The organism is Mycobacterium sp., assembly GCF_032159565.1.
Classification (GTDB): Bacteria; Actinomycetota; Actinomycetes; order Mycobacteriales; family Mycobacteriaceae; genus Mycobacterium.
Genome location: NZ_JAVHWR010000007.1, coordinates 1 through 41,431, shown reverse-complemented (window position 1 = coordinate 41,431; position 41,431 = coordinate 1). Strand labels below are relative to the sequence as shown.

At 67.2% G+C, this 41,431-nt stretch carries 42 protein-coding genes and 1 pseudogene; 19 read left to right on the top strand and 24 right to left on the bottom strand.

Going from position 1 to position 41,431, the window contains the following annotated elements:
- Nucleotides 1-1,736, bottom strand: a 1,736-nt coding sequence (locus tag QOC76_RS01165) for a carbamoyltransferase family protein (protein ID WP_526353296.1), incomplete at its 3' end; no start/stop codon positions are given.
- Nucleotides 1,685-2,695: a UDP-glucuronic acid decarboxylase family protein gene (locus QOC76_RS01160; RefSeq protein ID WP_526353294.1), complete on the bottom strand. Its 1,011-nt coding sequence runs from the start codon at nucleotides 2,693-2,695 to the stop codon at nucleotides 1,685-1,687. The genes QOC76_RS01165 and QOC76_RS01160, both read right to left, overlap by 52 nt.
- A gap of 40 nt (nucleotides 2,696-2,735) precedes the next feature.
- On the opposite strand from QOC76_RS01160, the gene QOC76_RS01155 reads away from it, so the two are divergent.
- Nucleotides 2,736-3,647, top strand: a complete 912-nt coding sequence (locus QOC76_RS01155; protein WP_526353292.1) for a glycosyltransferase family 2 protein — start codon at nucleotides 2,736-2,738, stop codon at nucleotides 3,645-3,647.
- Here QOC76_RS01155 and QOC76_RS01150 read toward each other — a convergent pair.
- Together QOC76_RS01150 and QOC76_RS01145 are read right to left on the bottom strand one after the other, a co-directional pair.
- Entirely contained in the window at nucleotides 3,623-4,831 is a 1,209-nt protein-coding gene (locus QOC76_RS01150; protein WP_526353290.1) for a glycosyltransferase, read from the bottom strand. The genes QOC76_RS01155 and QOC76_RS01150 overlap by 25 nt on opposite strands.
- Nucleotides 4,832-4,850: 19 nt before the next feature.
- Nucleotides 4,851-5,822 carry a glycosyltransferase gene (locus QOC76_RS01145; protein WP_526353288.1) on the bottom strand — a complete coding sequence of 324 codons (972 nt, stop codon included), beginning with the start codon at nucleotides 5,820-5,822 and terminating at the stop codon, nucleotides 4,851-4,853.
- 140 nt (nucleotides 5,823-5,962) lie between these two features.
- On the opposite strand from QOC76_RS01145, the gene QOC76_RS01140 reads away from it, so the two are divergent.
- The 6 genes and pseudogenes from QOC76_RS01140 (at nucleotide 5,963) to mbp1 (ending at nucleotide 9,025) form a co-directional block, all read left to right on the top strand.
- Nucleotides 5,963-6,244: a hypothetical protein gene (locus QOC76_RS01140; protein ID WP_526353286.1), complete on the top strand. Its 282-nt coding sequence runs from the start codon at nucleotides 5,963-5,965 to the stop codon at nucleotides 6,242-6,244.
- Nucleotides 6,245-6,279: 35 nt separating this feature from the next.
- Nucleotides 6,280-6,720 carry a hypothetical protein gene (locus QOC76_RS01135; protein WP_526353284.1) on the top strand — a complete coding sequence of 147 codons (441 nt, stop codon included), beginning with the start codon at nucleotides 6,280-6,282 and terminating at the stop codon, nucleotides 6,718-6,720.
- Nucleotides 6,720-7,945 (top strand): annotated as a pseudogene (locus QOC76_RS01130) (NRAMP family divalent metal transporter). The gene QOC76_RS01135 and the pseudogene QOC76_RS01130 overlap by 1 nt, the downstream one beginning before the upstream one ends.
- On the top strand, nucleotides 7,942-8,346 hold the full coding sequence (locus QOC76_RS01125; RefSeq protein ID WP_526353282.1) for a PRC-barrel domain-containing protein: 405 nt from the start codon (nucleotides 7,942-7,944) through the stop codon (nucleotides 8,344-8,346). The pseudogene QOC76_RS01130 and the gene QOC76_RS01125 overlap by 4 nt, the downstream one beginning before the upstream one ends.
- The gene (locus QOC76_RS01120) at nucleotides 8,333-8,674 is read left to right on the top strand and encodes a PRC-barrel domain-containing protein (protein WP_526353280.1); all 342 of its coding nucleotides are present in this window, start codon (nucleotides 8,333-8,335) and stop codon (nucleotides 8,672-8,674) included. Before QOC76_RS01125 ends, QOC76_RS01120 begins: the two co-directional genes overlap by 14 nt.
- Nucleotides 8,675-8,788: 114 nt before the next feature.
- Nucleotides 8,789-9,025 (top strand): microaggregate-binding protein 1, encoded by a 237-nt coding sequence (gene mbp1 / locus QOC76_RS01115; protein WP_526353278.1) that lies wholly within the window; start codon nucleotides 8,789-8,791, stop codon nucleotides 9,023-9,025.
- Nucleotides 9,026-9,092: 67 nt separating this feature from the next.
- On the opposite strand, the gene usfY is transcribed toward mbp1, so the two are convergent.
- The 4 genes from usfY to QOC76_RS01095 all read right to left on the bottom strand — a co-directional run bounded on the left by usfY (nucleotide 9,093) and on the right by QOC76_RS01095 (nucleotide 11,565).
- Nucleotides 9,093-9,401 carry a protein UsfY gene (usfY, locus tag QOC76_RS01110; RefSeq protein ID WP_526353276.1) on the bottom strand — a complete coding sequence of 103 codons (309 nt, stop codon included), beginning with the start codon at nucleotides 9,399-9,401 and terminating at the stop codon, nucleotides 9,093-9,095.
- A gap of 87 nt (nucleotides 9,402-9,488) precedes the next feature.
- Nucleotides 9,489-10,115 carry a flavodoxin family protein gene (locus QOC76_RS01105; RefSeq protein WP_526353274.1) on the bottom strand — a complete coding sequence of 209 codons (627 nt, stop codon included), beginning with the start codon at nucleotides 10,113-10,115 and terminating at the stop codon, nucleotides 9,489-9,491.
- A gap of 15 nt (nucleotides 10,116-10,130) precedes the next feature.
- Complete coding sequence (locus tag QOC76_RS01100) at nucleotides 10,131-10,478, bottom strand: hypothetical protein (RefSeq protein WP_526353300.1); 348 nt, start codon at nucleotides 10,476-10,478, stop codon at nucleotides 10,131-10,133.
- A 706-nt stretch (nucleotides 10,479-11,184) separates the two neighbouring features.
- Entirely contained in the window at nucleotides 11,185-11,565 is a 381-nt protein-coding gene (locus tag QOC76_RS01095) for a group I truncated hemoglobin (RefSeq protein ID WP_526353272.1), read from the bottom strand.
- A 423-nt stretch (nucleotides 11,566-11,988) separates the two neighbouring features.
- On the opposite strand from QOC76_RS01095, the gene QOC76_RS01090 reads away from it, so the two are divergent.
- Nucleotides 11,989-12,561: a restriction endonuclease gene (locus tag QOC76_RS01090; protein ID WP_526353269.1), complete on the top strand. Its 573-nt coding sequence runs from the start codon at nucleotides 11,989-11,991 to the stop codon at nucleotides 12,559-12,561.
- Here QOC76_RS01090 and lat read toward each other — a convergent pair.
- Nucleotides 12,558-13,907, bottom strand: coding sequence for an L-lysine 6-transaminase (gene lat / locus QOC76_RS01085; RefSeq protein WP_526353298.1), 1,350 nt, complete (start codon nucleotides 13,905-13,907; stop codon nucleotides 12,558-12,560). The two genes, QOC76_RS01090 and lat, sit on opposite strands and share 4 nt — an antisense overlap.
- A 65-nt stretch (nucleotides 13,908-13,972) precedes the next feature.
- Nucleotides 13,973-14,425, bottom strand: coding sequence for an Lrp/AsnC family transcriptional regulator (locus QOC76_RS01080; protein WP_526353267.1), 453 nt, complete (start codon nucleotides 14,423-14,425; stop codon nucleotides 13,973-13,975).
- Nucleotides 14,426-14,455: 30 nt separating this feature from the next.
- On the opposite strand from QOC76_RS01080, the gene hglS reads away from it, so the two are divergent.
- Both hglS and amaB read left to right on the top strand, forming a co-directional pair.
- Nucleotides 14,456-15,664 (top strand): 2-oxoadipate dioxygenase/decarboxylase, encoded by a 1,209-nt coding sequence (gene hglS / locus QOC76_RS01075; RefSeq protein WP_526353265.1) that lies wholly within the window; start codon nucleotides 14,456-14,458, stop codon nucleotides 15,662-15,664.
- On the top strand, nucleotides 15,661-17,202 hold the full coding sequence (amaB, locus tag QOC76_RS01070) for an L-piperidine-6-carboxylate dehydrogenase (protein ID WP_526353263.1): 1,542 nt from the start codon (nucleotides 15,661-15,663) through the stop codon (nucleotides 17,200-17,202). The genes hglS and amaB overlap by 4 nt, the downstream gene beginning before the upstream one ends.
- Here the strand turns inward: amaB and QOC76_RS01065 are convergent.
- Nucleotides 17,199-17,636, bottom strand: a complete 438-nt coding sequence (locus QOC76_RS01065; RefSeq protein WP_526353261.1) for an SRPBCC family protein — start codon at nucleotides 17,634-17,636, stop codon at nucleotides 17,199-17,201. The genes amaB and QOC76_RS01065 overlap by 4 nt on opposite strands.
- A gap of 61 nt (nucleotides 17,637-17,697) precedes the next feature.
- Between QOC76_RS01065 and QOC76_RS01060 the strand changes: the two genes are divergently transcribed.
- From QOC76_RS01060 to nei2, 5 genes are read left to right on the top strand one after another with little or no spacing between them, the layout of a single operon-like run.
- A complete protein-coding gene (locus QOC76_RS01060) occupies nucleotides 17,698-18,354 on the top strand; it encodes a TetR/AcrR family transcriptional regulator (protein WP_526353259.1) in 657 nt (218 codons plus the stop codon).
- Between the two features lie 52 nt (nucleotides 18,355-18,406).
- Nucleotides 18,407-22,930 (top strand): ATP-dependent helicase, encoded by a 4,524-nt coding sequence (locus QOC76_RS01055; protein WP_526353257.1) that lies wholly within the window; start codon nucleotides 18,407-18,409, stop codon nucleotides 22,928-22,930.
- Nucleotides 22,931-22,954: 24 nt separating this feature from the next.
- A complete protein-coding gene (locus QOC76_RS01050; protein WP_526353255.1) occupies nucleotides 22,955-23,911 on the top strand; it encodes an NAD(P)H-dependent flavin oxidoreductase in 957 nt (318 codons plus the stop codon).
- Nucleotides 23,904-24,839 carry an SDR family NAD(P)-dependent oxidoreductase gene (locus tag QOC76_RS01045; RefSeq protein ID WP_526353253.1) on the top strand — a complete coding sequence of 312 codons (936 nt, stop codon included), beginning with the start codon at nucleotides 23,904-23,906 and terminating at the stop codon, nucleotides 24,837-24,839. The genes QOC76_RS01050 and QOC76_RS01045 overlap by 8 nt, the downstream gene beginning before the upstream one ends.
- Nucleotides 24,840-24,841: 2 nt before the next feature.
- Complete coding sequence (nei2, locus tag QOC76_RS01040; protein ID WP_526353251.1) at nucleotides 24,842-25,603, top strand: endonuclease VIII Nei2; 762 nt, start codon at nucleotides 24,842-24,844, stop codon at nucleotides 25,601-25,603.
- An 85-nt stretch (nucleotides 25,604-25,688) separates the two neighbouring features.
- Here nei2 and QOC76_RS01035 read toward each other — a convergent pair whose 3' ends face one another.
- Both QOC76_RS01035 and QOC76_RS01030 read right to left on the bottom strand, forming a co-directional pair.
- Complete coding sequence (locus QOC76_RS01035; protein WP_526353249.1) at nucleotides 25,689-26,789, bottom strand: fatty acid desaturase family protein; 1,101 nt, start codon at nucleotides 26,787-26,789, stop codon at nucleotides 25,689-25,691.
- A gap of 12 nt (nucleotides 26,790-26,801) precedes the next feature.
- Nucleotides 26,802-27,854, bottom strand: coding sequence for a ferredoxin reductase (locus QOC76_RS01030; RefSeq protein ID WP_526353247.1), 1,053 nt, complete (start codon nucleotides 27,852-27,854; stop codon nucleotides 26,802-26,804).
- Between the two features lie 70 nt (nucleotides 27,855-27,924).
- Here QOC76_RS01030 and QOC76_RS01025 point away from each other — a divergent pair, with 70 nt between their 5' ends.
- A complete protein-coding gene (locus QOC76_RS01025; RefSeq protein ID WP_526353245.1) occupies nucleotides 27,925-28,596 on the top strand; it encodes a TetR/AcrR family transcriptional regulator in 672 nt (223 codons plus the stop codon).
- A gap of 35 nt (nucleotides 28,597-28,631) precedes the next feature.
- Nucleotides 28,632-28,805 carry a hypothetical protein gene (locus QOC76_RS01020; protein ID WP_526353243.1) on the top strand — a complete coding sequence of 58 codons (174 nt, stop codon included), beginning with the start codon at nucleotides 28,632-28,634 and terminating at the stop codon, nucleotides 28,803-28,805.
- A gap of 85 nt (nucleotides 28,806-28,890) precedes the next feature.
- On the opposite strand, the gene QOC76_RS01015 is transcribed toward QOC76_RS01020, so the two are convergent.
- The 7 genes from QOC76_RS01015 to QOC76_RS00985 all read right to left on the bottom strand — a co-directional run bounded on the left by QOC76_RS01015 (nucleotide 28,891) and on the right by QOC76_RS00985 (nucleotide 36,035).
- Nucleotides 28,891-29,661 carry an SDR family NAD(P)-dependent oxidoreductase gene (locus QOC76_RS01015; protein WP_526353241.1) on the bottom strand — a complete coding sequence of 257 codons (771 nt, stop codon included), beginning with the start codon at nucleotides 29,659-29,661 and terminating at the stop codon, nucleotides 28,891-28,893.
- Nucleotides 29,662-29,665: 4 nt separating this feature from the next.
- Nucleotides 29,666-30,565 carry an NmrA family NAD(P)-binding protein gene (locus tag QOC76_RS01010; RefSeq protein ID WP_526353239.1) on the bottom strand — a complete coding sequence of 300 codons (900 nt, stop codon included), beginning with the start codon at nucleotides 30,563-30,565 and terminating at the stop codon, nucleotides 29,666-29,668.
- Nucleotides 30,566-30,567: 2 nt separating this feature from the next.
- Nucleotides 30,568-30,948 carry a DUF1330 domain-containing protein gene (locus tag QOC76_RS01005; protein WP_526353237.1) on the bottom strand — a complete coding sequence of 127 codons (381 nt, stop codon included), beginning with the start codon at nucleotides 30,946-30,948 and terminating at the stop codon, nucleotides 30,568-30,570.
- Nucleotides 30,945-31,913 carry an MOSC domain-containing protein gene (locus tag QOC76_RS01000; RefSeq protein WP_526353235.1) on the bottom strand — a complete coding sequence of 323 codons (969 nt, stop codon included), beginning with the start codon at nucleotides 31,911-31,913 and terminating at the stop codon, nucleotides 30,945-30,947. The genes QOC76_RS01005 and QOC76_RS01000 overlap by 4 nt, the downstream gene beginning before the upstream one ends.
- Entirely contained in the window at nucleotides 31,910-32,776 is an 867-nt protein-coding gene (locus QOC76_RS00995; protein WP_526353233.1) for a pseudouridine synthase, read from the bottom strand. Before QOC76_RS00995 ends, QOC76_RS01000 begins: the two co-directional genes overlap by 4 nt.
- A complete protein-coding gene (locus QOC76_RS00990; RefSeq protein ID WP_526353231.1) occupies nucleotides 32,773-34,518 on the bottom strand; it encodes a glycerol-3-phosphate dehydrogenase/oxidase in 1,746 nt (581 codons plus the stop codon). The genes QOC76_RS00995 and QOC76_RS00990 overlap by 4 nt, the downstream gene beginning before the upstream one ends.
- Before the next feature lie 101 nt (nucleotides 34,519-34,619).
- Nucleotides 34,620-36,035 carry an NAD(P)H-quinone dehydrogenase gene (locus QOC76_RS00985; protein WP_526353229.1) on the bottom strand — a complete coding sequence of 472 codons (1,416 nt, stop codon included), beginning with the start codon at nucleotides 36,033-36,035 and terminating at the stop codon, nucleotides 34,620-34,622.
- Nucleotides 36,036-36,101: 66 nt separating this feature from the next.
- Here QOC76_RS00985 and QOC76_RS00980 point away from each other — a divergent pair, with 66 nt between their 5' ends.
- A complete protein-coding gene (locus QOC76_RS00980; protein WP_526353227.1) occupies nucleotides 36,102-36,584 on the top strand; it encodes a gamma-glutamylcyclotransferase family protein in 483 nt (160 codons plus the stop codon).
- 81 nt (nucleotides 36,585-36,665) lie between these two features.
- Here QOC76_RS00980 and QOC76_RS00975 read toward each other — a convergent pair whose 3' ends face one another.
- The 3 genes from QOC76_RS00975 to QOC76_RS00965 all read right to left on the bottom strand — a co-directional run bounded on the left by QOC76_RS00975 (nucleotide 36,666) and on the right by QOC76_RS00965 (nucleotide 40,075).
- A complete protein-coding gene (locus tag QOC76_RS00975) occupies nucleotides 36,666-37,553 on the bottom strand; it encodes a type IV toxin-antitoxin system AbiEi family antitoxin (RefSeq protein WP_526353225.1) in 888 nt (295 codons plus the stop codon).
- A 171-nt stretch (nucleotides 37,554-37,724) separates the two neighbouring features.
- The gene (locus QOC76_RS00970) at nucleotides 37,725-38,894 is read right to left on the bottom strand and encodes an amidohydrolase (protein WP_526353223.1); all 1,170 of its coding nucleotides are present in this window, start codon (nucleotides 38,892-38,894) and stop codon (nucleotides 37,725-37,727) included.
- Complete coding sequence (locus tag QOC76_RS00965; protein WP_526353221.1) at nucleotides 38,891-40,075, bottom strand: M20 family metallopeptidase; 1,185 nt, start codon at nucleotides 40,073-40,075, stop codon at nucleotides 38,891-38,893. Before QOC76_RS00965 ends, QOC76_RS00970 begins: the two co-directional genes overlap by 4 nt.
- Before the next feature lie 37 nt (nucleotides 40,076-40,112).
- On the opposite strand from QOC76_RS00965, the gene QOC76_RS00960 reads away from it, so the two are divergent.
- Nucleotides 40,113-40,907 (top strand): purine-nucleoside phosphorylase, encoded by a 795-nt coding sequence (locus QOC76_RS00960; RefSeq protein ID WP_526353219.1) that lies wholly within the window; start codon nucleotides 40,113-40,115, stop codon nucleotides 40,905-40,907.
- Here QOC76_RS00960 and QOC76_RS00955 read toward each other — a convergent pair.
- Nucleotides 40,853-41,431, bottom strand: a 579-nt coding sequence (locus QOC76_RS00955; RefSeq protein ID WP_526353217.1) for an AbrB family protein, incomplete at its 5' end; no start/stop codon positions are given. The genes QOC76_RS00960 and QOC76_RS00955 overlap by 55 nt on opposite strands.

Sequence of the window (41,431 nt, the reverse complement as noted above, 5' to 3'; positions counted from 1 at the left end):
CGCTCCTCGCGTGCGCGGTGGCTATTTCGCTCCTCACGTGCGCGGTGGCTATTTCGCTCCTCACGTGCGCGGTGGCTATTTCGCTCCTCACGTGCGCGGTGGCTATTTCGCTCCTCACGTGCGCGGTGGCGCCTTCTCACCACATACGGTCCGATGGCAAGCATGTCGATCGGCGAGCTGCCGAAGCACTCCAGGGCGTCACGCGGGCTGTCGACCATCGGTCGTCCCGCGGTGTTGAAGCTGGTGTTGACGATAACCGGGACCCCGGTGCGCTCGGCGAAATGACTGATCGCCGCGTGCAGCAACGGCTGACTCCTGTCGACCGTCTGGATACGCGCGGTGCCGTCGACGTGAGTGACGGCGGGGATGCGCGAGCGCCAGGTTGCCGCGACATCGTGGACAAACAACATGTACGGGCTGGGCACCGGGCCGCCGGAGAAGATCTCGGACGCCCACTCGCCCAACACCATCGGGGCGACAGGGCGGAACTGCTCGCGTCCCTTGACGGTGTTCAGCCGTTCGAGGTTCTCGGCGTGGCGCGGGTCGGCGAGCAGTGAGCGGTTTCCCAGCGCCCGCGGACCGTACTCCGAGCGGCCCTGGAACCAGCCGATCAACTGGTTCTCCGCCAATGCCTTGCCCACTGCTGCCGCCAGGTCTCTCGGTCGCTCATGAGGGACGGCGGCCTCGGTCAGCGCCGCGCCGATCTCGTCGTCCGTCCAGCCTCGGCCCAGCGCCGCCGACGACATCGGCACGATGGGTTCGCCCGCCTCGCCTGCGATGGCGAGTGCAGCGCCGAGCGCGGTACCCGAATCGCCCGCGGCGGGCTGGACCCAGACATCGTCGAAGCCGCCTTCGGCGTAGATCCTGGAGTTGGCCACACAGTTGAGCGCCACTCCCCCTGCCAGGCACAGGTTTCGGTGGTCGGTGTGGGCGCGCAGCCAACTGACGAGGTCGAGCAGCACCTCCTCGAGGACTCGTTGCACGCTGCAGGCGAGGTCGAAGTTGTGCTCGCCGCGAGGGCTGAAGGACTCCCAGTCCACCGGCTGCGTGCAGAAGCCGCCGCCGCCCGTCGCGTACACGCGCTCCCGCAACTCGTCGAGGTAGCGCGGCTTCCCGTAGGAGGCCATTGCCATCACTTTGTACTCATCGCTTGACCGCTTGAAGCCCAGATGTTCGGTGAGGTTCTCGTAGAACAACCCGAGCGAGTGCGGCAGCTCCTGCGTCGCGAGTATGTCGAGCTTGCTGTCCCGGTACTCGCCCGCCAGCATCGAGGTGCGTTCGCCCCGGCCGTCCGTCGTCAGCACCGCGCTGTCCGGATACGGCGACGCCAGCGAGGCCGACGCCGCATGCGCGACGTGATGTCGCACGTAGTGCAGTGCGCCGGGGTCGATACCCGGCAGCGCGGTCTGCAGGAACCGCGGCGCCCGTTCGGCATACAGCGTCCGCAGGTACTCCCATTCGTGGTCCAAACCTTCGAGATCGTCTGTGCCACCGTGCATCAGCCGCGGGTCATAGGAGTAGCCGACGGCGTCGATATCCGACGGCTGTAAGCCTGCGTGTGCCAGACACCAGCGGGCGGCCTGCACGGGCAGCTCCCATGTCGCGAACGGGACGGCCTGCTTACCGTGCTTGCGCCGGGTGAACCGCTCCTCCTCAGCGGCGGCGACGATCTGCCCGTCGACGACTAGTGCAGCTGCCGAGTCGTGGAAGACCGCATTGATCCCGAGGATTCGCACGTCTGCCTCCTCTCCGTGAGCCGGAACCATTCGACCGTTTCGGTCAGGCCCTCGTGGTGTGGCACGCGCGGCGACCAGCCGAGCTGCCGACGTGCCAGGCCGATGTCCGGGCACCGGCGTTGTGGGTCGTCCGCCACGGCGGCGCGGAACTCGATGGGTGATTGGCTGCCCGCCAATTCGCGGATGAGCTCGGCGACCCGAAGCACCGTCAGCTCATCGGGGTTGCCGATGTTGACAGGGCCGGCGCAATCCGCGTGACCGAGCGCGATCAAAGCGGCGACGGTGTCATCGACGTAGCACAGCGACCGGGTCTGTAGCCCGCTGCCGTTGATGGTGATCGGCTCGCCGCCCAGCGCTTGATGGCAGAAAGTCGGCACCATCCGCCCGTCGTCGGAGCGCATCCCCGGCCCGTACGTGTTGAAGATTCGCGCCACGCCGACATCGGCCGAGCGCGCCCGGTGATAGGCAAAGGTCAACGCCTCGGCGTACCGCTTAGCTTCGTCGTACACGCTACGCGGGCCGACGGGATTGACGTTGCCCCAATAGCTTTCGGTCTGTGGATGTTCGAGCGGGTCACCGTACACCTCACTGGTCGACGCCAGCACGGTCCTCGCCCCCCATCGCTCCGCGACATCGAGTGCGTTCGCGGTGCCGAGCGCGCCCACGCGCATCGTCTCCACGGGGCGCCGCTGGTAATCGATGGGCGACGCCGGCGACGCCAGATGAAAGACCGTGTCGACCGTTGCGGTCGACACCAACCCGTCGAGCGGTTCGCTGATGTCGTGCCTGACGAATGTGTAGCCGGGGTGATCCTGCAGAACCGATGCCGCGTTGGGCGCGCTGGTGGACAGGTCATCGACGCACGTCACCTCCGCCCCCGCCGCGAGCAGGCGTGCGCACAGGTGTCCGCCGAGGAAGCCGCTGCCGCCGGTGACCAGCGCACGCTTGATCTCACGCATCGGCGTTTCCTCGGCGTGTAACGGGGTACGTAGTTCGGTTATGGCTGCCGCCCGAACGACGTTCGTGATCGCCAGCCGCAACCGGGCGGCGGAGCTCTCCACGACGATCACGCGGCTGCTCAACACGACGGCGTGCCCCATCATCGCCGTGGACAACGGATCCGAGGACAATTCGGTCGCGGTCATCCGGCGCTTCGCGAACCTGTCGGCCGGCCGTGTGCTGGCGATCGAGCTGAAGTCCAATCGGGGCGTGGTGGCTCGCAACATCGGGGTGGCGGCGTGCCAGACACCCAATGTTGCCTTCTGCGACGATGATTCGTGGTGGGCGCCGAACGCTGTCGAGATCGCCGAAGACATCTTCGACCGGCATCCGACCGTCGGTCTGCTGGCGGCGCGCACCGTCGTTCTGCCGCAATGCCGCGACGATCCGATGACCGCCGAGCTGGCCAACAGCGCACTGGGCCGACGGGCGGATCTGCCCGGCCCGTCGATCCTGGGCTTCATGACCTGCGCCGCGATCGTCCGCAAGTCGGCTTTCCTTGCGGCGGGCGGGTTCAGCGAGCTGCTGCACTTCTACGGCGAGGAGCAACTGCTCGCCGTCGACCTCGCCGCGCGCGGCTGGGACTTGTGCTACTGCCCCGCGTTGACCGCATACCATCAGCCGTCCGCGGTGCGCGGCAGTTCGTCGGCCCGTCAGGCCCGTGAGATGCGCAACGCGGTGCTCACCACGTGGATGCGACGGCCGATGTTGCCGTGCCTCAAGGCAACCGGCCGGTTGTTCGTGGCAGCGATGCGCGACGGCGAGCATGCGCTTGGCGCAGTGCAGGCGTTGATGCGCCTGCCTTCGGTCGTCAGCCGGCGCAGGCCGCTGCCCGAGGAGGTCGAGCGGGCGCTGAACCTGCTCGAGTCCGACAAAACGCATGGTGGTCATCCGGTCGACACCCGCGGATAGTTCACCTGCGCCACCGTCTCGTAGATGCGCATGGTGTCGACCGCGACCCGGTCCCACGAGTAGCGGGCGCACACCCGGTCCCGCCCTGCCAATCCGAGGGCTTGACGGAGAAACGAATCACGCAGCAGCGGGTTGATCGCGGCGGCGATCTCCGCGGGCTTCCTCGGAGGGATCAACCGCCCGGTCACATCGTGGACGACGGTGTCCAACATGCCACCGACGGCGGAGGCCACCACAGGGACACCGCACGCCATGGCCTCCAGCGGCACGATGCCGAACGGCTCGTACCACGGCGTGCACGCCACGACGTCCGCGGAACGCAGCAGGGCCGGCATGTGTTCCCGCGCAACCGAACCGTGGAGACGCACACGGCGGGCGACACCGAGCTGGTTGGCCAACTCACGCAGTCGGCGGGCCTCCGGATCGGAGTCCAACGCCGTGCGGTCCGGGCCGCCGACGATCACCAACTCGGCATTGGGGATCGACGGCATCGCCCGCACCATGTCGTCGAAGCCTTTGCGCGGCACGAACCTTCCCACGCTGAGGATGCGATGCTTGGCGCTCTTCTCGGCCACCGGGCCCTCGGGCCTGAACAGGTCGTTGTCGACCCCGCACGGAACCACCGAGATCCGGGCGCGTGACCTGCCCATGCGCATCAATTCGAAGACCTCGTCGGTACAGGTGGCCGCTACCCAGGTGGCGGTCCTCGCCACCATCGCCTCGAGCCGCAGCCGCTCCTTGGGGCTGGTGTCATTGGCGCCCTGATGACGACGCTTCACCACACCGAGGGCGTGGAACGTCTGCACCGCCGGCAATCCCAGATGCCGCGCCGCCAGCTGAGTTGCGATACCCGACATCCAGAAGTGTGCGTGCGTGACATCTGGCCGGTCGGCCTCCCAGCACGCATGCAGATACCGGGCGAACGGGCCCATGTGGGTGAGAAGCTCGTCCTTGGGCAGTTGCTCCGCCGGCCCGGCGGGCACATGCACGACCGTGTAGCCCTGCGGCGCCTCGACCCGCTCGGGCAGGTCCGGGTCGTCCCGCCTGGTGTAGACCGACACCTCGTGTCCCCGACGGGCGAGCGCCGCCGACAATTCCGCCACATGCACGTTCTGGCCGCCCGCGTCAGCACCGCCAAGGACTGCCAACGGGTTTGCATGCTCGGAAACCATCGCGACCTTCATCGGCTTCCTCCCATCGAGATCATGCGCACCGCTCTTCGATGACCTCGTCCCACCGGGACAGAAATCGATCGAGCGAGAAGTGCGCGATTGCGAATTCACGTGCGGCCTTACCTGCCAAGGTCGCTGCGGAGCGGTCGGTGACGAAACCCTCGAGGGCGTGCGCCAGCGTGGTTACGTCCGCGCTCACCACCCCTGCTTCGGCGGGCACGGCCAATGGCGTCATCGTGGATGCCACCGCGACCACCGGCATGCCCAGATACATCGCCTCGACGAGCGATATGCCCAGCGATGTCCACCGCGCGGTGTGCAGATACACCCGACGGTGGGCCACGTGCCGCATCAGCCGGCACGTCGGGACGTCGCCGTGGGCCCTGACGCCCTGTCGTGGTTGGTGGTTGAGCTCGAGGGTGTCGATGCCCCACACGTCGATTGGCACGTGTGCACCCAGTTCGACGAGCAAATCGGTGCCGACCGTTCGCCCGCGCCGCAGCGGTTCGTTGATCATGGTCGCTGCGGCCGCGATGTCACCCGTATAGAGGTGACCGGGATCGGCGATACCGTGCTGGATCACCCGTGTGGGCGCCGCGCCGTTGTCCCACATCAGCCGGTTGAAGTCGGTGACGTGAAGCAGGGGAATGTCGGTGCGGGTGGCCATCGGATGCACACTGTCGACCGGTGACGGACGCGGCGCGTTGTGCTCGACGTACACCGCGGGGATGTCGACCCCTGGACGGCGGCCCAGCCAACGCTGAACAAGATCCAGCTCCTGTGGTCGTTGAAGAATTACCAGGTCGATATCCTGGTCACGCAACTGATCGACCGAAACCTCTTGTGCGCGTGGCCAACCGCGGCCTGCCAACCCACGTCCGTCTGAGTCACGTGCGGAATTGACAGGTAGGACGTAACGATGTTTGCCCGCAACCAACGACTCCGTCCAAGAGCCGTGCACGTGCCACACGAGAAGTGAGCGCGCGCCGTCCGTACCGACCATTGGCTTTGCGTTGCCGCAGGTTATCGGCCACAAACGTCGAACGCTCGACTGTTCGCAATGTGGCTCCGAAGCGCTTCGCATATCGGACCAACAACGCTTCGCCGGCGTTTCGTGATCACTTCTCCGGGTACTCCGCCGACATGTCAGAAAGCGACGAGATCCCGATCGCCGACGCTCTCGAGCAGCAACAGGAAACCGGCTTGCCGGTTCCCGACGACGAGGCGCCCGCCGGTGAGGCTGCCGATCCACCGCTCGAGGCGCCGGACGCCGACTGGCAGGAACAGCGGCAAGAGGTGATCGATGATCCCGACGAGGCGCCCGCCGGTGAGGCTGCCGATGTACCGCTCGAGGCGCCGGACGCCGACTGGCAGGAACAGCGGCAAGAGGTGATCGACGATCCCGAGGAGCGGACGGATGGCTGATCAGGACAGCCTCACTTCTTACTGCAGACGTTGACATGCGCGTCCAGGCAGCGGTGCTACTGGCACTGTTGTTCGTCGGCCTGGGCCTGTTGCTCACGCGCTGCCCGGCAAACCGGGACGGAATGCCGGGCCAGCTGGCGCAAGCCATGGAGGAGACCACCGCGGCTGCGCGAAGCGGCGCCTTGGCATTGGACATGTGGGCGCAACGACGCTCGAGCGCGCAACTCACCAGTGTGCAGCTGACGGACGCCCGCGACGAAGTCATCAAGGCGTACAAGACAATTGCCGAACTGCGCGCCGAAGACCCCGTCGACATCGAGCGACAACGTGAACTGACCGTGTCGATGACAACGATCATCGCAGAGCTCAACGCGGCGTCGGGGACGGTCCGCGATGTGACCACCGAACCGTCGCCGGACAAGGCGCGAGCCGACCTGGCGACGTCGGCGGATGCGTTGGAGAGCGAATACCGCTGATGGGCAAACTCTTCTCGGTTGCGCTGGGCATCCTCACCGCGATCGGCGGCTTCCTCGACATCGGCGATCTGGTCACCAACGCGATCGTCGGTTCGCGCTTCGGTTTGGCTTTGGCGTGGGTAGTGCCGGTCGGCGTGCTGGGCATCTGCCTCTACGCCAACATGGCGGGTCGGGTGGCGGCCGTCAGCGGCCGGGCGACGTTCGAGATCATTCGGGAACGGCTCGGCCCGCGTGCGGCGGCGGCCAACCTGTCGGCGTCGTTCTTCATCAACATGATGACGGTGACCGCCGAGATCGGTGGTGTGGCATTGGCTTTGCAGCTGGCCACCGACGTCGGCCGGTTGATGTGGATACCCGTCGCGGCGTTCGCCGTCTGGCTGGTGATCTGGCGGGTCAAGTTCTCGATCATGGAGAACGTGACAGGTCTACTCGGCCTGTGCCTGATCGTCTTCGCGGTCAGTGTGTTTGCCCTGCATCCGAATTGGGGCGACCTGATGCACCAGGCCACCGCTCCGGTGATTCCGCAGCAGGAGTCGTCGGCGACCTACGGATACTACGCGGTCGCGCTGTTCGGCGCCGCGATGACACCGTACGAGGTGTTTTCTCCTCCTCCGGCGCCGTCGAGGAGCACTGGACCGCCAAGGACCTCGGCACCTCGCGGCTCAACGTGATGGTCGGCTTCCCGCTGGGCGGCATCCTGTCGACCGCAATCGCCGCTTGCGCGACGATCGTGTTGCTGCCCAACGAGATCGAGGTCACATCGCTGTCGCAGACGGTGATGCCGGTCGTCGCCGCAGGCGGAAAGCTGGCGCTGGCCTTCGTCATCATCGGCATCGTGGCGGCGACGTTCGGCGCGGCGCTGGAGACCATGTTGTCCGGCGGCTACATCGTGGCGCAGTTTCTCGGCTGGCCCTGGGGCAAGTTCCGCCGCCCCGCGCAGGCCGCCCGGTTCCACGTGGTGATGTTCGTGACCATCGTCGGAGCCGCGGTGCTGTTCACCGGGGTGGACCCGATCATGGTCACCGAATACTCCGTCGTCTTCTCGGCGATCGCGCTGCCGCTGACATATCTGCCGATCCTCATCGTCGCCAACGATGCTCAGTACATGGGCGACGACACCAACGGGAAGGTGACCAATATGTTCGCGTCGGTGTAACTGGCCATCATTCTGGCCGCTTCGCTGGCGGCGATCCCGCTGATGATCGTGACCGGAGCGGGGCAGTGAGCGCCGAAGAGCTTCCGGTCAAGGGCCATAGCGGAAGCCGGCTCGTCGATGCACGCCTGCACCTGCTCGACCGTCAACTGCTCGACGAACACGACGACCCGGTCGGCATCGTCGACGACCTGGAACTGTCCGGCGTCGAGTTCGGCGAAGAGATCGCGGCGGGCTCCGAGGCACCACTGGTGACCGCGCTGTTGTCGGGCCGAGTGGTGGCCACGCGCATCTTCGGCGGCGCCCCACCGCGGTCGCTCCTGCAGGAGATCCCATGGAAGCTGGTCGAGGCAGTCGGGGTCGTCGTCAAGCTCAAGGCGACCGACATGACATTCGACGTCAACTGGGTCGAGCAATGGCTGCGCGACCACATCATCCGCCACCTGCCCGGAGGCCGGCATGCAGCTGAGTAGGTTCCTTGGACTGCGTGTCGTCGACGCCGGCAATCACGCGGTCGGCACTGTGACCGATGTGCGGCTCGCGATCGGCGGTGACCTTCAACACGACCCACCCACCCCGCGGGTGCTGGGTCTGGTGATCAGCCCACGGACGAGATCGTCGTTTCTCGGCTACGAGCGCAGCACCGCAACCGCCCCGTTTCTGCTGGCACAGCTGCTGTGCTGGCGACACCGTGGCACGTTTCTGGCCGGCTGGGAGGACGTCGCGAAGGTCGGCGACGACCTGGTTGTTCTGCGACCTCGCTATACGAGGTATTCGGCGGTGTTGCCTGTCGGCGACTGAGCGGCGTTTAGCCGTTCCGACACTCGGGAACCCCTTGACTGCGCAGGGAATTACCTCTGTGGCCCGCGAGATGGGCAAAACCCATAGCTGATTTCCCTAACGGAAGGGTTGAGCATGACCGAGAAGAACAGTGGTCCCCAAGAGGCCGTCAAGGGCGCCGTCGAGGACGTCAAGGGCAAGGCTAAGGAAGCCGTCGGCACCGTGACCGGTCGCAACGACCTGGTCGACGAGGGCAAGGCCCAGCAGGACAAGGCCGACGCCCAGCAGGATGCGGCCAAGAAGGAAGCCGAAGCCGACGCAGCCCGGGGTAGCGCCAAGGCTGCCGAGAAGCGCCAAGAGGCCAACCAGTAGCACCTAGCTTCACAGCAAAAGATCCCAGCCGTTGAACCGGCTGGGATCTTTTGTGTTCGGTGGTCTACTAGCTACTGGGTCGTTGCCGGTGAGCTTCGGGATGTTCTGCGTACCAACGCTGTTCGATACCGCGCACCCGCCGATGCTCGACATACAGCCACAGCAGGCCGACGATGAGGAAGGCCGCCGAAAGCGACCCGAATACCAGGCCGGTGCTGTGGTGGTTCGACGCATGCGCGGCCAGGCCTCCAACGAAACACGCCAGCGCCACGCCGATGACGATCAGCGCGGGCATGTTCTTGGTGTCGGTCATCGACTCGCCGGCGTGCGGCCGGGTCGTCCTCGCATGGTCGACGGGATCTTTAGGACTCTTCATGGGTGCTCCTTTCGCCACACCTCTGCCCGTTTTCCAGGGATATATCCACGGTAGAACCGGCGACCCCGTCCGACGGCGAATTCCCCATCACTGCTGGGGCGGGTATTGGTGGGCCCGGAGCAGACCGGCGAGGTGTGCGGCATTGCGTGCCGCGGAAGCCGTCGCCTTGGCCACCGGCTCGGGGACCTCGTCGAGGTCGTCGTAGTTGGTGGTCTGCATCGCTTCGCCGTTCCAATACGTGTTCGCCTGAGCCGCGAACGAAAAGCCGACGTCGTTGAGCCCCTGGGCGCAGTCGGCGAAAACCTTGTGCGCACCGTCTTCGTTGCCGACGACCGAGACGATGGCGACCTTGCCGTACATGATCGGCCGGCCCTCGTCGTCGGTGTTGGACAGCTCGGCGTCGAGGCGTTCGAGCACGCGCTGGGTGATGCTGGACGGGTGGCCCAGCCAGACCGGGGTCGACAGCAGCAGAATGTCGGCGTCGAGGACGCGCTGCCTGATCTTGGGCCACTCGTCGCCGTCGCCCATGTCGGCCTCGACGCCGGGGGCGATCGAATAGTCGGCGCATCGCAGACTGTCAGTTTTGACTCCGTGGCTGCGCAGTTGTTGGCAGACATGTTCGGCCATCAGTTCACTGCTCGATTCGGCCGGGCTGCGCTTCAGGCTGCACACGAGTGCAACGGCGGTGAGGGGACGTTCTGAATTGCCCGGCATTGCATCGTCTTTCGGTCAGGGCATGGCGATGGATGGCACGCTCCCAACGAGGGCCAACAGCATCGCGGCCATCAGGAACCAACCCGCCCCCTGCCACGGCCACGTGATGCCGTTCTGCCGCCAGATTCGATAGGTCCGGACGAACGCTCGAACTGCGCCGTACAACAAGATCAGCGGTGCGCCGAGGGCGAGAAGGGTACGTTGCGGTGCACCACAGGCAGCCGTGTCGAAGGTCGCGCCGCCACAGGTGCTGACCCAGACGGTTGCGACAACCAGGAACACGACCGCAGCCACGGCCACACCGACGCTGAACCGGACTGCGTCGAACACACCGTCGCGGCCGCGGGCTTCGTCGTGGCGCAAGTCTTCGGTACTGCGGTACACGGATAGCTAATTCCCCTGGTTACAGAGGGATAAACCTTCCGTATCGATGACTTGGACGACGGCCTGTCGTCGGTTCGCCGCGACCATTGGCTGTAGCTATGCCCGGTCGGAGCCGTCCAGGTGATGGTGCCGTCGGCCAACTTTCTGGGATACGGGTTGTGGCATTCTTCGCCCCAGCCGCCCTTGCCCGTTCGCGGGCCTCCCGCAGGATCGCAATATATGGGGGCCATTCCGTGCATCTTGTAGTCCCCCTCGCCCCCGAGGGTGACCTCGGCGCGGCCATCAATCACACGATCCGGCCGGGCTGGTCTTCCCCAGCCGCCCTTGTCCACATCAGACAAGTGCGCCATCGCGATGATCAACTTCGCATTATTTTCCGCGGCGAACGCGGCCGCGTGCTCCACCGCCCGCAACGACGTGGATCGGTTATAGCCCCGACCCGCGTGGCCTCCACAGTCTTGTGCCCCAGTCGCGCCGTGTTCTCAGTAAGCGTTTGTAACCTGGGCGTTTTTGCTTCCTGCAAGCTTGCGCAGGTGAGGGGCTGAAGGATCCTCGCCGATTTTTTCGCGTCTGACCAAGCCGGCGTAGAACGTCTTGATCAGGTGATGGGTGCGAAAGTGGAAAGAACACTTCACGAGGACGTGGCGGCGCGCCCCCGCGGACACATCGGCAGATCGGTTGCTAGCTATTCCGCCTCGACGATCTCGTCGCGGTACCGCTCGAACAGTGCTAGGAATTCGCCTCGCTCGACGTCGCCGACGCCGTTCTTCGCTAGCGCCGCATCCGACGCTTCCATATTCGTTTCCCATTCGACGTTGGTGATCCGGAGTCCGCTATGAGATGTCTTCATGTCGCGGCCGATGTAATGGCACGGCCCACCGCTTAGCGCACACATCTGGTCGACCAAGAGCTGGCGGCTGCGAATGACCGAGTCCTCGCTGCGGCCACCGAAGAAGCGAGCGAACGCGGGGTCACCATGCAAGATAGCGAACAGATGATCGATGGCGGCGGCGATCACATCGTAGCCACCCATCCTCTGATACAGGGATGTCTCCGACTGGGGCATGTCGCCTCCAATGAGGGATGGAACCGATGGCGCTTATCATAAGGTCGCGAATGACCCGACACGCCCAACATCGTCGGCACACCGGACCAAGCACATTTATCTAGACATGGGTATGGCAGTACAGCTTGGTGTTCGACGGATGCGTCGACCCGTAGGGATAGGGCGCGGTGTGGATGCTCCACTGCAGTGTCAAGTGCCATTTCTGGTCTAGCTATAGCTAGATCGGCCTGGAGTGCTCGATAGAGCTCGCGGACTACTGCTCGTTTGAGGCAGCGGATGATCTCCTTCTTGGTCTCAACTTCTTGTGTTGCGCCGCATCCGAACAAGCCTCGAACACACCTTCGGCGCTACTGAGAATCTCCGACACGCCAGCGAGCTATCCACGAGCCCTGGTTGTCGGGCCGCGGACCTACCATTCGCCTCGTGACGGGCACCAGGGCGAAGGTGTACGCGGCCGTCGGCGTCATATCGGGAGTGGCCGCTCATCTAAGCGGCCTCAGCGCGCCTAGCAGCCTGGCCGTCGGACTCGTCGCGCCGGTTCTCCTCGCCGCCGCGCCGCGTTTCCTGCTGGCCACCGTCAGGGGCGCCTTCACGGCGAGCCCACGAGAGGCCAGCCCGACGTCGGCAATGTCGGGCATGGAGTTCGAAGACCACGTCGCGCGGATCGCGAGGTCGTGCGGAGTCCCGGTGATCATGACGGCCGTGACCGGCGACTGGGGCGTCGACCTTGTGCTCGGATACCGGCCCGAACGCCTTGCCGTGCAATGCAAACGGCAATCACGACCGGTCGGCGCGGGCGCCGTCCAGGAGGTCGTCGCGGGTGCGCCGATGCACGGCTGCACGAAGACCATGGTCGTCACCAACCACGAATTCACACGGGCAGCAATCAAACTCGCGGAGTTACACGGCTGCGAGCTTGTCGGCGGATCGGAACTGCCGCGACTGCGATCGATCGTCCGACGACTTACTGAGCCGTCGGCGCCGACGGCACCCTAGCCGAGCGCTTCGCGCACCGCCGCAACCGCCTCGTCGATCTCGGCGTACGACACGATCAGCGCCGGGCGGAACCGGACACTGTCCGCCCCACTGGCGAGCATCACGACCTGGCGATCCCAGAGTTTGCGGATCAAGTCGTCACGCTGCTCTCCCGACGGGAGGCTGAACGCCCGCATCAACCCTCGGCCGCGGACGTCGCGCACCGACTCGGGGAACTCGGCAGCCAACTCCTCCAGCCGGGCGTGCAGATAGCGGCCCGCCTCGGCGGCGTGCTCCATCAGACCGTCGGCTTCGATGACCTCGAGGATGCGGCGGGAGCGAACCATGTCCACCAGATTGCCGCCCCAGGTCGAGTTGATCCGCGAACTGACCGCGAACACGTTGTCGGCGACCTCGTCGACGCGGCGCCCCGCCATCACACCGCACACCTGCGTCTTCTTGCCGAACGCGACGACGTCCGGCGCGACGCCCAATTGCTGGTAGGCCCATGCGGTTCCGGTCAGCCCGCAGCCGGTCTGTACCTCGTCGAAGATGAGCAGCGCGTCGAACTCGTCGCACAGCTCGCGCATCGCCGCGAAGAACCGGGGACGGAAGTGCCGGTCGCCGCCCTCACCCTGGATCGGCTCGGCGATGAAGCAGGCGATGTCATGCGGGTTGGCTTCGAACGCCGCCCGCGCCTGCCGCAGCGACTCGGCCTCCACGGCGTCCATGTCGGCGTCGGGTCGGATGTACGGAGCATCGATGCGCGGCCAATCGAACTTCGGGAACCGCGCGACCTTGTTCGGGTCGGTGTTCGTCAGCGACAGCGTGTAGCCGCTGCGGCCGTGGAATGCGCCGCGCAGGTGCAGAACCTTGGTGCCAAGTTCGGAGCCCGCACGCGAGGAGGACGAAGAGACGATAGCGCGCGCCTCGTTGTGCCTGCTCTTCCAGTCGAACGCCACCTTCAGCGCGTTCTCTACCGCCAGCGCACCTCCGTCGACGAAGAACAAGTGCGGCAGCGCGGGGTCACCGAGTACACGCGCGAAGGTGTCGACGAAGCGCGCCATCGGGACGCTGTACACGTCGGAGTTGCTCGGCTTGTTCACCGCGGCCTGCGCCAGCTCGGCGCGGAATGCCTCATCGCCGGCCAGGGCGGGATGGTTCATGCCAAGCGCGGAGGACGCGAAGAAGGTGAACATGTCGAGGTAGCGCTCGCCGGTGCGGGCGTCGACCAGGATCGAGCCGGTCGAGCGCTCGATGTCGAGCACGAAGTCCAAACCGTCAGCGAGAATGCTGCGGCTCAGCACCTCGCGCACGTCGGCGGGGCCGATCGCGTGGACGGCGGCTGTCTTTTGGGCAGGGGTCATCACAGCGGTCATGACGCCCATCCTAACAACTTTTTTACGGTCTAACTACCATTTGACCGGAACATTTACGGGATATGGTCGCGTCCTGCGTAAAAAGTCTGTAGGATGATCGTGCTTCGGGTGCGGACATTGGCCGCAGTCCGAATTTGTTGCAGCAAGTCTTCGAGCGCCCGCGCCGACTCGACACGCACGAGCAGGACATAGCTCTCATCGCCGGCCACCGAGTGACATGACTCGATGGCCTCGATGTGTTCAAGCCGGGTCGGCGCATCATCAGGCTGAGAGGGATCGAGAGGAGTGATGGCCACGAACGCCGAGAGCAATTGCCCGACGGCTTCGGGGTTGATCCGGGCCGAGTACCCGGTCACCACGCCCCGAGCCTCGAGTCGTCGCACCCGCGACTGGACGGCGGACACCGACAATCCCGCGGTTGCGGCGAGCTGGGCCAGCGTGGCCCGACCGTCCGCGACGAGTTCGCGTACCAGTATCCGATCGATCTCGTCGAGCGGTTCGCTCATGGCCGCACTGTATCCGAGCAGGTGGGCGAAATGAGCAAACCAATTGAGACGTGGCAGCTGCGCGAGAAATTCGCCGCCGCGCTGTCTCGCATGTACGGCGCCGAGGTGCCTGCTTACACAACACTCGTCGAAGTCAGCGCCGAGGTGAACCGCGAACTGGGTGAAACACACCGGGTCACGGCCGAACGCCACGGCGCGATCCGCGTCGGCAGTCCGCGCGAGCTCGCCGATGTCGCCGAGCTGTTCGCGGCGTTCGGGATGTACCCGGTCGGCTTCTACGACCTGCGCGACGCCTCGCCGCCGGTGCCGGTGGTGTCCACAGCGTTCCGGCCGATCGACGCGGATCAGTTGAACCGCAACCCGTTCCGGGTGTTCACGTCGATGCTGGCCACCGCCGACACGCGGTTCTTCTCCGCCGACCTACGCGGGCGGGTCGAGCGGTTCATTGACGAACGACGGCTCTTCGACCCCGCGCTGATCGCAGAGGCCAGGCGCATCGCCGAAGCGGGAGGCGCCGCGCCCGAGCGCGCCGAGAGCTTCGTCGCCGACGCGGTGGCCGCGTTCGCGCTTTCGCATGAGCCGATCGACCGCGGCTGGTACGAGGAGCTGACCGCGATCTCCGCTGTCGCCGCCGACATCGCAGGGGTCACGACAACGCACATCAACCACCTCACGCCGCGTGTCCTCGACATCGAGGAGCTGTACCGGCGGATGACCGCGCGCGGCATCACGATGACCGACGCGATTCAGGGTCCACCGCGCTGGCACGGTCCCGATGTGCTGTTGAGGCAGACATCGTTTCGGGCGCTCGCGGAGCCGAGGCGATTCCGGGAGGCCGACGGCAGCGTCGCCGACGGCACGCTGCGGGTGCGGTTCGGCGAGGTGGAGTCGCGCGGCGTCGCCCTCACTCGTGAAGGACGGCGACGCTATGACTTGGCGATGGCCACCCCGGACCCGGCGAAGTCCTGGGGCGACTACTTCCCCACCACCCACCCCCGCATGGCGTCGGCCGGCCTGGCCTATTACCACGGCGGTGACCCGTCGAAACCCGTTGTCTACGAAGACTTCCTGCCCGCTTCGGCGGCCGGGATCTTCCGGTCAAACCTCGATACCGATGCGCAGAAGGCCGACGGTGAGGAAGATCGGAACTGGGACTACAACGCCGATTGGATGGCGGGACAGATCGGGCACCACATTCACGATCCCTACGAGCTCTACGAGAAAGTCGCAACATCATGACCAGCGTTCAGACATCACAGCTTCCGACGGCCGAGCACCTTCGCAGCCGGGCCCGCGACGCACTGCAGGCGGTGGGCTCGCGCGTCGAACTGGGTGAACCAGGCGAGCACGGGGTGCACGCCAGCACACCCATCACCGGCGACGTGCTGTTCACCGTCACGGAGACCACGCCGGAGCAGACCGATGCCGCCATCGCCGAAGCGGCGCAGGCGTTTACCACATGGCGGACGACGCCGGCTCCAGTGCGCGGCGCGCTCGTGGCGCGGCTCGGTGAGCTGCTCGTCGAGCACAAGGACGATCTGGCGGCACTCGTCACCATCGAGGCCGGGAAGATCACCTCGGAGGCCCTCGGTGAGGTCCAGGAGATGATCGACATCTGCGAGTTCGCCGTCGGGCTGTCGCGGCAGCTGTACGGAAAGACCATCGCCTCCGAACGTCCCGGCCACCGGCTGATGGAGACGTGGCATCCGCTCGGCGTCGTCGGCGTCATCACCGCCTTCAACTTCCCCGTCGCGGTGTGGTCGTGGAACGCCGCGATCGCGCTGGTCTGCGGCGACACCCTGGTGTGGAAGCCGTCGGAGCTGACGCCGCTGACGGCGCTGGCGTGCCAGGCGCTGGCCGAACGGGCGGCCGACGACGTGGGCGCGCCGCGCGCGGTCAGCCGGCTCGTCATGGGCGGCCGCGAGGTCGGCGAACGCGTGGTCGACGACTCACGGGTGGCACTGCTGAGCGCCACGGGTTCGGTGCGGATGGGCCGCCAGGTCGGTCCGCGGGTGGCAGAGCGCTTCGGCCGGGCGCTGCTGGAACTCGGCGGCAACAACGCCGCAATCGTCACTCCGTCGGCGGATCTGGAGTTGGCGGTGCGGGGCATCGTGTTCTCTGCCGCGGGCACCGCGGGCCAGCGCTGCACGACGCTGCGACGGCTCATCGCGCACCGTTCGATCGCCGACTCCCTTGTCGAGCGGATCGTTTCGGCGTACCGGCAGCTGCCGGTCGGCGACCCGGCAACCGACGGCACCCTCGTCGGACCGCTCATTCACGAAACCGCGTACCGCGACATGGTCGGCGCGCTGGAGCGGGCCCGCGCCGAGGGCGGCGAGGTCTTCGGCGGCGAGCGCCACGACCTCGGCGACAACTCGTACTACGTCGCGCCGGCCGTAGTGCGGATGCCCGCGCAGACCGAGCTGATGCACACCGAGACGTTCGCGCCGATCCTCTACGTGCTCACCTACGACGACCTCGACGAGGCGATCGAGCTGAACAACGCGGTCCCGCAGGGGCTCTCGTCGGCGATCTTCACGCTCGACGTGCGCGAGGCGGAGCGGTTCATGGCCGCCGACGGTTCGGACTGCGGCATCGCCAACGTCAACATCGGCACCTCGGGTGCGGAGATCGGCGGCGCGTTCGGTGGCGAGAAACAGACCGGTGGCGGCCGAGAGTCCGGTTCGGATGCGTGGAAGGCCTACATGCGCAGGGCGACCAACACGGTCAACTACAGCTCAGAGCTGCCCCTGGCCCAGGGCGTGCACTTCGGCTAGGTCGTCTCCAGCGCCTTTGCGCAACCGTCGAGCACCGCGAGAAAGTTCCAGCGCAGCAGTCGCGAGCTCACCGCCTCGAACGCTTTGCCGCCCGTCCACGCCGGATGGGTGTAGGCGGTCACCCAATCGACGTGTGTGCCCTCGGCGGTCGGGGTGAATGTCAGCGTGCCGCCGTCATGGTCGAAGGCGGGGAACGAGCGGAGAATCAGATACGAGTAGCTTCCCGGCGCGTCGTAGGACGTGTACTCCTCGCGGAACCACATGCCTGCGCCGGTGACGTTCCGCACTGCGCCTGCCGCGGGTCCCGATGACCCCTTCGCGTACTTGGCGCTGAGGACCAACGGCGCCTTGGTGAGGGCGGCTGGGTCTGCCAGCCAGTCGAAGACCCGTTCCTGCGGCGCAGCGATCGTGCGCTCGACGTGAAGCTGGACCACGGCGTCAATCTACGCGGGCAACCTGCACGGCTGTTGTACACGCGCAAATTAGAATGGCGGGGTGTCAGAACCCAGGCGGCGGCTGTCCCCGGAGGACCGGCGCAGTGAGCTGCTGGCGCTGGGAGCCAAGGTGTTCGGCGAACGGCCGTACGACGATGTCCGGATCGACGAAATCGCCGAACGGGCAGGCGTGTCGCGCGCGCTGATGTATCACTACTTCCCCGATAAGCGGGCATTCTTCGCCGCGGTGGTGAAGGCGGAGGGCGACCGGCTTTTCGAGGCCACCAACACCCCTGCGGTTGCGGGCGACACACTGTTCGAACAGCTGCGCGCAGGCGTGCTGGCCTATCTGCATTACGACGAGCAGCATCCGCACGGCGCGTGGGCGGCCTACGTCGGCCAGGGCACCTCCGATCCGGTCCTTCGCAACATCGAGGACACCGACAACGAGCGTCAGGTGAACCGGCTGATGGACCGGCTGAACAGGACACTCGGCGGCGACCTCGATTCCAAGGTCGAACGCGACATCCGCATCACGATGTACGGCTGGCTCGCCATGACGATGGAGATGTGCAGGCAGCGCATCATGGATCCGTCGATCGACGCAGGCCAGATCGCGGACACGTGTGCGCACGCACTGCTGGACATGGTCGGCCGGGTGCCGGGTATCCCGGCAGCGCTCAGCGAGGCGGTCGCGCCCGAGCAGCGAGGTAGATGATCGTCGGCCAAGACGCCCGGCTTTTGTCGGTGCCTGTTGGCACCATGGATACGTGAGTTCTATTCAAGACCCGCTCGGCCGGTTCAGCCCGCTGACCCGCGAGTGGTTCAACGGCACCTTCGCGGCGCCGACCGACGCCCAGGCACAGGCCTGGTCGGCCATCGCCGACGGCGACAACACGCTGGTCATCGCGCCGACCGGGTCCGGTAAGACGCTGGCCGCATTCCTGTGGGCGATCGACCGGCTGGCCGCCGAGCCTGCGCCCGCCGCGGCCGGCACCCGCGTCCTGTACGTATCGCCGCTCAAGGCGCTCGCCGTCGACGTCGAACGCAACCTGCGCACGCCGCTGACCGGCGTCACCCGCATCGCCGAGCGGCATGGCCGCCCGGCGCCCGAGATCAGCGTCGGCGTCCGCTCCGGTGACACGCCGCCGGCGCGGCGGCGCGAGCTCATCGCCAAGCCGCCGGACATCCTGATCACCACGCCGGAGTCGCTGTTCCTGATGCTGACCTCGGCCGCCCGCGACGCACTGGCCACGGTGCAGACCGTCATCGTCGACGAGGTGCACGCCGTCGCGGCGACCAAACGCGGCGCCCATCTGGCGCTCTCGTTGGAGCGGCTCGATCAACTGCTCGAGAAGCCGGCGCAGCGGATCGGGTTGTCGGCGACGGTGCGGCCGCCTGAAGAGGTGGCGCGCTTCCTGTCCGGGCAGGCGCCGACCAGGATCGTCGCCCCACCGGCGGCCAAGACGTTCGACCTGTCGGTGCAGGTGCCGGTTCCCGACATGGCCAACCTCGAGAACAACTCGATCTGGCCCGACGTCGAGGAGCGCATCGTCGACCTGATCGAGGCGCACCGCAGCTCGATCGTGTTCGCCAACTCGCGGCGACTGGCCGAGCGACTCACCTCGCGGCTCAACGAGATTCATGCCGAACGCCTCGGCATCGACGTGCCGACGGGACCAAACCCCCAGGTGGGCGGCGGATCCCCGGCGCACATGATGGGCAGTGGACTGGCTTCCGGCGCCGCGACGCTGCTGGCCCGCGCCCACCACGGCTCGGTGAGCAAGGAGCAGCGCGCGCAGGTCGAGGATGACCTCAAAACCGGCAGGCTGAAGGCCGTCGTAGCCACCTCCAGCCTGGAGTTGGGCATCGACATGGGCGCGGTCGACCTGGTGATCCAGGTGGAGACGCCGCCGTCGGTGGCCAGCGGGTTGCAGCGCATCGGCCGGGCGGGCCATCAGGTCGGCGAGATCTCGCAGGGCGTCCTGTTCCCGAAACACCGCACCGACCTGATCGGCTGCGCGGTGACGGTCCGGCGGATGCTGTCCGGTGAGATCGAGACCATGCGGGTGCCGGCGAACCCGCTCGACGTGCTGGCCCAACACACGGTCGCCGCGTGCGCGCTCGAGCCGCTGGACGCCGACCTCTGGTTCGAGGCGGTGCGCCGGAGCGCGCCATTCGCGACGCTGCCGCGCAGCGCGTTCGAGGCGACGCTGGACCTGCTGTCGGGCAAGTACCCGTCGACCGAATTCGCCGAGTTACGTCCCAGGCTGGTGTACGACCGCGACGCGGGCACTCTCACCGCACGGCCTGGCGCGCAGCGGCTGGCGGTCACCTCCGGCGGCGCCATCCCCGACCGCGGCCTGTTCACCGTCTATCTGGCGTCCAGCGCGGACACCGAAAAGCCCTCGCGGGTGGGCGAACTCGACGAGGAAATGGTCTACGAGTCGCGGCCCGGCGACGTCATCTCGTTGGGCGCCACCAGCTGGCGGATCACCGAGATCACCCATGACCGGGTGCTGGTCATCCCCGCGCCGGGCCAACCGGCCCGGCTGCCGTTCTGGCGCGGCGACGGTGTCGGCAGGCCCGCCGAGCTGGGTGCGGCGATCGGCGCGTTCACCGGCGAGCTGGCAGGCCTTGGCCGCGACGACTTCGCCGGACGTTGCGCCGCAATGGGATTCGACGACTATGCGACCGATAATCTGTGGCAGCTGCTGAACGATCAGCGCGAAGCCACCGGCACGGTGCCGACCGACGCCACCTTCGTCGTCGAGCGGTTCCGCGACGAACTCGGCGACTGGCGGGTGATCCTGCACTCGCCGTACGGGCTTCGGGTGCATGGTCCGCTGGCGCTGGCGGTATCGCGACGGCTTCGTGAGCGCTACGGGATCGACGAGAAGCCGACGGCCTCCGACGACGGCATCATCGTCCGGTTGCCGGACACCGAGGACGCGGCGCCCGGCGCCGACCTGTTCGTGTTCGACGCCGACGAGATCGAGCCGATCGTCACGGCGGAAGTGGGCGGTTCGGCGCTGTTCGCCTCCCGATTCCGCGAATGCGCGGCCCGCGCACTGCTGCTGCCGCGACGCCATCCAGGCAAGCGGTCGCCGCTGTGGCACCAACGACAGCGTGCGGCACAGCTGCTCGACGTGGCCCGTAAGTATCCCGACTTCCCGATCGTGCTCGAGACGATCCGCGAGTGCCTGCAGGACGTCTACGACGTGCCGACGTTGACCGAGGTGATGAACAAGATAGCCCAGCGCAGGCTGCGGATCGTCGAGGTGGAGACCCGGACACCGTCACCGTTCGCGGCGTCGCTGCTGTTCGGTTACGTCGGTGCGTTCATGTACGAAGGCGACAGCCCACTGGCCGAGCGCCGTGCCGCGGCGCTGTCGCTGGACAGCATGCTGCTGGCCGAGCTGTTGGGCCGCGTCGAGCTGCGCGAGCTGCTCGACCCGCAGGTGATCGCCAGCACCGGCGCGCAGCTGCAGCACTTGAGCGAGGACCGGGCGGCCCGCGACGCCGAAGGTGTCGCCGACCTGCTGCGCCTGCTGGGGCCCCTGACGGAGGCCGAGATCGCGGAGCGTTGCACCGCCGAGGATGTCGGCGGCTGGCTGGAAGGCCTGCGCGAGACCAAGCGCGCGCTGACGGTGTCATACGCCGGGCAGAACTGGTGGGTGGCGATCGAGGACATCGGCCTGCTGCGCGACGGCGTCGGGGTGGCGGTGCCGGTCGGTGTGCCCGCGATCTTCACCGAAGGCGTTGCCGATCCGCTCGGAGAACTGCTCGGCCGGTACGCCCGCACCCGCGCCCCGTTCACCACGCATGATGCAGCGACTCGGTTCGGACTGGGTCAGCGTGTCGCGGCAGATGTGTTGGGCCGGATGGCCAATGACGGCAAGCTGGTGCGCGGAGAGTTCACCGACACGGCAGAGGCAGGCGACCAGTGGTGCGACGCGAGCGTGCTGAAAATCCTGCGGCGGCGGTCGTTGGCGGCGCTGCGGGCGCAGGTCGAACCGGTCAGTACGACCGCATACGCCAAGTTCCTTCCCGCCTGGCAGCAGGTGGGTGCGGAGCGCGCCTCCGGTATCGACGGTCTCGCGTCTGTGATCGATCAACTGGCAGGGGTGCCGATACCGGCATCGGCGATCGAGCCATTGGTGTTCTCTACGCGCGTTCGCGACTACCAGCCGGCGATGCTCGACGAATTGCTGGCCTCGGGCGAGGTGATGTGGTCAGGGGCGGGCACGATCGGTAACGGTGACGGCTGGATAGCGTTCCACTCCGCCGTATCTGCGCCGTTGACGCTGGCCCAACCGACCGAGATCGATTTCACCGACACCCACCGCGCAATCATGGAGATTCTCGGCTCCCCCGGTCAGGCTGGCGGTGCGTATTTCTTCCGTCAGCTCTGCGGGCCCGACACCGAGCAGTTCAAACAGGCTCTGTGGGAACTGGTTTGGGCCGGATGGATCACCGGTGACACGTTCGCGCCCGTGCGGGCGATTCTCGGCGGCACCGGCAGGCGATCGGCTCGGCCCGCGCACCGCCAGGCGAAGCGGCCGCCGCGGCTGAGCCGCTACAGCGTCGCCCACGCACAGACACGCGCATCCGATCCCACCGTGGCGGGACGCTGGTCCGCGCTTCCGGCCGCTGAGCTGGATTCCACTGTGCGAGCCCACTTCCAGGCCGAGTTGCTGCTCAACCGGCACGGCGTGCTGACAAAGGGTGCCGTTGCAGCCGAAGGCCTCCCCGGCGGATTCGCCATGCTCTACAAGGTGCTCACCGCGTTGGAGGACGCGGGCCGCTGCCAACGCGGCTACTTCGTCGAGTCGCTGGGCGGCGCGCAGTTCGCGGTCGCGTCGACAGTCGATCGGCTGCGGTCGTATCTCGACAGCGTCGATCCGGAACGGCGGGAGTACCAGACGGTGGTGCTGGCCGCAGCCGATCCCGCCAACCCGTACGGCGCGGCGCTGCCGTGGCCCGAAAGCGCCCATCGGCCGGGGCGCAAGGCCGGGGCGTTGGTGGCGCTCGTCGACGGACAACTCACGTGGTTCCTCGAGCGCGGCGGACGCACGCTGCTCACGTTCACCGACGACGCCGAAGCCCACCACGCCGCGGCCGGGGCCCTCGCTGACCTGGTCGGCCGGGGCCGCGTGCAGTCCCTGCTGGTCGAGAAGGTCAACGGCGAGCCCGTGCTGACACCGGATGCGGCGGGCAACCAGGCCGCCGTCGTGGCCGCGCTGACGGGCGCCGGCTTCGCCCGCACTCCACGGGGTCTCCGACTGCGCTGACAGTCGGCTTTCTAGAGTGCTGGCATGGGCTTTCGCACAGCGGTGACCGAGATGTTCGGCATCGCCCATCCCGTGGTGCTGGCCCCCATGGGCGACGTCGCAGGCGGCGCGCTGGCGGCGGCCGTTTCCGAGGGCGGCGGCCTTGGTTTGCTCGGCGCCGGCCGGGGAGACCCGGGATGGCTCACGCGTGAGTGCGAGTTGGCGCGGACCGGCACGCGCAAACCATGGGGTATCGGCTTCCTGTCCTGGGCCATCGATTCGGCCGTCGTGGACGCGGCGATTTCGCAGTCGCCCGCGGCGATCATGCTGTCGTTCGGCGACCCCGCGCCGTTCATCGATGCGATCAAGGCCGCAGGCATTCCGGTGATTGTCCAGGTCACCGACTTATCCGAGGCCCGTCGAGCGCTCGATGTGGGGGCGGACGTCGTCGTCGCGCAGGGCTCTGAGGCCGGTGGCCACGGCGGCGGACGCGCAACTCTGCCCTTCGTGCCGGCGGTGGTCGACATCGCAGGACCGGTTCCGGTGCTCGCCGCAGGCGGGATCGCCGACGGCCGCGGACTGGCTGCCGCGCTTGTGCTCGGCGCAGCCGGAGCCCTCATCGGAACGAGGTTCGAAGCCACGCACGAAGCGCTGATCACCGCGGAGGCCGCGAAGGCGATCACCGCTGCCAGCGCCGAAGACACCACGGCGGGACGAGCGCTCGACGTCGTCCGCGACTCGCAGTGGCCCGCGCGGTATCCGGCACGGACGCTGCGCAACAGGGTCACCGAGACCTGGCAGGGACGCGAGGCCGAGATCGACGACGCGACGAAGGCGGCGTTCCGCTCGGGGGTCGACCGCGGCGACCTCGACTATCTGCCGATCTGGGCGGGTGAGGCGGTGGACATGATCACCGGACAGGACAGCGCTGCAGCGCTTGTCGGTCGCATCTCCCGCGAGGCCGAGCAGGCCATCGCCACCGCGGGCGGCCGCCATGAGTGACCGCATCACCACGCCGTTCGGCTTCGAGTCGACGGCGGCCGAGGTCATCGAAGGGGTGGACCTGACCGGCAAGTCGGCGATCGTCACCGGGGCGTCGTCGGGCATCGGCGTCGAAACTGCTCGGGCGCTGGCTGCGGCGGGGGCGGCGGTCACCCTGGCTGTCCGCAACGAACTCGCGGGTGAGCGCGTCGCCGCAATGATCCGTGACAGCGCCGGCAACCACGGCGTCACCGTCGGCTCCGTCGACCTCAGCGACCTGTCCAGCGTCGCGGCCTTCGTCCGGGCATGGACCGGACCGCTCGACATCCTGGTCAACAACGCAGGCGTGATGGCGGTACCCGAGCTGACGATGGCACCAAACGGGCACGAAATGCAGTTCGCCACCAACCATTTGGGGCACTTCGCGCTCACGGTCGGACTCCACCTCGCGCTCGCCGCCGCGGGCGGTGCCCGCGTCGTTTCGGTGAGTTCGGGTGGGCACAAGCGCTCACCGGTGGTATTCGACGACATCGACTATGCGTTTCGCGACTACAACCCGTTCAGCGCTTACGGACAGTCCAAGACAGCCAACGTTCTTTTTGCCGTTGAGGCCACGACACGCTGGGCCGCCGACGGCATCACGTCGAACGCGCTGATGCCCGGCGCGATCTTCGACACCCGACTGGGGCGTCACGTCGACGCGGGTCATGCGGCTTCGGCGATGAAACAAATCAAGCTCAAGTCCGTTGAGCAGGGGGCGGCGACGTCGGTGCTGCTGGCGGGGTCGCCGTTGCTCGACGGCGTCGGGGGTCGGTACTTCGAGGACTGCAATGAGGCGCGCGTCGTCGACCGGCGAGGTGAGCCGGGCACCGGCGGCGTCGCCGTCTACGCTGTCGACCCGGCCAATGCCGAACGGCTCTGGGACGTCTCGCTGGAAATGATCGGATAGCGATGCCCGAAGGTGACACCGTCTTCCACACGGCGGCAAAGCTGCGCGAGGCGCTGGTCGGTAAGACGTTGACGCGCTGCGATGTCCGGGTGCCCCGCTACGCCACCGTCGACCTGACCGGAGAGCGGGTGGACGAGGTCGTCAGCCGCGGCAAGCACCTGTTCATCCGCGTCGGCCGAGCGAGCATTCACTCGCATTTGAAGATGGACGGTAGTTGGTGGGTCGGCAGCATTGACCGGCCGAGTCGCGCGGGCCACCGCATCCGCATCATTCTGGAGGCCGGTGATGTGCAGGCGGCCGGCATCGATCTCGGCGTCCTGGAGATCCTCGAACGCACCGAGGACGAGGACGTCGTCGCTCATCTCGGACCCGACCTGCTCGGCCCGGATTGGGACCCTCGCGTCGCTGCAGCGAATCTGGCCGCGGATCCCGACCGGCCGCTTTCGGAGGCGCTGCTCGACCAGCGGGTGATGGCAGGCGTCGGGAACGTCTACTGCAACGAACTGTGCTTCCTGTTCGGGCACCTGCCCACGGCGCCGGTCGGTTCGGTGAAGGATCCGCTGCGGGTGGTGCAGCGGGCCCGCGACATGTTGTGGCTGAACCGGGCCCGCTTGATCCGGACGACAACCGGGGACACCAGGCGAGGGCAACAGGTCTGGGTGTATGGACGGGCCGGGGAGCCGTGCCGCCGATGCGGCACGACCATTCGGACCGACAACAGCGGCGACCGAATCACTTTTTGGTGCCCGAACTGCCAGCGCTGAACATCGCCGAAACGGAATTCCAGCAGAGGAAATTCGACGAGTATCGCTCTGCTGGAATTCCGTTTCGCGCGTACGGGTGTCAGACCTAGGGCAGCGCCAGCTTGACGATCTTGCGCACCACGGTGGCGAACTGCTTGGGTAGCGACCCACTGTTGTAGGGAATGCCGTACCGCTTGCAGATCTCCTGCACCTCAGGCGCGATCTCGGCGTGGCGATGCGCGGGGACGTCGGGGAACAGATGGTGCTCGATCTGGAACGACAGGTTGCCGCTCAGAATGTGAAACAGCTTGCCGCCGGTCAGGTTTGCCGATCCGAGGATCTGGCGGAAGTACCAGCCACCGCGGGTTTCGGCCTTGGTCTCCTCGATCGAGAACTCCTGCACATCGTCGGGGAAGTGGCCGCAGAAGATGATCATGTAGGACCAGATGTTGCGCATCAGGTTGGCGGTCATGTTGCCCGCGAACACCCATGGCGCGAACGGCCCGGCCAGTAACGGGAACGCCACGTAGTCCCTCAGCGTCTGCTTCCTGGTCTTGTGCCAGATCGCCTCGAGGATGTCGCGCTTGTCGGCGACGGAGATCTCGCCGGCGCGGATCCGCTCGGTTTCCAGCTCGTGCAGCGCGACGCCGTACTGGAACAGCACCATCAGCAGGAACGCGTACACGGGGTTGCCGAGGAAGTACGGCGTCCAGCGCTGGTCCTTGCTCATCCGCAGGAGGCCGTAGCCGACGTCGCGGTCCATGCCGACGATGTTGGTGTAGGTGTGGTGCATGTAGTTGTGCGAATGACGCCACTGGTCGGCAGGGCACGCGGTGTCCCACTCGAACTTCTTGCTCGCCAACGCAGGATCGCCGGTCCAGTCGTACTGGCCGTGCATGACGTTGTGGCCGATCTCCATGTTGTCGAGGATCTTCGACAACCCCAGCATCGCGGTGCCCGCGAGCCAGAAGGGCGGGAAGATGCCGCCGAAGAGCAGTGCCCGTCCGGCAACCTCCAAACCGCGCTGGCCCTTGATGATCCGGCGAATGTAGGTGGTGTCGCGCTCGCCGAGGTCGGCGATGACGCGCTCTTTGAGGGCGTCGAGCTCGCGGCCGAACGCCTCGGCCTGTTCGGGGGTCAGAGTGACGGTCTTTCCTGCGACCTTCTTCTGAAGGGTCTTCTGCTGCGTGATGGTTGGTGCAGTCATGATTCTCCTTTCCTAGAGGGCGATCTCGACGTCGCCGACGGGGGCGGACACGCAGATCTGCACGTCCTCCTCATCGGTGCTCGATACCGTCCCGGTGATCAGATTGCGTACCGCGCCGCGGGTCTTGCGACGGGTGCAGCTGTGGCAGATGCCCATGCGGCATCCGCTCTCGGGGGTGAGTCCGGCGTCTTCGGCCTGCTGCAGCAGCGGCCTTCCGTCGTCGGTGGTCTCTACATCGCTGTCGGTGAACGAGATTCGGCCGCCGGTTGATTCGGCGGGGGCGCTGAAGGTGGGCGGGACGAAGCTTTCGGATCGTGCGTCGGGGCAATGCGTGCGAACCGCGTCCACCAGCGCCTGCGGGCCGCATACGTACACCGCGTCCGGCTCGGGCATGGCAACCGCCAAGTGGTCGGCGTCGAAGTAACCGGTCACGTCGCCCGCTCCGTCGCGGGTGTATCCGTGCAGCACACGGACACCGGTCATCGTGGCGAGCTCGTCCGCGTAGCAGGCTTCGTCGGCGCTGCGCGCGTAGTGCACGAAGGCGATCTCTCCTTCGAATCCCCCGGCTCGCAGGGTCCGCAGCATCGACATCACCGGTGTGATGCCACTGCCGCCGGACACCAGAAGGATGCGGCGGGGAAGGATTGCGGGCAGCGTGAAGTCGCCGCCGACGGAGTCAAGGCCGACGATCATGCCCGGGCGGGCGTGGTCGCAGAGGTAGCTCGACACCAGCCCGCCGTCGTGGCGGCCGATCGTCAGCTCGATGGCCTGCGCGCTCTCGGCGCTCGCGGGCGAGTAGCAGCGGGTGCGACGACGCCCGTCGATCTCGACGGAGAGGTTGATGTGCTGGCCGGCGCGGAAGCCGGTGAACGCACGGTTCGGTTCCAAGGTCAGCGTGACGCTGCGCGGGGTCTGGCGGCGCACCGCGACGACCTTCGCGCGGGCCTCGCCGGTTGTCCAGGTGGGGTCGACTAGCTCGGTGTATCGGTCCACGCCGTGGGGGCCGGTCAGCAGCTCCAACAGGGGCGACCGTCGCGCTCGGCGTGTCAAAGTTTGAGTGAACATGTGTATACCGTGCGCGAGTACACCCGGTGCCGTCAATAGCATCGCCCCTGATTGTGGTATGTTTCACAGAGTGAACAGTCGTACGCCTAGCTCACGTACGCGCAGATCAAGTCGGTCGCGTTCGAGGGACACGCCGTCCCGGGAAGAACGCAAGGAGGCCACCCGGCGCGCCATCGTGGCTGCTGCCCTGCGCCTACTTGAGGACCGCAGTTTTTCGCAGCTCAGCTTGCGTGAGGTCACCCGCGAGGCGGGCATCGTGCCCGCTGCGTTCTATCGGCATTTCGAGTCGATGGAAGCGCTGGGCCTGGTTCTTATCGACGAGTCGTTCCGGGCACTGCGTGACATGCTGCGCAGCGCCCGGGCGGGCAGGCTCGATCCCAAGCGCGTCATCGAGTCCTCCGTCGACATCCTCATCGACGGCGTCAACGAACGGCGCGAATACTGGCGGTTCATCGGCCGCGAGCGCTCCAGCGGGGTCACCGTGCTGCGCTACGCCATCCGCACCGAGATCCGGCTGATCACTTCCGAGCTCGCCATCGACCTGGCCCGCTTCCCCGGGCTGACGAGCTGGAGCAGCGAGGACCTCAACATTCTGGCGGCGCTGTTCGTCAACTCGATGATCGTCATCGCTGAGGCCATCGAGGAGGCAGGCGATCAGGCGGCGCTCGACGAGATAAAGCGCGTTGCGGTCAAACAACTCCGGATGATCACCGTCGGCGTCACGGGGTGGCGGAGCAGCTGAGAAATGCCTGAGGAACCGCGAGCGTTCGGAAAATCATGAAGTCCGCAATGTCCTCGGTCGCAGCCGGTGTCGTGGCGTTGAGCGCGTTGGGATTCGCGGCCGACGCCGGTGCTGTGCCCAGCGGGGTCGGCTCGGCGGCTGACACCGTCAAAGACCTGCAGGCCGACGGCTACCCGGTGTATGTCGACATAGCCTGCCGGTCAACGTAATAACGTGTGGCTACGCGCACGTAAGGAGCAATGATGGAGAACCGCAGCCAGATCCTGGCGTCTACGGCTGGCGCGGTGGCCCGCTTCAGCGAGGAGTTCCGCCACCGTCCACGATGATCACGCTGCCGGTCATGTAGCTGCCCGCGTCGGAACACAGCATCAACGCGGGACCGACCATCTCGTCGGCTGTAGCCAACCGCTTCATCAACGTGCCGCCGACCATGGCATCGACCATCTCCTGCGGGTTCTGCTGCATCATGTACGTGTCCACGGGTCCCGGCGCAATCGCGTTGACACGAATGCCGTGATGGGCGAACTCCGCGGCCATCGAACGGGTGAAGGACATCATGGCGGCCTTCATCGACGAGTAGATGGACAGCACCGGCGAGAAGTTGAAAGCGCCGACGGACACCACGTTCAGCACCGCGGCGTGCCGGCTGGCCTTCAGGTGCGGCAGCGCCTCCTGGACCAGGAATACGGGGCCGCGCAGGTTCACCTCGTAGGACTTGGCCATCGCGTCGACCGACATCGCGCCCAGCGGCTGCGCCAGCGGATTCGCGGCATTGTTGACCACCACGTCGACGCCGCCGAACTCGTCGACGGTGCGTTGCACGAGCGCGCCGAGGTCCTCGACCTCACCCAGGTGGGTCGGCACGCCGATGGCCTCGCCGCCGAGGTCGCGCAGGTGTGCGGCAGCCTGTTCGCAAGCGTCGGCTTTGCGGCTGGCGACGACGACGCGCGCACCGGCGAGGGCGAATCCCTCGGCGAGGGCGAGGCCGATGCCGCGGGTGCCGCCCGTCACGATCACAGTGCGGCCGGACATGTCGAACAAGCGGTCAAATGCTGTGCGATCCACTAGGTCAGCTAAACACGTCGGCGTGCGCGGCCACGTACTGCTCCACCGTTTGGGCCGCAGAGCCGGTGACCGTCGCGACGTCGTCGGTGCGGCGGTCGTAACGGCCCTCTCGATGCAGCCTGGCCATGGTGGCGATGTGCTGCTGGACATGTGCAGGCAGACCTATCGGGGCCAGGACGTGCTCCGTCCAGTCATCGAGGGGCACATCCTCTGCCGCCACCGGCCGACCTAGAGCGCGCGCGTACTGCTCGGCGATGCCGTCGATATCGAGCACTTCGGGTCCGGTCAGCTCGTAGACGGAGCCGATGCGGCCCGCGGGGTCACGGAGGATGGCCGCGACGACACGGGCGACGTCGGCGGCTGCGATGGGCGATGTCCGGCCGTTGCCGAAGGGTAGGACGAGCGCGCCTCGTTCGCGGATGGAACCGGCGGCGAGCATCGTCAGCAGGGGGTTCTCCATGAACACCGTCGGCCGGACGTGCACGACCGGCACGCCCGCCCAGTTCATGATGTGTTCGGCCAGCCAGTGCAGTCGGTGCTGCTTGGATTCCGCAGTGCTGGTCAGCGTCATCTGCGACACGGTCATCTGCGACATGTTCACGATGACCTCGACGGGGGCCGCTTCCAGTGCGACCGCGCAGACGATGGCGGTCGCCGTCAGGTAGTCGGGCGAGACGCTCATGTTGAAGAACATGCGGTCGACGCCTGCCATCGCGTTCGCGACGTCCTGCGGGTTGGTCAGATCGCCGACGACAACCTCGGCGCCGAGGTCGCGGAGTGCGGCCGCGCGGTCGTCGTCTCGATGCACCATCGCGCGAACGGGTCGGGCGTCATCGAGGAGCAGTTCGACCACGCCGCGGCTGACACTGCCGATGCCTCCGCCCGCACCGGTAATCAGATACACGGCTAGTCGGCCATCGTCCACGTCGTGGCGATCAGATCGCCGCGCTCGAGTGCGTTCGCGCGAAAGTGGTGGATCTGGAGATACTCCGCATTGGTCACCATGTCGATGAACGCCGCGGGCGACGGGTACTCGACGACCAGAATCGCATCCCACCAAGGCTTCTCGGCGTCACCGATGACCTGCGTCGGCGCGCCGCCTGCGTAGCGGACGGTGCCACCGACGCGTCGCAGGTGAGGAGCGACCTCCTGTGCGTAGCGGGCATAGCTTTCGCGACCGCCGTCGGCTGTGAACTTCAGCAGGTTCACCATGACCACGGGTTCGGCTGCGGGTCGCGCTGCAAGCGCGGCCATCTGCTCAGGCGTCGGCTCCAGTGGCGGGCTCATTGGCCGTTCCCTGCGGCGAGCGCAGCGGCCATCATCTCGAACGTGGCGGCCAGCGCACCCTTGCGGGGCTCGACGCGTTCAAAGCGAATCGAATCGCCGCGCCGCACCACGCCCGGCGTCACGACCTCGGCATACGAACCGGCACAAGGCATTCGACCCAGGGGACCCAAATCCTTCATGTTCACACGGGCGACGGTCTTCAGCACATTGGAGTCTTTGGGCAGGCCGGGCTGGGGCAGGGTGGTCATCACGCAGCGCGGTGTCGCCCCGACCATGTGCACGACGGCATGCTCGCCGATGTGCAGGTCACATCCGAGCCAGTCGTCTTCGTTGGCCGGCTCGAGGCTGTCGTCGATCAGAATGTTGGGCCGCATTCGCCGTGGATCCCAGCTGCCTTCGGGATGGGCGGCGGCCATGCGCCGCAACGTGCTGGTGGCCAGTACATGCATGGCGGCCAGGTCCAGCAGCGTGCCGGGCGCGGCCATTGCGACCGGAAACTGCATGTAGCGGTCTCCCTGGCTGTCGGCGGGCTCGACTTGCATTGTCTCAAAGGCGGATTCGCCGAGCCCCTGCAACTGCGGTATCAGCTCGTCCACCGCAATGCCGTCCGGAGCCGTGGAGATCAGGCGAACTTCGCGACGGAGCAGATCGGCCACTCGTCGTGTCAGTTCGGCGCCGCTGTCGTCGTCGGTGCACACCACGGTGCCGTCGGGAAAGGTGACCTCGACGGGCGGTGATTCGCCTGCGTCGGCGGGCTGCGTCAGGAACCGCGCACGGCAGTCCAGCAGGGCGCCGAATCGTCGAGGTCGCTTGGCGCTGGCCAACCGGCCGGTCTCGACGTCGACGAATCCATACGCGCGATCGCCGGCCACACCGTTGGGGCCGAGCAGGATCTGATCGACTTCTTCCCCCTGCATCGACTTGACGGGGTATTGCCACAGCCTGCCAACCGATACACCAGTCATTCGTCGATAGTGCGCCCGCTCTCGAACCGACGCAAACATCCGGTGAGCGGATCCGCGAACTCGAGGCTGTGGGCCAGCAGACGCAATGGCGTCGACAAGTCGGCGCGGGCCACGTCGACGACGTTCGGGTACAACGGGTCCCCAGTGATCGGAATGCCTAATGACGCCATGTGCACCCGCAGCTGATGCGTCCGGCCGGTACGCAGCGTCAACCGGTAAAACCCGTCGCCGAGGTGTTCGATGAGCGTCTCGGCGTTCGGCTCGCCCGGCTCTTCGAACGCCTGTAAACGACCGCGCTGCTTGATGATCCGGCTCCGAACCGTCAACGGGAACCGCAGCGAGGGATCGACCGCAGCGCGCGCCAGATACGTCTTGCGCACCTCGCCACGCGCGAACATCGTCTGGTACGCGCCCCGCACCTCGCGGCGCGCCGTGAACAACAGCACGCCGGCCGTCAACCGGTCCAAGCGATGAGCCGGCGACAGTTCCGGCAGATCCAACTCGCGCCGCAGCCGAACCGTCGCCGTCTGTGCGACATGCCCGCCGCGCGGCATCGTCGCCAGGAAGTGCGGTTTGTCGACCACGACGATGTCGTCATCTCGGTACAGCACCGGAATATCGAACGGCACGGGCACCTCGTCGGGCAGATCACGGTACAGGTAAACGTGCGCGCCGGGAGGCAGCACCGTCGCCGCCGTCACCACCGCACCGTCAGCGCAAACCACCTCACCGGCAAGCACTTTGGCCGCCGCCGCTTCGCCGAACCGGCTCGCCAGCTCCACCAGCACCGCGCCCCCGCGCAACCGCACCCGGGCCGGTCCTACCCCGTCGCGCGGTGGCAACGGCGCGGCTTGCTCCCTCAATTGAGCGGTACCGGCTCGAGGATCTCGGCGCGCGCCTCGGGGGCGGCGGCCCGCAGCGCATCGGCGGACTCGTCGTCGGGCTGCTGCTGCGATCGGACCTCGGCGTCCACCCGCGCGATGTAGGTGTTCACCTCTCGGTCCACGTCCTCGGGGCTCCAGCCCAGCACGGGCGCGACGACCTCGGCGACCTCGCGGGCGCAGTCGACGCCCCGGTTCGGATATTCGATCGAGATCCGCATGCGCCGGGCCAGGATGTCCTCGAGATGCAGCGCGCCCTCGGCCGCGGCGGCGTACCAGGCTTCGACCTTCAAATACACCGGCGCCTCGGTGATCGGCTTCAGCAGCTCCGGCCGGCCCTCGGCCATCGCCAGCACCTCGCCGATCAAGGCGCCGTAGCGGTCCAAAAGGTGGCGCACGCGATAGGGATGCAGGCCGTACATCGCCCCGACATGCTCGGTCTGGTTGATCAACGCGAAGTAACCGTCGGCGCCCATCAGCGGCACCTTCTCGGTGATCGACGGAGCCACCCGCGTCGGGACGTACTCGGCGGCAGCGTCGATGGCGTCCTCCCCCATCACGCGGTACGTGGTGTACTTCCCGCCTGCGATGGCCACCAGCCCTGGCGCGGGCACCGCGACGGCGTGCTCACGCGACAGCTTCGACGTCTCCTCGCTCTCCCCCGCCAGCAGCGGCCGCAGCCCGGCGTACACGCCGTCGATGTCGTCGTGGGTGAGCGGCGTGGCCAGCACCGTGTTGACGTGCTCGAGGATGTAGTCGATGTCCGCCTTGGTCGCGGCGGGGTGAGCAAGGTCGAGGTTCCAGTCGGTGTCGGTGGTGCCGATGATCCAGTGCGTGCCCCACGGAATGACGAACAGCACGGACTTCTCGGTGCGCAGAATGATCGCCACCTCGCTGACGATGCGGTCGCGCGGCACGACTATATGCACACCCTTCGACGCCCGGACCCGAAACCGGCCACGCTGCTTGGATAGCGCCTGGATCTCGTCGGTCCACACACCCGTGGCGTTGACGACCACATGGCCGTGCACCTCAGCGACGGCGCCGTTCTCGGAGTCGCGGACCTTGACGCCGGTGACCCGGTCGCCTTCGCGCAACAGGGCGACGACCTGCGTCGACGTCCGCACCACCGCGCCGTAGTGCGCCGCGGTGCGCGCCACCGTCATGGTGTGCCGCGCGTCGTCGACGACGGTGTCGTAATAGCGGATACCGCCGATCAGCGAGCTGCGTTTCAGACCCGGAGCCAGCCGCAGCGCGCCTCCCTTCAGCAGATGCTTCTGCGGGGGAAGGGATTTCGCGCCGCCAAGTTGGTCGTACAGGAAGATGCCCGCGGCAACATACGGCCGCTCCCACCACCGGTGCGTCAGCGGGAACAGGAACGGCAGCGGCTTGACCAGATGCGGCGCCAGCGTCGTCAATGACAGCTCGCGCTCGTGCAGGGCCTCACGCACGAGTCCGAACTCGAGCTGTTCGAGGTAGCGCAGGCCGCCGTGGAACATCTTGCTGCTGCGACTCGACGTGCCCGACGCGAAGTCGCGCGCTTCGACGAGTGCGACCTTCAGCCCGCGGGTCGCGGCGTCGAGCGCGGCACCCGCGCCGACCACGCCGCCGCCGATGACGACGACGTCGAACTGCTCGCCGGCCAGTCGTTCCCACGCCGTTGCGCGCTGGTCAGGGCTCAAAAGGGTCTGCCCGCTGCCCGGACCGGCGATCGGGTCGCTCACGCGAGAGGCTCCTAAGTTACTTGTCAGTACAAGGCCAGGCTACTTGCTTTGTTTTGCTCCTCGCGTGCGCAGCGTTTGTTCCGCTCCTCGCGTGCGCGGCATCAGTCGAGGTCGTCATGCGCCATCAGCCTCCGGGCCGCCTCGACGATCGACCCCGACAGCGACGGGTACACCGAGAGCGTCTGGGCGAGGTCGGTCACGGTGAGGTTGTTCTGCACCGCGAGCGCGATCGGCAGGATCAACTCCGACGCGATCGGGGCCACCACGACGCCGCCGATCACCACCCCGGTGGCGGGCCTGCAGAAGATCTTGACGAAGCCGCGTCGCAGCAGCGACATCTTGGCCCTGGCGTTCGTCGTCAGCTGCAACATCAACGTTCGCGCGGGCACCGTGCCGTCGTCGATCTTGGTCTGCGGAACGCCGACTGCGGCGATCTCGGGCCGGGTGAACACGGCGGCGGCGACGGTGCGCAGGCGGATCGGGGACACCCCCTCACCGAGGGCGTGATACATCGCGATGCGGCCCTGCATCGCGGCGACGGACGCCAGCGGTAGCAGACCGGTGCAGTCGCCCGCCGCATAGATGCCGGACGCCGAGCTTCGCGAAACCCGGTCCACGGGAAGGTAATTGCCACGGCCGAGTTCGATACCGACCTTCTCCAGCCCGAGCCCGGACGTGTTGGGCACCGAGCCGACCGTCATCAACGCGTGGCTGCCTTCGACCGTGCGGCCGTCGGCGATCTTCACCACCACACCGTCGTCGTGGCGGGTCACCGATTCGGCTCGGGCGTTCTTGATCAGCGACACGCCGCGTTCGTTGAACGCGTCCTCGAGCACGGCGGCAGCATCGGAGTCCTCGTGCGGCAGGATCTGGTCGCGGCTGGCCACCACGGTGACCTTGACGCCCAGTTCGGTGTAGGCGTTGCAGAACTCCGCGCCGGTGACGCCGGAGCCGACGATCACCATATGCTCGGGCAACTCGTTGAGGTCGTAGAGTTGGCGCCAGTTCAGGATGCGCTGGCCGTCGGGCACGGCCTGTGGCAGCACTCGCGGACTGGCTCCGGTGGCGATCAGCACGACGTCGGCCTTCAACACGCCGACCTTGCCGTCGGATGTGGTGACTTTCACACGGTGATGCGCCATGCCCGGCACGCTGTCGACCAGTTCGGCACGGCCGGCGACCACATTGACGCCCGCGTTCAGCAACTGGCTGCCGATGTCCGCGGACTGCGACCTGGCCAGCGTCTTCACCCGGCTGTGGATCTGCGCAAGTGAGATTTTCGCGTCCTCGATCGCGATGTCGAAGCCGAGGCCGTCAGCGCGGCGCAACTCGGTGCGCACACCCGTCGACGCGATCAGGGTTTTCGACGGCACGCAGTCCCACAGCACGCAGGCCCCGCCGATGCCGTCGCTTTCGACGACGGTGACCTCGACGACGTCGCGACCGCGGGCCGCGGCGACGAGCGCGGCCTCATAGCCGGCGGGACCACCGCCGATGATCACGATGCGGGTAGCCACCGCCTTAACCTAGCTAAGCGTGCCGTTGATCGCCCAGCTACGGAACGAAGCCTTAGGCTTCTCCCCGTGCCGATCTACGCCGCTTACGGGTCCAACATGCATCCGGACCAGATGCAGCAGCGGGCGCCGCACTCGCCGATGGCGGGGACGGGATGGCTGCACGGCTGGCGGCTCACCTTCGGTGGTGAGGACCTCGGCTGGGAGGGCGCGCTGGCCACGCTCGTCGAGGATCCGCTGTCGAAGGTGTTCGTCGTTCTCTACGACATGACTGAGTCCGACGAGCAGAACCTCGACCAATGGGAAGGCAGCGAGTTGGGGGTGCACAAGAAGATCCGGTGCCGGGTGGAGCGGCTGTCGTCGGACACCACCACGGATCCGGTGCTGGCCTGGCTGTATGTGGTCGACGCGTGGGAGGGCGGCCTACCGTCGGCGCGGTATATCGGTGTGATGGCCGACGCGGCCGAGATCGCCGGTGCGCCAGCGGAATACGTCCGCGATCTGCGCAACCGCCCGGCAAGCAACATCGGCCCCGGCACGGTAGAGGCATAGCGCCCCCTCGGCCCCCGTCGGCCCCGCGAGCGTGCGTGTTTGTGCACGACACGCCGCCAATTTTTGGTAGTCCAGGCACGCTCAGGCGGCGCGAGCGCGATGTAGTTGCGCGTCGATGCGGCCGACGAATTCCCAAGGTCGATAGCGCACATCCTCGAAGACAATCGCGATAACCACCCACCCGATGTCCATCAACGCTGCCTGGCGTCGACGATCACGGCGCAGCGCATCGGGCCCGCTATGCCAGTCCAGGCCGTCGTACTCCACCGCAACGCGCTCGTGGGGCCACGCGAAGTCCAAGCGCCTGAGCTCGCCATTTCCGTCGACGAGTTCGTATTGCAGGTGCGGTACCGGCAGTCCGCCGTCGATCATGGCCAACCGCGCCTCACTCTCCATCGGGGACTCGGCCCGTTCGTCGGCCAGCGGCAATAGGTTACGAACAGCGACGATGCCCCGACGGCCCGCCTGTTCGAGCGCGGCCCGCCACAAATCTCCGCGGCTGCACGTCCCGCTGCGCAGGGACGCGTCCAGCGTCGCGAGCGCTCGCGGACGCCGCAGACTGCGTGCGACCTCGACGGCTGTCCACGCCGGTGACGTGATACGGCGTCCGTCGACGGTTACCAGCGGCGCGCCATCGCGGCGATGGACAACCAACCCGTCACACGGTCGCAACTGGCGACCCGGCGGATTGAGCACGTGCAGGTCGTCGGGTTCTTCGGTGTCGAAGCCATGCAGCGCGGCCGCCGTGCCCAGGCATACGGGCACCTTCGTGCCGCACGACAAATCCAGACCTCGCAGCCGCAAGTGATCGTCGGCTTCCCCCCGGCAGTAAATCCCATACCAAAGCTTGTCCAGCGCACCTGTTTTCAACTCGTTTTCAAATGCGCGCCGGGAAACCACGGCCAGTATCTGACCGCTGGTCGCGACTCCGGCCTGTTCGTTTAACAACCGTTCCAGCTCTGCGTTCATCACGCGATCGTCTGCAGTAAGCCGGGGTTGCGGTAGAGCACCGCGGCTCAGCTGTGGATCGACGGCGAACTGTGCACAATCGCCGCGCCGCGAGCGTGCACAGTTGCACGTCGCACCTCGGCGTGTCGTGTGCAAACACGCACGCCCGCGGTGCAAAAGGTGCAGAAGGGACTAGAAGTCGGCGGCCTGTTCGACGATGTTCACCAGTGCGCGAACGCCCACCGCGAGCGCCCGCTCGTCGATGTCGAACGTCGGCTGGTGCAGGTCGAGCTGCGGGCCGCGGCCCGACCAGACACCCAACCGCGCCATCGCACCGGGCACTTCCTCGAGATACCACGAGAAGTCCTCGCCGCCGCCGGACTGACGGGTGTCGGCCAGCACGTCGGGCCCGATGGTCTCGATCGCATGCGTCAGAATCCGCGTCGAGATCTCCTCGTTGACCACGGGCGGCACACCGCGCTTGTAGTGCAGCGTGTGCTCGATGCCCAGCGGCGCCAACAGCGCGGTGATGGTCTGGTCGACAATCGCTTCCAACGTCAGCCAGGTGTCGCGATTGGCGGTACGGACCGTCCCGGCGAGGATGCCGGTCTGCGGAATGGCGTTGGCCGCAACCCCGGCGTTGACGGCTCCCCACACCATCACCGTGCTGGTGCGCGGGTCGATGCGACGCGACAGCACGCCGGGCAGTCCGGTGATCAGCGTGCCGAGCCCGTAGACCAGGTCGCCGGTCAGATGTGGGCGCGAGGTGTGGCCGCCCTGGCTGTGCAGTGTGACCTCGATGTGGTCGGCCGCGGACGTGATGGGGCCTTGACGCACCGCAACCCGTCCGACGGCAAGCCGCGGATCGCAGTGCAACGCGAAGATCCGTGACACCCCGTTGATCGCACCCGCCGCGATGGCGTCGATCGCGCCGCCGGGCATCAGCTCCTCGGCCGCCTGGAAGATCAGCCGGACGCCGACCGGCAGCTCGGGCACCGAGTTCAGCGCGAGCGCCGCACCGAGCAGCACCGCGGTGTGCGCGTCGTGACCGCAGGCGTGTGACACGTTGGGCACCACCGACGCGTACGGCATTCCGGTCCGGTCGGCCATCGGCAACGCGTCCATATCGGCCCGCAACGCGATGCGCGGACCGTGGTCGGGGCCGAAGTCGCAGACCAGGCCGGTGCCGCCGGGCAGCACCTTGGGATTCAGCCCCGCATCGGCCAGCTGAGAGGCGACGAACTGGGTGGTGGCGAACTCCTGCCGGCCGAGTTCGGGGTGCGTGTGGATGTGTCGGCGCCAGGCCACCACGTCGTCGTAGTGCTCGGCCAGCCAGCTATCGGCGGCGCCGGCGAGCGTCATGACGCCACCCGCCTGGCCTGCGACTCGCGCACCCGGTCCCGTTCGCTCGGCGTTTCGGCAAGGGCGACGACCGTCCGCGCCAGCATGATGGCTCCCTCGACGACGGCCTTGTCGCCACTCGCACTCGCCGCGGCCGTCGCGAAACCGGGCTGATGCACCGATGCGCCTTCTGCGTCGACGCCGACGACGGGGTGGATGCCCGGCATCAGCTGCGTGACGTTGCCCATGTCGGTGCTTCCCAGCGGCAGGGCCGCCTCGATCTCCTCGCCTACGGGGGCGCGGCCCAGTCGAATCATCTCGTCGCGGAAGACTCCGGCCAGCCACTTGTCCGGTGCCAGTTCGTCATACGGCGGCTCGGTCTCCTCGACCTCGTAGTCGCAGCCCGTCGCGATGGCACCGGCCAGGAAACAGTCGGCCATCTTGTCCTCGAGGTGACGCAGTGACGGAGCGTCGGTCGCGCGCATCGTGTAGCACAGGGCAGTGCGGGCGGGGATGACGTTGGTGGCCTGACCGCCGTCGGTGACGATGCCGTGCGCCATCTGACCCGGCACGAACTGCTGCCGCAGCAGCCCAATGGCCGTCTGCGCCACGGTGATCGCGTCGGCCGCGTTGACACCCAGATACGGTGCGACGGCCGCGTGCGCCTCGCGGCCACGGTAGGTGACTTCGACCTGAGACAACGCCAGCGAGCGCGCCCGCGCGATGTCGATCGGGCCGGGATGCAGCATTACCGTCGCGGCGATGTCATCGAACGTTCCGGCGTTGAGCAGCAACACTTTTCCGCCGCCGGCCTCCTCGGCGGGCGTACCCAGCAGCACGACCGTCAGGCCGAGTTCGTCGGCCACGTCGGCCAGTGCGAGCGCGGTGCCGACCGCCGAGGCCGCGATGATGTTGTGGCCGCAGGCGTGGCCGAGACCGGGCAGCGCGTCGTATTCGGCGCAGATGCCGATGATCAATGCACCGCTGCCGAACTCGGCACGGAAGGCGGTGTCCAACCCGCCGGGGGCAGCGGTGATATCGAAACCGCGTTCGGCGACCAACGCCTGCGTCTTGGCGCAACTCTTGTACTCAGCGAACGCCAGCTCCGGCTCGGAATGGATCGAGTGCGAGAGCTCGATCAGGTCACCACGGCGCCGGTTGACCGCGTCTTCGACGCTGACGGCGGCGGTGGTGGTGGGCATCCTCGCAGTATCTCACTGACGGCTAAGCTGCCGAACTGTGACCGATCCGGAGGCGGTAGCGCAGCAGGCCGCAGCCGCAATCCGCGAACGCACCGGTGTCGACACCCATGACGTCGCGGTGATCCTCGGCTCCGGATGGGCGCCTGCGGCCGCCGAGTTGGGTGAGCCGACGGCGGTGCTCCCCGTTGCCGAACTGCCCGGCTTCACTCCCCCGACCGCGGAGGGACACGGCGGCGACGTCATCTCGGTGCGAACGGGCGACCACCGGGTGCTGGTGTTCGTCGGCAGGATCCACGCCTACGAAGGTCACGGCCTGCGCCATGTCGTGCACCCGGTGCGCGCCGCGTGTGCGGCCGGTGTGCGAACACTGGTGCTGACCAACGCCGCGGGCGGCCTGCGAGCGGACTTCGCGGTCGGCCAGCCCGTGCTGATCAGCGACCACTTGAATCTGACCGCGAGGTCGCCGTTGGTGGGGGCGCAGTTCGTCGACTTGGTCGACGCTTATTCGCCGCGGTTGCGGGCGCTCGCCCGCGAGGTGGATCCGGATCTGGCCGAGGGCGTCTACGCCTGTCTGCCGGGACCGCACTACGAAACCCCCGCCGAGATCACCATGTTGCGCACGCTCGGGGCCGATCTGGTCGGCATGTCGACGGTGCACGAGACGATCGCCGCGCGGGCGGCGGGCGCCGAGGTGCTCGCGGTCTCTCTGGTGACCAATGCGGCGGCGGGCATGACGGGAGAGCCGCTGAACCATGAAGAGGTCCTGGCCGCGGGCCGTCAGTCGGCGACCCGGACGGGTTCCCTGCTGGCCTCGGTGATCTCGCGGCTCTGACCGCGGGACCGATTGCTGAGCCACATCACGGCGCGGCCCAGGAAGGGCGCCATGAACAGCATCAGCAGGATTCGCACCAGCTGTGCCGCGATGACGAAGGTGACGTTCGAGCCGGTCTCCACCGCCGTGGCCAGCACGGCGTACACCCCGCCGGGGCTGGTGGCGAGGTATCCCTCGAGCGGAGTCAGGCCGGCGATGTCGGCGAGCACCACGCCCAGGCCGGCCGTGCCAACACCGATCACCACGATGAGTCCGATCGCCGCAGGCAGCAGTCGCCCGACCGCGCGAAGCGAGTCGCGGGTGAACGCGACACCTGCCTGCCACCCGATCAACATGTAGCCCACCTGCACCAACACACTGGGCACGGATAAACCGAAGGACAGCCCGCTGAGCTGAAGCGCAACGGTCAGCGCCATCGGGCCGAGCAGCCCGGAGCCGGGAAGCTTCACCAGCCGCCCACCCGCGGCGCCGACCACAATCAGAACTGCCATCACAGCCACACTGAGATACCAAGGGGCCGAATC

What these genes read in the sequence shown, in the direction of transcription:
- hglS (WP_526353265.1), top strand. Translation starts at nt 14,456, where the DNA reads ATGAGCAAACCAATTGAGACGTGGCAGCTGCGCGAGAAATTCGCCGCC.
- lat (WP_526353298.1), bottom strand. Translation starts at nt 13,907, where the DNA reads ATGACCCCTGCCCAAAAGACAGCCGCCGTCCACGCGATCGGCCCCGCC.
- nei2 (WP_526353251.1), top strand. Translation starts at nt 24,842, where the DNA reads ATGCCCGAAGGTGACACCGTCTTCCACACGGCGGCAAAGCTGCGCGAG.
- QOC76_RS01150 (WP_526353290.1), bottom strand. Translation starts at nt 4,831, where the DNA reads ATGAAGGTCGCGATGGTTTCCGAGCATGCAAACCCGTTGGCAGTCCTT.
- QOC76_RS01135 (WP_526353284.1), top strand. Translation starts at nt 6,280, where the DNA reads ATGCGCGTCCAGGCAGCGGTGCTACTGGCACTGTTGTTCGTCGGCCTG.
- QOC76_RS01045 (WP_526353253.1), top strand. Translation starts at nt 23,904, where the DNA reads ATGAGTGACCGCATCACCACGCCGTTCGGCTTCGAGTCGACGGCGGCC.
- QOC76_RS01050 (WP_526353255.1), top strand. Translation starts at nt 22,955, where the DNA reads ATGGGCTTTCGCACAGCGGTGACCGAGATGTTCGGCATCGCCCATCCC.
- QOC76_RS01080 (WP_526353267.1), bottom strand. Translation starts at nt 14,425, where the DNA reads ATGAGCGAACCGCTCGACGAGATCGATCGGATACTGGTACGCGAACTC.
- QOC76_RS00970 (WP_526353223.1), bottom strand. Translation starts at nt 38,894, where the DNA reads ATGACGCTCGCCGGCGCCGCCGATAGCTGGCTGGCCGAGCACTACGAC.
- QOC76_RS01145 (WP_526353288.1), bottom strand. Translation starts at nt 5,822, where the DNA reads ATGGTCGGTACGGACGGCGCGCGCTCACTTCTCGTGTGGCACGTGCAC.
- QOC76_RS00965 (WP_526353221.1), bottom strand. Translation starts at nt 40,075, where the DNA reads ATGCCCACCACCACCGCCGCCGTCAGCGTCGAAGACGCGGTCAACCGG.
- QOC76_RS01000 (WP_526353235.1), bottom strand. Translation starts at nt 31,913, where the DNA reads ATGACTGGTGTATCGGTTGGCAGGCTGTGGCAATACCCCGTCAAGTCG.
- mbp1 (WP_526353278.1), top strand. Translation starts at nt 8,789, where the DNA reads ATGACCGAGAAGAACAGTGGTCCCCAAGAGGCCGTCAAGGGCGCCGTC.
- QOC76_RS01120 (WP_526353280.1), top strand. Translation starts at nt 8,333, where the DNA reads ATGCAGCTGAGTAGGTTCCTTGGACTGCGTGTCGTCGACGCCGGCAAT.
- QOC76_RS01105 (WP_526353274.1), bottom strand. Translation starts at nt 10,115, where the DNA reads ATGCCGGGCAATTCAGAACGTCCCCTCACCGCCGTTGCACTCGTGTGC.
- QOC76_RS01030 (WP_526353247.1), bottom strand. Translation starts at nt 27,854, where the DNA reads ATGTTCACTCAAACTTTGACACGCCGAGCGCGACGGTCGCCCCTGTTG.
- QOC76_RS01020 (WP_526353243.1), top strand. Translation starts at nt 28,632, where the DNA reads ATGAAGTCCGCAATGTCCTCGGTCGCAGCCGGTGTCGTGGCGTTGAGC.
- QOC76_RS01005 (WP_526353237.1), bottom strand. Translation starts at nt 30,948, where the DNA reads ATGAGCCCGCCACTGGAGCCGACGCCTGAGCAGATGGCCGCGCTTGCA.
- QOC76_RS00975 (WP_526353225.1), bottom strand. Translation starts at nt 37,553, where the DNA reads ATGAACGCAGAGCTGGAACGGTTGTTAAACGAACAGGCCGGAGTCGCG.
- QOC76_RS01155 (WP_526353292.1), top strand. Translation starts at nt 2,736, where the DNA reads ATGGCTGCCGCCCGAACGACGTTCGTGATCGCCAGCCGCAACCGGGCG.
- QOC76_RS01160 (WP_526353294.1), bottom strand. Translation starts at nt 2,695, where the DNA reads ATGCGTGAGATCAAGCGTGCGCTGGTCACCGGCGGCAGCGGCTTCCTC.
- amaB (WP_526353263.1), top strand. Translation starts at nt 15,661, where the DNA reads ATGACCAGCGTTCAGACATCACAGCTTCCGACGGCCGAGCACCTTCGC.
- QOC76_RS01140 (WP_526353286.1), top strand. Translation starts at nt 5,963, where the DNA reads ATGTCAGAAAGCGACGAGATCCCGATCGCCGACGCTCTCGAGCAGCAA.
- QOC76_RS01095 (WP_526353272.1), bottom strand. Translation starts at nt 11,565, where the DNA reads ATGCCCCAGTCGGAGACATCCCTGTATCAGAGGATGGGTGGCTACGAT.
- QOC76_RS01035 (WP_526353249.1), bottom strand. Translation starts at nt 26,789, where the DNA reads ATGACTGCACCAACCATCACGCAGCAGAAGACCCTTCAGAAGAAGGTC.
- usfY (WP_526353276.1), bottom strand. Translation starts at nt 9,401, where the DNA reads ATGAAGAGTCCTAAAGATCCCGTCGACCATGCGAGGACGACCCGGCCG.